Origin of the sequence: Streptomyces sp. NPDC005496, from assembly GCF_042872045.1 — a bacterium.
GTDB lineage: Bacteria > Actinomycetota > Actinomycetes > Streptomycetales > Streptomycetaceae > Streptomyces.
This window is the reverse complement of record NZ_JBIAJQ010000002.1, coordinates 902,558-960,228: the sequence shown is the minus strand read 5'-3', so window position 1 is coordinate 960,228 and position 57,671 is coordinate 902,558. Positions and strand designations below refer to the sequence as shown.

Sequence of the window (57,671 nt, the reverse complement as noted above, 5' to 3'; positions counted from 1 at the left end):
CGGTGTGGTGCTGCTGCTCGGCTTCGTCGTCATCGGGCAGGTGCGCAACGGCCTGCTGGACGCGAAGGTGAGGGCGTCGCAGAGCCAGGCCACCGGCGGGTTCGCGGTGGCCAAGCAGAAGGCCGACACGGCCGCGGCGTCGAGCGGCGGCGGGGGCTCGGGCGCCGAGGGCCGCTCCGCGCAGAGCGTCAGCCCCCAGTGGATGAGCGACCTCGTGGAGTCGCTGTCCAGCGGCGGGCAGGGCGCCTTCGACGTGGTGACGCTCAGCGCGTCCGCCGCGACCGGTGACGAGAGCGGCGGACGCGGCCCGCGTTCCTCGGGCAACGTCGACCCGGCCGCGAGCGTCCCGGAGGACCTGCGGCGACGCGTCGACACGAGCATGGTCGCCGCCCAGAGCTACACCCGTGTCGTCTACACGGACGAGAAGGACTCCCAGCCCGCGCTGGTCATCGGCAAGCAGGTCAACGACCCCAAGGGCAACCCGTACCAGCTGTACTACCTCTTCCCGCTCACGCAGGAGGAGAAGTCGCTCAGCCTGGTCAAGGGCACGCTGGCGACCGCCGGACTGTTCGTCGTGGTGCTGCTCGGGGCCATCGCCTGGCTCGTCGTGCGCCAGGTCGTCACGCCGGTACGGATGGCGGCGGGCATCGCCGAGCGGCTGTCCGCCGGGCGGCTCCAGGAGCGTATGAAGGTCACCGGCGAGGACGACATCGCACGGCTCGGCGAGGCCTTCAACAAGATGGCGCAGAGCCTGCAGCTGAAGATCCAGCAGCTGGAGGAGCTGTCGCGGATGCAGCGGCGGTTCGTCTCCGACGTGTCGCACGAGCTGCGTACGCCGCTGACGACCGTGCGGATGGCGGCGGACGTCATCCACGACGCGCGCGCGGACTTCGATCCGATGACCGCGCGCTCCGCCGAGCTGCTCGCCGACCAGCTGGACCGCTTCGAGACGCTGCTCGCGGACCTGCTGGAGATCAGCCGCTTCGACGCGGGCGCGGCGGCCCTGGAGGCCGAGCCGATAGACCTGCGGGAGGTCGTGCGCCGGGTCATCAGCGGGGCGGAGCCGCTCGCCGAGCGCAAGGGCTCCCGCATACGCGTGGTGGGGGACCAGCAGCCCGTGGTCGCCGAGGCGGACGCCCGGCGCGTGGAGCGGGTGCTGCGCAATCTCGTCGTCAACGCCGTGGAGCACGGCGACGGCAAGGACGTCGTGGTCAAGCTCGCCTCGGCGGGCGGCGCGGTCGCGATCGCCGTACGCGACTACGGCGTGGGCCTCAAGCCCGGTGAGGCGACCCGGGTCTTCAGCCGCTTCTGGCGGGCGGACCCGGCACGCGCGCGTACCACCGGCGGCACCGGACTCGGTCTGTCCATCGCCCTGGAGGACGCCCGGCTGCACGGCGGCTGGCTGCAGGCGTGGGGCGAGCCGGGCGGCGGCTCGCAGTTCCGGCTGACGCTGCCGCGGACGGCGGACGAACCCCTCAGGGGCTCGCCGATACCCCTGGAGCCCAAGGACTCGCGGCGCAACCGGGGACTCGACGACGCCGGTCTGCCGCGCGGTGGCGGCAACAAGCTGGCCACGGTGCCCGTCCAGCCGTCCGGCGAGAGCGCTTCGGCGCGGGCGGCCATGGGGGCACGCCAGGGCGGAGCGGCGCCCACGGCCGACCCGACGGCGCTGCCCGGCAACGGCGCGCGCGTGGTGCCGCGGCCCGCCCGGCCCGTCCGCCCGCAGGATTCGGCACAGTCGGCGACGGGTGACGCGGGGACACCGCCCGGCGGGGGCGGCAGAACGGACGACGTCGAGGAAGGGAAGGCATTTCGTGGGCGCTGAGGGGGGAGGCCGCCGGCGCCCGCTGCGTGTCGGTGTGTACGTGGGCTGCGGTGCCGTACTGCTCGCCGGATGCGCCTCGATGCCGGACGGCGGTGACCTGCGCGACGTCGAGTCCACACCGCGCCAGGACGCGCAGGTGCGGGTGTTCGCCATGCCGCCGCGGGACGACGCCCGGCCCGAGGAGATCGTGCAGGGCTTTCTGGAGGCGCTGACCAGCGACGACCCGCAGTACGAGACGGCTCGCAAGTACCTGACCGAGAGCGCCCGGCGCAAGTGGAAGCCGTACGAGTCGACGACCGTGCTGGCCGACGGCCCGAACACCGTGACCCAGCACAGCGGGGCCCGTGACGGCAGCGACGACTACGTGTTCACGCTGACCGGTGACAAGGTCGCGACCGTGGACGCGCAGCACGCGTACGCGCCGGACGGCGGGACGTACAAGAAGTCGGTGTACCTCACGCAGCAGAAGGACAAGCAGTGGCGCATCGACGGGCTGCCGCAGGGCGTCCTGATGGGCAAGTCCGACTTCCAGCGCAACTACCAGTCGGTCAACAAGTACTACTTCGCCTCGACCGTGCCCACCGGCTCGGGCGGACGGCCGGGTGCCGTCGCCGACCCGATCTACGTGCGCAAGGAGGTCGACCCGATGACCGAGACGGTCCGGGCGCTCCTGCGGGGGCCCACGCGCTGGCTGGACCCGGTGGTGAGGTCGAGCTTCCCCACCAGCACGGCACTGAGGAAGGGCGTCCGCTCGCTGACGCCCGACGACCAGAACAAGCTGACGGTGCCGCTGAACGCGAAGGCCGACCACGTCGGCCAGACCCAGTGCACCAAGATGGCGGCCCAGCTGCTGTTCACGCTCAAGGACCTGACGCCCACCGGGGTCGACGAGGTGGAGCTGGAGCGGTCCGACGGTTCGCAGCTGTGCGTGCTCGGTGACGACCGGGCCGGGACCGTCGCGGCCCACGGACCCGGGAAGCCGCCGGAGTACCAGTACTTCATCGACGCCAAGCAGCGGCTGGTGCGGCTCCTCGCCGCCGGCAGCGGCAAGGACCCGGAACCGGTGCCCGGCGCGCTGGGCGAGGGCGACAAGGCGCTGCGCGCCGCCGCGGTCTCGCGCGGCGAGGACAGCGCGGCCGGGGTGTCCCTCGACGGGCGGTCGCTCTACGTGGGGTCGCTGGTGTCGGGCGGTTCGCTCGGCGAGGCAGTGCTGCGCAGCGCCGGCAAGACCGAGGACGAACGGCTGACGACGCCCAGCTGGGACGGCTCGGGTGACCTGTGGGTGGCCGACCGCGACCCCGGGAAGTCCCGGCTGCTCCTGCTGGAGGGCGGCGCGGGCGAGCCGGTCACGGTCAGGACGCCGCAGCTGGACGGGCGCATCAAGGCGGTGCGGGTGGCCGCCGACGGGGTGCGCATCGCCCTGATCGTGGAGAAGGACGGCAGGACGTCCCTCCAGATCGGCCGGATCGAGCGCGAGGACAAGAGCGGCGAGCGCCCCGGCGTGTCCATTCTCGAACTGCGCTCGGCGACCCCGCAGCTCGAGGAGGTCACGGCCATGTCGTGGGCCGCGGACAGCCAACTGGTCGTGGTGGGGCGGGAGTCGGGCGGAGTGCAGCAGATGCGCTACGTCCAGGTCGACGGCTCGACGCCGCTGCGCAGCCTCCCGTCGGCGCTGACCGGCGTGAAGGAGATCGCCGCGTCCGAGGACGAGCAGCAGCCGCTGGTGGCGTACTCGGTGGACGGGATCGTGCGGCTGTCCTCGTCCTCGCAGTGGCAGAAGGTCGTCAAGGAGGGCTCGGCGCCCGTCTATCCCGGGTAGCCCGCAGCCGTCTCGCACAGGGGCGCGGCCCCTTCCGGGTGACGGTCGTGGACCGTCGCGCGACGTTGTCCACAGGGAGTTGTCCACAGGCCCTGCGGGCCCGCCCGGATGTCGGCACAGTGGTGGGCATGCGGGGGTGGTGGCAGGACCTCACCGACCTGGTGCTGCCGGCCGAGTGCGGAGGCTGCGGACGACCTCGCACGGTGCTCTGTCCCGAGTGCCGTGCGACTCTCCGCGATTCCGCGCCGTGCCGGGTGCGACCGGTGCCGGAACCGGCGGGGCTGCCCGTGGTGCACGCGGCGGCTCCCTACGAGGACGAGGTGCGGGCCGTGCTCCTCGCCCACAAGGAGCGGGGCGCGCTCGCTCTCGCGGGTCCCCTCGGGGCGGGGCTGGCCGGAGCCGTGCGGGCGGGGCTGGCGCGGCGGGAGCCGGGGGCGGGGTTCGCCGGGCCCGGGACCGGGCCGGGCGGCTGTGCGGGCGGCGCACCGGCGGTCCCGGTCACCGGCCGCCCGGGGGTGCTCCCGGGGCCCGTGCTGCTCGTTCCCGTGCCGTCGGCGCGCCGGGCGGTGCGGGCCCGGGGGCACGACCCCGCCCGGCGGATCGCGCTCGCGGCGGCGGGGGAACTGCGCCGCGGCGGGACGGCGGCCAGGGTGCTCGGCGCGCTGCGGCAGCGGCGTCGGGTGGCCGACCAGTCGGGCCTCAACTCCAGGGAGAGGCTGGACAATCTCGCCGGCGCCCTGGAGGTGGTGCCCGGGGCCGCCGGGCTGCTCGCCGGGGCCGGCCGGGTCGTGCTCGTCGACGACCTGATGACCACCGGTGCCTCGCTGGCGGAGGCGGCGCGGGCGGTGCGGGAGGCGTCGTCGGCACGGGTGGCGGACGCACGCGCGTACGTCGCGGGAACACGGGCACGATCCGAAGTGCCGGTGCTCCTCGAAAGGGCGGTGACGGCGGACGAGGAGGAGGATCGAAGGGAGAGCCGTACGGGACCGACGGGTGCGGACCTCGGTGCGGGAGTCGTCCCGGGCGAGATCGGCGCGGCGGTGGTCGCCGCTTCACCGGACGCTTTCGAAATAAACCGGAACTGACTGGAAAGTTGCATCGTTGCAGGTTATGAGAAGGCCAATTCACCTGAACGGAGGTGCGCCGCAGTAGAGGGTGACGTCATCCGTCCGGGCGAGATATGTTCGGTTGTGAGGCAATGGCGCAGGCCGTACCTCGCCTATCCGAATGCCGTGCTGCGGGTTTTCCTCAATCACCCGCGCCGGTGGGGTGGAGATCTTGTCCGCGGGGGAGGAGGAGGTGAAAGTCACCGAGTCCGAGGTTCCGGGGCTCACCGGAGCCTGGTGCAAGAGGGAGATGCCCCGCCGGCAGAGCGGGGCGATCCGGGAACGGAGTTCTGCGTGGACATCGTCGTCAAGGGCCGCAAGACCGAGGTGCCCGAGCGGTTCCGCAAGCACGTGGCCGAGAAGCTGAAGCTGGAGAAGATCCAGAAGCTCGATGGCAAGGTGATCAGCCTCGACGTCGAGGTGTCCAAGGAGCCCAACCCGAGGCAGGCGGACCGTTGTGACCGGGTGGAGATCACGCTCCGCTCGCGCGGTCCGGTCATCCGGGCGGAGGCAGCGGCAAACGATCCGTATGCGGCTCTCGACCTGGCGGCGGACAAGCTCGAGGCCCGTCTGCGCAAGCAGCACGACAAGCGCCACACGCGCCGCGGGAACGGCAGGCTCTCGGCGGCCGAGGTCGCCGACACGGTGCCGGGCGCGGCGACGCTGAACGGCGACGGGAGCGTCGTCCACGAAGAGCCGTCGGACAGTGTGCCGACCAAGAAGATCGGTTCGCTCGAGGTCATGGGCGAAGGCCCCCTCGTCGTCCGCGAGAAGACCCACGTGGCCGCCCCGATGACGCTCGACCAGGCGCTCTACGAGATGGAGCTGGTCGGGCACGACTTCTACCTGTTCGTCGACTCCGAGACGAAGGAACCGAGTGTCGTCTACCGGCGGCACGCTTACGACTACGGCGTCATCCACCTCAACACGGACCCGATGGTCGCCCAGGCCGACCCCGCCGCGCCGGGCGGTGCGCTCGGCGGCTGACCTCCTCCGGTGACAGCCGAGCCGGTGCCCCTGGTGAGCGCGTGCGCCCCCAGGGGCACCGGTGTGCGACCACTTCACGCCCCGCGCTGTGCCCGCACTGTCGTCCGGGCATGGAATCATGGCCGGACCGGCCCAACCCGTGGGCCGCAGCCTTGGGTTGGCGATGGCACAGGAACGCAGGCCACGGCCTTCAGGGGGAGGATCGATGCCGGACAGCTTCGGACCGATGCGTGACGAGGACGCCGACGACGGCGTCGTCGGCATGGGCCCGGACGCGGGCCCTCCACGCAAGGAGCCCATCCGGGTTCTGGTCGTGGACGACCACGCCCTCTTCCGCCGCGGCCTGGAGATCGTGCTCGCGGCCGAGGAGGACATCCAGGTCGTCGGTGAGGCGGGTGACGGCGCCGAGGCGGTCGACAAGGCCGCCGACCTGCTGCCCGACATCGTGCTGATGGACGTCCGGATGCCCAAGCGCGGCGGGATCGAGGCGTGCACCTCCATCAAGGAGGTCGCCCCCAGCGCGAAGATCATCATGCTGACGATCAGCGACGAGGAGGCCGACCTCTACGACGCGATCAAGGCGGGCGCCACCGGCTATCTCCTCAAGGAGATCTCCACGGACGAGGTGGCCACGGCCATTCGCGCGGTCGCCGACGGACAGTCGCAGATCAGCCCGTCCATGGCGTCGAAACTGCTCACCGAGTTCAAGTCGATGATCCAGCGCACGGACGAGCGGCGCCTGGTGCCCGCGCCCCGGCTGACGGACCGCGAACTCGAAGTCCTCAAACTGGTCGCGACGGGAATGAACAACCGCGACATCGCCAAGCAGTTGTTCATCTCCGAGAACACCGTGAAGAACCACGTGCGCAACATCCTGGAGAAACTGCAGCTGCACTCCAGGATGGAAGCGGTCGTCTACGCGATGCGCGAGAAGATCCTCGAAATCCGCTGAACCGACGGGCGCCGGGCCGGCGCCGGACGCTCAGGCCAGTGCCCGGGCCAGCTCCGCCGCGAGCGGCGCGCGCAGCTCCGGTGCGTCGACCCGCTCCACACGCACGTCCGTGCAGTCCACCCAGCTCGCGGCCTCCACGAGCGCCTGCGCCACCGACGGCACCGCCCTCGGGCCCTCCAGGGTCACCTGCTTGGCGACCAGGGTGCTGCCCTCGCGGGCGGGGTCCACACGGCCGACGAGACGGCCGCCGGCGAGGACGGGCATCGCGAAGTAGCCGTAGACGCGCTTGGGTTTCGGGACGTACGCCTCCAGGCGGTGAGTGAAGCCGAAGATCCGCTCCGTGCGCGCCCGCTCCCAGACCAGCGAGTCGAACGGCGACAGCAGCGTCGTGCGGTGCCGCCCCCGCGGGGGTGTCTCCAGCGCGGCCGGGTCGGCCCAGGCCGGCTTCCCCCAGCCCTCCACCGTCACCGGCACCAGCCCCGAGTCCGCGATCACCGCGTCGACCTGCTCACCCTTGAGGCGGTGGTAGTCGGCGATGTCCGCGCGCGTGCCGACGCCCAGGGAGCGGCCGGCGAGGCGGACGAGGCGGCGCAGGCACTCGGCGTCGTCCAGCTCGTCGTGCAGCAGGGCCTGCGGGACGGCGCGCTCCGCGAGGTCGTACACCCGCTTCCAGCCGCGCCGCTCGGTGCACACCACCTCGCCGTACATCAGCGCGCGCTCCACGGCGACCTTCGTGCCCGACCAGTCCCACCACTCGCTGGTCTTCTTGGCGCCGCCCAACTCGGTGGCCGTGAGCGGGCCTTCGGTGCGCAGCTGCTTGATGACCTGCTCGTACGTGCCGTCCGGCAGGTCGTGGTTCCAGTGCGGGCGGGCGCGGTAGGCGCGGCGGCGGAAGGCGAAGTGCGGCCACTCCTCGATGGGCAGGATGCAGGCGGCGTGGGACCAGTACTCGAAGGCGTGCGTGTCGGTCCAGTACGCCTGGTCCACCGTCCTGCGGCCGACGGCTCCCAGCCGGGCGTACGGGACGAGTTCGTGGGAGCGGGCCAGCACCGAGATCGTGTCGAGCTGCACCGCGCCCAGGTGCCGCAGGACGCCCCGCACTCCGCCCCTGCGGTCGGGGGCGCCCAGGAATCCCTGGGCGCGCAGGGCGATCCGGCGGGCCTCGTCGGCGGAGAGCGCGGTGGTGGGACGCGGCAGACTCGTCATGCCCCACACGGTAGGCGGTGCCACTGACACTCGTCGCGGGGCGGGGTGATCGCGCACCCCCTCAGGTCGCGGTGGTCACGCGGGGGCGGGCAGGTAGGGGGCCGAGGACGGCAGTCCGAGGTCTGAGGGGAGCAGGGACGCCACCCAGCAGTCGCGTCGTACGCCCTTGTTGTTGAGGGCGGAGCGCAGGGTGCCCTCCACGGTGAAGCCCGCCCGTTCGGCGACCGCGCGGGAGGCCGCGTTGCCGACCTCGGCCCGCCACTCCACGCGGTCGATGGCGCGTTCGGTGAAGGCCCAGCGGGAGGCGGCGAGGACGGCCTCGGTGATGTACCCGTTGCCCCGGTGCTCCTTGGCGGTCCAGTAGCCGACCTCGGCCACCCCCAGGGAGCGCATCGTGAGGCTGAGCATGCCGGCGAGCTGCCCGGAGGGGAGGAAGACCCCGAACGTGAACATCGAACCGTCCGCCCAGCCGTCCGGGACCATCTGTGCGAGGAACCCCTCGGCGTGCTCGCGCAGGTACGGCGAGGGGATCGTCGTCCAGCGCTGGATGTCGGCGTCCTGCACGGCGGCGTACACGGTCTCGGCGTCCTGCGGGCCCACGGGGCGCAGCCGGAGACGTTCGGTGGTCAGCGTGACGGGTTCCATCGGCCGATTCTGCTCGGGCCGCCGCGGGGGCGCCATCGCTTTGGCGCGCGTGCGGCCGAACGGGCCCCACGCGCGCGGGGACGCGAGACCCGCCACCGGTGGACGGTGGGTGAGGGTGCGGTCACATTTAGTTCATTTCGCGACCGGACGCGGCACCATCCGCCGTCCCCGCCCGTTGTCCTGGTAGCTGTCACGAGAGCAGACCTCCCGGCGTGGCGGGGTCCTCGCATACGATGGCCGTTGCTCTGTTGCATCAAGGAAAACCGACCGTCCCAGGCCCGACCGGCAAGGAGACCAACCCCCGTGTCCGTCCTCTCGAAGATCATGCGTGCAGGCGAAGGCAAGATCCTGCGCAAGCTGCACCGCATCGCGGACCAGGTCAACTCCATCGAAGAGGACTTCGTCGACCTCTCCGACGCCGAGCTGCGGGCCCTCACCGATGAGTACAAGCAGCGGTACGCCGACGGCGAGAGCCTCGACGACCTGCTTCCCGAGGCGTTCGCCACCGTCCGCGAGGCCGCCAAGCGCGTCCTCGGCCAGCGTCACTACGACGTGCAGATGATGGGCGGTGCCGCGCTCCACCTCGGCTACGTGGCCGAGATGAAGACCGGTGAGGGCAAGACCCTGGTCGGCACGCTGCCCGCGTATCTGAACGCCCTCTCCGGGAAGGGCGTCCACCTCATCACGGTGAACGACTACCTGGCCGAGCGCGACTCGGAGATGATGGGCCGCGTCCACAAGTTCCTGGGCCTGAGCGTCGGCTGCATCCTCGCCAACATGACGCCGGCCCAGCGCCGCGAGCAGTACGCGTGCGACATCACGTACGGCACGAACAACGAGTTCGGCTTCGACTACCTGCGCGACAACATGGCGTGGTCCCAGGACGAACTCGTCCAGCGCGGCCACAACTTCGCCATCGTCGACGAGGTCGACTCCATCCTCGTCGACGAGGCGCGTACGCCGCTGATCATCTCGGGCCCCGCCGACCAGGCCACCAAGTGGTACGGCGACTTCGCCAAGTTGGTCACGCGCCTGAAGAAGGGCGAGCCGGGCAACCCGCTCAAGGGCATCGAGGAGACCGGCGACTACGAGGTCGACGAGAAGAAGCGCACCGTGGCGATCCACGAGCCCGGTGTCGCCAAGGTCGAGGACTGGCTCGGCATCGACAACCTCTACGAGTCGGTCAACACCCCGCTGGTGGGCTACCTGAACAACGCCATCAAGGCCAAGGAGCTCTTCAAGAAGGACAAGGACTACGTCGTCATCGACGGCGAGGTCATGATCGTCGACGAGCACACCGGCCGTATCCTCGCCGGCCGCCGCTACAACGAGGGCATGCACCAGGCGATCGAGGCGAAGGAAGGGGTGGACATCAAGGACGAGAACCAGACCCTCGCCACGATCACCCTGCAGAACTTCTTCCGCCTCTACAAGCGCCACGACCAGCAGGGCAAGGAACTGCCGGGTCTCTCCGGCATGACCGGTACGGCGATGACCGAGGCCGCCGAGTTCCACCAGATCTACAAGCTGGGCGTCGTCCCGATCCCGACCAACCGGCCGATGGTCCGCAAGGACCAGTCCGACCTGATCTACCGCACCGAGGTCGCGAAGTTCGAGGCGGTCGTCGACGACATCGTCGAGAAGCACGAGAAGGGCCAGCCGATCCTCGTCGGTACGACGTCGGTCGAGAAGTCCGAGTACCTCTCGCAGCAGCTCTCCAAGCGCGGAGTCCAGCACGAGGTGCTGAACGCCAAGCAGCACGACCGTGAGGCGCCGATCATCGCCCAGGCCGGCCGCAAGGGCGCCGTCACCGTCGCCACGAACATGGCCGGCCGCGGTACGGACATCAAGCTCGGCGGCAACCCCGACGACCTCGCCGAGGCAGAGCTGCGCCAGCGCGGCCTCGACCCCGAGGAGCACATCGAGGAGTGGGCCGCCGCCCTGCCCGCCGCCCTGGAGCGCGCGGAGAAGGCCGTGAAGGCCGAGTTCGAGGAGGTCAAGAACCTCGGCGGGCTCTACGTGCTCGGCACCGAGCGCCACGAGTCGCGGCGCATCGACAACCAGCTGCGCGGTCGTTCCGGCCGTCAGGGCGACCCGGGCGAGTCCCGCTTCTACCTCTCCCTCGGCGACGACCTGATGCGGCTGTTCAAGGCGCAGATGGTCGAGCGCGTGATGTCGATGGCGAACGTCCCCGACGACGTGCCGATCGAGAACAAGATGGTCACCCGTGCCATCGCCTCCGCGCAGTCGCAGGTCGAGCAGCAGAACTTCGAGACCCGCAAGAACGTCCTGAAGTACGACGAGGTGCTCAACCGGCAGCGCGAGGTCATCTACGGCGAGCGCCGCCGCGTCCTGGAGGGCGAGGACCTGCAGGAGCAGATCCAGCACTTCATGGACGACACGATCGACGCGTACATCGAGGCGGAGACCGCCGAGGGCTTCGCCGAGGAGTGGGACCTGGACCGGCTGTGGAGCGCCTTCAAGCAGCTCTACCCGGTGAAGGTCACCGTCGAGGAGCTGGAGGACGCGGCCGGTGACCGGGCGGGCCTGACCGCCGAGTTCATCTCCGAGTCCATCAAGGACGACATCCACGAGCAGTACGCGGCCCGTGAGGAGCAGCTCGGCTCCGAGATCATGCGCGAACTGGAGCGCCGGGTCGTCCTGTCGGTCCTCGACCGCAAGTGGCGCGAGCACCTCTACGAGATGGATTACCTCCAGGAGGGCATCGGCCTGCGCGCCATGGCGCAGAAGGACCCGCTGGTGGAGTACCAGCGCGAGGGCTTCGACATGTTCACCGCCATGATGGACGGCATCAAGGAGGAGTCCGTCGGCTACCTGTTCAACCTGGAGGTCCAGGTCGAGCAGCAGGTCGAGGAGGTCCCGGTGCAGGACGCGCCGTCGCTGCAGAAGGAGGACGCCGTCCCCGCGGGCGCGCGTCCCGAGATCCGCGCCAAGGGCCTCGACGCCCCGCAGCGGCCGGACCGGCTGCACTTCTCCGCGCCCACCGTGGACGGCGAGGGCGGCATCGTCGAGGGCGAATTCGTGGACGGCGACGAGCCGGTGCGCTCCGAGGCGGACGGCCTCACGCGCGCGGAGCGCCGCAAGCAGCAGAAGGGCGGCCGTCGCCGCAAGAAGTAGCGGACGCGGCGGACGCCGGGTGATCGCCGCCGTGTGATCGTCGCGCGTGACCGTCGATGGTCGTGGAGGCCGGGTACCCCGAGGGTGCCCGGCCTTCGTGTTCCCGTCCCCGGGAGGGGGCGCGGGGCGGGGAGTGCCGGAGCGGACGCGGGCTCAGTCGTCGTCCGGGCGGGGCATCCGGGGGCCGCCCAGCTCCACGGCCGTGCAGCGCCAGCGCAGGTCGGCGCCCTGCTCCAGCCGGAACGCCATGGCGCGCAGCTGCTCACCCGCGCCGATGCGGGCGAAGACCTCGACGGCGCCCGGGCGCGGCACGTAGTAGCCGAGGTCGCGGACGACGGGACGGGTGCCGCGGGTGCGCAGCGGGTTGTGCTCCGCCAGCCAGGCCAGTTCGTCGTAGGCGCGGCCTGCGGTGTGGCGGAGCATCGAGTGCACCGGGCGCCCGCCGCTGAGCACGGCCAGCAGCCGGTCGGCGAAGACGTCGGTCGGCCTGGGCCGGGGAGCCGGGGCGACCACCGGCGCGCCGGCGGGCCGCGCGGGGGCCGGCGGCGCGGGCACGGCCGCCGCCGGGCGGGAGGGGGCTCCTGTGGCCTCCGGGGCCGGCTGGCGGCCGCCGCGGGGCAGGGCGCGCGGGGCGCCACCGCCGGGGGCGCGGGGCGGGGTCCCGCTCGGGCGGCGCGTGTCGTGGCGGACGGGCGGACGGCCGCCGGCACTGCGCCTGGCCCTGGTCATCACCTTGTTCATGTGGTGTCCCCGTTTTCCTGGAACCCGGATGAATACCGGGCGGTAACTTGCTGGTGGGGATCTTGTACGGGCCGCCGGGACGCGGCGGCAAGGACCGGGGGAGCGCGTCGGCGGGGCAGGACCGGTTCACTTATCAGAGTGACCGAGGGGCCGCCGGAGACCGGTACGGCGGGGGCGCACCGGGTGAAGTCCTGGACGCGGGTTGACAGCCGTCGGCGTACGGCCCGGACCCCGAAGGGGGACACCCGCACGTATCCTGAAGGCCCTCCCGGAGGCGCGGGAACCGCCCTGGGGGCCCACCGACTACGAAAGCGGCCAGCCATGCGCGTCTACGTCCCCCTGACCCTCTCCGGTCTCGCCGAGGCGTACAAGACGGGAGAGCTGGGGACGGGACCGGTCGCCGCGTACGCCGTCACCCCCGCGCTGCGTGAGTGGTACCTCTCGGACGACCTGGAGGAGTTGGAGTACGCGGCGCTCAACCGGGCCGCGCTCGCCTCCCTGCGGCTCATCGCGGTCGACCCGGGCGCTCCCCGGCGCCGGGTCGTCGTCGCGGTCGACGTGCCCGACGGGGCCGCGCAGGCCGACCCCGACCGGGGGCTCGACACGGCGGCGCTCGGCGAGGTGCGGATCGCGGGGCCCGTCCGGCTCTCCGGCGCGGCCGCCGTGCACGTCGACTCGGACGAGGCGGAGGCGGACGTCGTAGCCGCCGCGCAGGCGCTGGGCGCGGCGGACCTCGGGGACGACGACGCCCAGTTCACCGTCGACGGCGCCGAGGACCACGAGCTGCTCTGGTACGCGACGCAGGAGATCCCCAACCTGGTGGGGCTCGGCGACTGAGGGGTCGCGGAGGGCGTACAGACGTTCGCGGTCGGTTGTCGGTGGCGGCGGGTATTTTCTGGATATGGGGAAGCACGAAGCAGCGCACATCGTGTGGGACTGGAACGGGACGCTGTTCCACGACAACGCCGCGATCATCGGCGCGACGAACGCCGCGTTCGCCGAGCTGGGGATCCCGCCGATCACTCTGGAGCGGTACCGGTCGCTCTACTGCGTACCGGTCCCGAAGTTCTACGAGCGCCTGATAGGCAGGCTGCCGACGGATGCCGAGTGGCTCGTCATGGACGAGATCTTCCACCGGTACTACGCGCAGCACCGGACTGCCTGCGCGCTCACCGAGGGGGTGCCGGACCTGCTCGCCGGCTGGCGGTCCACGGGGCGCAGCCAGTCCATCCTGAGCATGTACGGGCACGAGGAGCTGGTCCCGCTGGTGCGCGGCTTCGGCATCGAGCCGCATTTCCTGCGGGTCGACGGGCGGACCGGTCCCTCCGGCGGCAGCAAGGCCGAGCACATGGTGCGGCACATCGGCGCGCTCGCCCGGGTCGACCCCGCGCGCACGGTCGTGATCGGGGACGCCGCCGACGATGCGGTCGCCGCGCTGCACGTCGGGGCGAAGGCGGTGCTCTACACCGGCGGCTCCCACAGCCGCGCCAGCCTGGAGGTGGTGGGCGTGCCGGTGGTGGACACGCTGGAGGAAGCGGTCGAGGAAGCCGAACGGCTGGCCGCCTGACCTGCGGTGACGTCAGCTCCCGGGCGCCCGGCCCCACGCCCACTTCCGTGACCCGCGACGCGCGAGCCCACGTTCGCTCCCGCGCGGATCTGCCGGAGGCGCCGGGTGGCGCGGGGGTCCGTCGGCTCCCGTGTCCCGGCGCGGACGGATCTGCGCCTGGGCCTGGCGCCGACGGCGACGCACCCGCGTCTGCTCCCGCGCGGGTTTGCCGGCGGTGCCGGGAGCCGCAGGCTGCCGCGTCCCGTGACGACGGATCTGCGCCCGGGTCTGGAACCCGCGAACCGCTGACCCACGCCCGCCTCCGTGACCCGCAGCGCGCGGGCCCGCCGGAGGCACCGGGTGGCGCGGAGGCTCGGCGGCCCCCGTGCCCCGTGCCGGGCGGACCTGAGCCGGCACGGGGGCGTGCGGGTTGAGGCCCGCCCTCGTGGCGGGCGGTGACGCACCCACGTCCGCTCCAGCGCGTCTCCCCCGAGGCGCCGGCGGCGCGGGGGTCCGTCGGCTTCCGTGACCCGGGGTGGACGGGCTTGCGTCCGGTTCACTCGGGCCGTGGCCGCTTCCGCGGCGCGCGGGGACGCGTTCGCTTCGGCGGCGGTCTCCCGGGGGCGCCCGGCGGGCGGCCCCGCGTCCAGCGACGTGGACCGTCGGGCGTCGGGCACGTCCCCCGGGCGCGTGTGCCGGGAGGTGGACCCTGCGCATGCGCAGACACGCGGCTTTCGTCCCTGTGCAGAGTGTCAAAGTTCGACCCCTGCTTTTGTACACATACGGCTCATGACTCAGCCCGGGTGGGGGGCGATAGCCTGGTGGCGTGATCAGCGCGATATCTCGCGGGGGCATCGTCGCCCCTGCCCTGCGCCCGGAGAGCACGGACGACATCCGTGTCCGGGCGGCGCTCGCTGGTCCGCGCGGGCGGGTCGGGCAGGCCGGGACGGCAGAGGCGGCCACGACGCCGCCGGCGCCCAGCGGCCCCCGTACCCCTGGTACCCGCGGCGAACCGGCGCCGCCGAGAGCAGCGTCACACCCGGCAGGGGCGCCGAAAATGGCCGATAACCCCTCGCCCGTGTCTTCATGCGGCATAGCGTCGGTACAGACCGGACACCCCGCGTCTCGGCGTCACGTCGTAGAAGAGACCGAACTTCCTTCAACGTCACGCAACGGCGCGCGACAGGAGCCAGAGGACAATGCAGACCAAGCTGGACGAAGCAAAGGCCGAGCTGCTCGAACGGGCCGCCCGGGTAGCTGAGAACAGCCCGGTCGGGGGGCATCTACCGACCGGGACGACGGGCGAGGGCACACCCGACCGGGACACCGTGCTCACGTTCCTCCAGCGCTACTACCTGCACACCGCCCCGGAGGACCTGACCGACCGCGACCCGGTCGACGTCTTCGGAGCCGCCTTCTCGCACTACCGGCTGGCGGAGAACCGCCCGCAGGGCACGGCCAACGTGCGGGTCCACACGCCGACCGTGGAGGAGAACGGCTGGACCTGCACGCACTCGGTCGTGGAGGTCGTCACCGACGACATGCCCTTCCTCGTCGACTCCGTGACCAACGAACTCTCGCGCCAGGGCCGCGGCATCCACGTCGTGATCCACCCGCAGTTCGTCGTGCGGCGCGATCTGACGGGCAGGCTGATCGAGGTGCTGCCGGGCCGCCCGGGCGGTGACCTCCCGCACGACGCCTCCGTCGAGTCCTGGATCCACGTCGAGATCGACCGTGAGACCGACCGCGCCGACCTCAAGCAGATCACCGCCGATCTGCTGCGCGTGCTGTCCGACGTCCGCGAGTCCGTCGAGGACTGGGAGAAGATGCGCGACTCGGCGCTGCGCATCGCCGAGGAGCTGCCCAAGGAGCCGACCGCGGACGACCTGCGCGACCAGGAGGTCGAGGAGGCCCGGGAGCTGCTGCGCTGGCTCGCGGACGACCACTTCACCTTCCTCGGCTACCGCGAGTACCAGCTCCGCGACGACGACTCCCTGGCCGCCGTGCCCGGCACCGGCCTCGGCATCCTGCGCTCCGACCCGCAGCACGGCGGCGACGAGAGCCACCCGGTCAGCCCGTCCTTCGAGCGGCTGCCCGCCGACGCCCGTGCCAAGGCCCGCGAGCACAAGCTCCTCGTGCTGACGAAGGCCAACAGCCGCGCCACCGTCCACCGGCCCTCGTACCTCGACTACGTCGGCGTGAAGAAGTTCGACGAGAACGGGAACGTCGTCGGTGAGCGGCGCTTCCTCGGTCTCTTCTCCTCCGCCGCGTACACCGAGTCCGTGCGCCGGGTGCCCGTCATCCGCCGCAAGGTCGAAGAGGTGCTCAAGGGCGCCGGTTTCTCGCCGAACAGCCACGACGGACGCGACCTGCTCCAGATCCTGGAGACGTACCCGCGCGACGAGCTCTTCCAGACCCCGGTCGACGAGCTGCGGGCCATCGTCACCAGCGTCCTCTACCTCCAGGAGCGGCGCCGGCTGCGGCTCTACCTGCGCCAGGACGAGTACGGCCGCTACTACTCCGCCCTCGTCTACCTGCCGCGCGACCGCTACACGACCGGTGTCCGGCTGCGGATCATCGACATCCTCAAGGAGGAGCTCGGCGGCATCAGCGTCGACTTCACCGCCTGGAACACCGAGTCGATCCTCTCCCGCCTGCACTTCGTGGTCCGGGTCCCACAGGGCACCGAGCTGCCGCAGCTGTCCGACAGCGACAAGGAGCGCATCGAGGCGCGGCTCGTCGAGGCCGCCCGCTCCTGGGCCGACGGCTTCGCCGAAGCGCTGACCGCCGAGTGCGGCGAGGAGCGCGCCGCCGAACTGCTGCGCCGGTACGGCAACGCCTTCCCCGAGGGCTACAAGGCCGACCACACCCCGCGCGCCGCCGTCGCCGACCTGGTCCACCTCCAGCAGCTCACCCAGGAGCAGCGCGACCAGCCCAAGGACTTCGCGCTCAGCCTGTACGAGCCGGTGGGCGCCGCCCCCGGCGAGCGCCGTTTCAAGATCTACCGCACCGGCGAGCAGGTCTCCCTCTCCGCCGTCCTGCCTGCGCTCAACCGCATGGGCGTCGAGGTCACCGACGAGCGCCCGTACGAGCTGCGCTGCTCGGACCGGACGACCGCCTGGATCTACGACTTCGGACTGCGCCTGCCCAAGTCGCAGAACGGCAGCGGCGACTACCTCGGCGACGACGGCCGCGAGCGGTTCCAGGAGGCCTTCGCCGCCACCTGGACCGGCAAGGCCGAGAACGACGGCTTCAACGCCCTCGTGCTGAGCGCCGGGCTGAACTGGCGCCAGGCGATGGTGCTGCGCGCGTACGCCAAGTACCTGCGCCAGGCCGGTTCCACCTTCAGCCAGGACTACATGGAGGACACCCTCCGCAACAACGTCCACACCACCCGGCTGCTCGTCTCGCTCTTCGAGGCGCGCATGTCGCCGGAGCGGCAGCGGGCCGGCGTAGAGCTGACCGACGCGCTGATGGAGGAGCTGGACGCCGCCCTCGACCAGGTCGCGTCCCTCGACGAGGACCGCATCCTGAGGTCCTTCCTGAACCTCATCAAGGCGACCCTGCGCACCAACTTCTTCCAGCACGCCGTCGGCGGCAAGCCGCACGAGTACGTCTCCATGAAGTTCGACCCGCAGGCCATCCCGGACCTCCCGGCGCCGCGCCCGGCGTACGAGATCTGGGTGTACTCGCCGCGTGTCGAGGGCGTGCACCTGCGGTTCGGCAAGGTCGCGCGCGGTGGTCTGCGCTGGTCCGACCGGCGTGAGGACTTCCGTACCGAGATCCTCGGCCTGGTCAAGGCGCAGATGGTGAAGAACACCGTCATCGTGCCGGTCGGCGCCAAGGGCGGGTTCGTCGCCAAGCAGCTGCCGGACCCGGCCGCGGACCGCGACGCCTGGCTGGCCGAGGGCATCCGCAGCTACCGGACCTTCATCTCGGCGCTGCTCGACATCACCGACAACATGGTCGGCGGCGAGGTCGTGCCCCCGGCCGACGTGGTCCGCCACGACGGCGAGGACACCTACCTCGTCGTCGCGGCCGACAAGGGCACGGCCACGTTCTCGGACATCGCCAACGAGGTCGCCGAGTCGTACGACTTCTGGCTCGGTGACGCCTTCGCCTCCGGCGGCTCGGCGGGCTATGACCACAAGAAGATGGGCATCACCGCCCGCGGCGCCTGGGAGTCGGTGAAGCGGCACTTCCGGGAGCTCGGGCACGACACCCAGACCGAGGACTTCACGGCGGTCGGCGTCGGCGACATGTCGGGTGACGTGTTCGGCAACGGCATGCTGCTGTCCGAGCACATCTGCCTGGTCGCGGCCTTCGACCACCGGCACATCTTCATCGACCCGAAGCCGGACGCGGCCACGTCGTTCGCGGAGCGGCGCCGCCTCTTCGAGCTGCCGCGCTCCAGCTGGGCCGACTACGACAGCGCGCTGATCTCGGCCGGCGGCGGTGTCTTCCCGCGCACCGCCAAGGCCATCCCGGTCAACGCGCACATCCGCGAGGCCCTCGGCATCGAGGCCGGCGTCACCAAGATGACCCCGGCCGACCTGATGAAGGCGATCCTCTCCGCGCCGGTCGACCTGCTGTGGAACGGCGGCATCGGCACGTACGTGAAGTCCGCCGCCGAGTCGCACGCCGACGTGGGCGACAAGGCCAACGACGCCATCCGCGTCGACGGCGCCGACCTGCGGGTCAAGGTCGTCGGCGAGGGCGGCAACCTGGGCCTGACCCAGCTCGGCCGGATCGAGTTCGCGCAAGCCGGCGGCCGGATCAACACCGACGCCATCGACAACAGCGCGGGCGTGGACACCTCCGACCACGAGGTGAACATCAAGATCCTGCTCAACGCGGTGGTGGCGAACGGCGACCTGACCGTCAAGCAGCGCAACAAGCTGCTCGCCGAGATGACCGACGAGGTCGGACAGCTCGTCCTGCGCAACAACTACGCGCAGAACGTGGCGATCGCCAACGCGCTCGCCCAGTCCGGCAGCATGCTCCACGCCCAGCAGCGGTTCATCCGCCACCTGGTGCGCGAGGGCCACCTGAACCGGGCCCTGGAGTTCCTGCCCACCGACCGGCAGATCCGCGAGCGCCTGAACAGCGCGCAGGGCCTCACCGGTCCCGAGACGGCCGTCCTGCTCGCGTACACGAAGATCACCGTGTCCGACGAGCTGCTCGCCACCTCGCTGCCCGACGACCCCTACCTGCAGAAGCTGGCGCACGCCTACTTCCCGACGGCGCTGCGCGAGCGGTTCCGCGAGCAGATCGACGCGCACGCCCTGCGCCGCGAGATCGTCACGACGGTGCTGGTCAACGACACCGTCAACACCGGCGGGACGAGCTTCCTGCACCGGCTGCGCGAGGAGACCGGCGCCTCCCTGGAGGAGATCGTCCGGGCCCAGACCGCGGCCCGCGCGATCTTCGAGTCGAGCGCGGTGTGGGACGCCGTCGAGGCGCTCGACACCGTCGTGGACGCGGACGTCCAGACCCGGATCCGCCTGCACTCCCGCCGGCTCGTCGAGCGCGGCACGCGCTGGCTGCTCAACAACCGGCCGCAGCCCTTGCAGCTGGCGGAGACCATCTCCTTCTTCAGCGAGGGCGTCAACAAGGTCTGGGGCGAGCTGCCCAAGCTGCTGCGCGGCGCGGACCTGGAGTGGTACCAGCAGATCTACGACGAGCTGTCGGGCGCCGGTGTCCCGGACGGTCTTGCCGAGCGGGTGGCGGGCTTCTCCTCGGCCTTCCCGACGCTGGACATCGTCGCGGTGGCCGACCGCATGGGCAAGGACCCGATGGCCGTCGCCGAGGTGTACTACGACCTCGCCGACCGGCTGAGCATCACCCAGCTCATGGACCGCATCATCGAGCTCCCGCGTGCCGACCGCTGGCAGTCCATGGCCCGCGCCTCCATCCGCGAGGACCTGTACGCGGCCCACGCGGCGCTCACCGCGGACGTCCTGGCCGTCGGCAACGGCACCTCGACTCCCGAGGAGCGCTTCAAGGCGTGGGAGGAGAAGAACGCCGCGATCCTCGGCCGCGCCCGTACGACGCTGGAGGAGATCCGCGGCTCGGACTCCTTCGACCTCGCGAACCTGTCGGTGGCGATGCGGACGATGAGGACGCTGCTGCGGACGCATTCGTAGCCCCCGGCCCAGCCGAGAGGGGGGTGCCCCGGACCGCACGGTCCGGGGCACCCCCTTTTTTTCCTGCCGTCCGCCGCCCCGGTGGGCCCGTTCGGTGCACTACCGGACCAGTTCACCAGGGCCATTGCCGTGGGACTAACTAGCATCAATGGGGTGAACCTGCATCAGCGCCCCGCGCCCGCCGTGTCCGTGGTCGTGATCGTCTACAACGACGCGGCCAGGCTGCCCACAGCGGTGCGGTCCGTCCTGGACCAGACGCTGCGCGACGTCGAGATCGTCATCGTCGACGACCGCAGCACGGACGGTTCGTACGAGGTGGCGCGGGAGATGGCCGCCGGAGACCCCGGCCGCATCCGCGCCTTCCGGCTGCCGGAGAACAGCGGCGGCTGCGGCGCGCCGCGCAACCGCGGCATCGAGGAGGCCCGCGGGGAGTACGTGCTCTTCCTCGACAGCGACGACGTGCTGGAGCGCAACGCCTGCCGCAACTTCCTGGAGGCGGCCGAGAGCACCGGCGCCGACCTCGTCTCCGGCCTCTGCGTACGGGTGCACGTCGACTCGCGCACCCGCAAGGAGGTCAAGTGGTACCCCTGGCTGTACGCGCGCACCCGCACCCTGGAGTCGGTCTCCGAGCTGCCCGACCTGCTGGTGTTCGACACCCTCTCGACGAACAAGTGCTACCGCCGCCGGTTCCTGCTCGACCAGGGGCTCCGCTTCCCCGTCGGCATCCACTACGAGGACCTGCTGTTCTCCGCCCAGGCGTACGTCGCCGCCCGCCGCATCACCCTCGTCCCGAACCGGGTCTACGACTGGAACGTCGTGGAGAAGCCGGCGACGACGGCCGTGCGGTCGATCAGCAACCGGCGTGACGAGATCGCCAACTTCGCGCACCGCATGGAGATCCACCGCCGCGTCGACAGCCTCCTCGCGGACAGCGGCCTGCTGGAGCTGAAGTTCCGCAAGGACGTCAAGTTCCTCAAGCACGACCTCGTGCTGCACCTGCGCGACCTGCCCTTCCGGGACGCCTCCTACCGGCAGGAGTTCGCCGCGATCGCCCGCGAGTACCTGGAGTCGATCGACCGCGCCGCCTTCGACGAGGCGGAACCCGTCCACGCCGTCTGCGCCTACCTCCTGCAGAAGAGCGACTGGGACAACCTGCTGCCCGCCGTCGACACCCTGACCAACCGCGACAAGATCTCCTCACCCCTCGTCGAGCGCGACGGACGCGTGTACTGGTGCGCCGAGCACCTCGACGACGACTTCGGCCGGCACGTCCTGGACGTCACCGAGCTCGGCTACCACACCCGGCCGATCGAGCGGATGTTCCTGCGCAACGCGCTCACCGCGTACGAGCGGACCGGCGGCACCGTCCGGCTCGCCGGGCGCATCACCAACCCCCTCGGGATCGTCCCGCCCGGCGCCCGGCTCAGCGGGGAGCTGGAGTTCTACGCCCGCCGCAAGGGCGTACGCCTGCGCACCTTCCGCTTCCCGGTGGCGGCACTGCGGCACGAGGGGGCTGCCGTCGCCTGGGAGGCCGCCGCCGACCTCGGCGCCGTCAGACCGCTCGGCATCGTGGACGCCGTGTGGGACGTACGGCTCCACCTCGACGTCGACGGCGCACGGACCTCGACCCGGCTCACCGTCACCCGGCCGGACCTGGACGGGGGCCCGCTGCCGGTGCGGCCCCGGCTCAGCCGGCTGGTCGCCGACAGCGTCGAACCGGTCGTCTCCGCCCGCGGCCACCTCGCCTTCCGGCTCGTGCCGGACAAGAAGGCGAGCGAACTCGTCCTGCGCGGCGCCCGGGGCCCGGCCGGCCGGCTGGCCAAGTCCGGCTACCGCAAGGCCAGGTCCGTACGGAAGAGGCTCACCTCGGGCGACACCAAACTCCGCGTGTACCACGAGGTGTTCAGCCGCCTGCCCCTGCGCAAGGGCCTCGTCGTCTTCGAGAGCCACCTGGGCCGGCAGTACAGCGACAGCCCCCGGGCGACCTACGAGGAGATGCGCCGCCAGGGCCTGCGGTTCGAGGCGGTGTGGTCGTACACCGGACGGCCGGACGGCTTCCCGGCCGACGCCACCCTGGTGCGCCGCTGGTCGCTGCCCTACCTCAGAGCTCTCGCCCAGGCCGAGTTCTGGGTCGACAACCAGAGCTACCCGCTGAAGCTCGCCAAGCGGCCGGGCACCACGTATATCCAGACCTGGCACGGCTCGGCGCTCAAGCGGATGGGCTTCGACGAGACCGAGTGGAAGCTCAGGTCCCGGGCAGAGCAGGAGGCGCAGCAGCGCACCCTGGACCGCTTCGACCGGTTCCTCATCCGCTCCGAGCACGACGTCCGCACCCTCGCCCGCGCCTTCCGGCTCCAGGAGAAGACGCTGCTGCGGGTCGGCTACCCGCGCAACGACGCGCTCGTGCGGGCCAGGCAGCGGGAGGAGACGGCCGGCGGGGTGCGCGAACGCGGGCCCCTCGCCGCCGAGCTGGGCATCCCGGACGACAGGACGGTGCTGCTCTACGCCCCGACGTTCCGGCAGCGCGGCGGGCGGAAACGGTTCGAGCTGCCCTTCGACGCGGAGCGCTTCGCCGACGCGTTCGGCGACCGGTACGTCCTCCTCGTACGCTCGCACTACCTCAACCACGTCGTGCTCCCGCCGTCCGTGCGGGGCCGGGTCCTCGACGTCACGGCGCACCACGACATGACGCCGCTGCTGGCCCTCGCCGACGGGCTGATCACCGACTACTCGTCCGTGATGTTCGACTACGCGCTCCTCGACCGGCCGATGTTCTTCCTCGTCCACGACTACGAGGAGTACGTGCACGAGGGCCGCGGCACCTACTTCGACCTGCTGGAGCGGGCGCCGGGCCCCGTCGTGCGCACCGAGGACGAGCTGTACGCGGCCCTCGGGTCGTTCGACGAGCAGGGCGTGAAGTACGCGGCGGCGCGCGAGCGGTTCGTCGCCGACTTCGGCGAGTACGACCGGGGGACGGCCGCCCGGAGCGTCGTCGACCAGTTCTTCTCCCACTGGAGGCCCGGGTGAGCGTGCGCCTCGGGCCGGAGGGACACGCCGGGTGCCACGCAGCCGACGAGCGGCCTGGACGCGACATCTTCCTCGTCTCCAACAGCGTCGACGAGCTGGGTGGCGTGACCAGCTGGTCGCACCAGATGGCCCGCCTCTTCACGAGCCGCGGCCACCGCGTCCACGTCGTCGGCATCACCGTGCCCGCCGTCCCCCAGGAGCTCGGCGAACTCCCGTACCCCACCACGACCCTGTACGACGTCCACCCGCCGCGCGTCGCGCCGATGGGAAGCCTGGTCGCGCGGCTGAATCCCGCCGAGCGCAGGCTGCGGGCGGCACGCGCGGACGGCGCACGGCGCCAGGCAGCCCGGCTCACCGCGCTGTTCCGGTCCGCCCGCCCCGGCGCCGTCGTCATCGTCACGCAGGTGTGGGCCATGGAGTGGGTGGAGCTGGCCGACACCAGCGGCCTCACGGTCATCGGCATGAGCCACGAGTCCTACGCGTACTCCCGGACGACCTCGCGGTTCCGGCGGGTGCGCACGCACTACCGGGACGTCGACCGCATGCTGGCGCTGACCCGCGAGGACGCCGACCTGTGGATCGGGCAGGGCTTGAACAACGCCTCCTTCATGCCGAACCCGCTGCCGTTCATGCCGCGGGAGCCGTCGCCGCGCACCGGCAATGTGGTCGTCAGCGTGGGCCGGCTGACCGACCAGAAGGGCATCGACCTGCTTCTCGACACCTGGGCCGAGGTCGCCCCGCGCCACCCCGGCTGGACGCTGCGGATCTACGGCTCCGGCGAGGACGAGGAGGTCCTGCGGGGACAGTGCACGGCGCTCGGCCTCGACGACTCGGTGATGTGGATGGGCCGGACCGGCGACGTGCCGGGCGCCCTGCGCACCGGCTCCGTCTTCGTGCTGGCCTCACGCGGCGAGGGCTTTCCGCTCGCCCTCATGGAGGCCATGGCGACCGGACTGCCGTGTGCCGCCTTCGACTGCGCGCCCGGCGTCCGCGAGATTGTCCGCGACGGCGAGGACGGCCTGCTCGCCAGGCCGGGCAACACCGGCGAACTGGCCCGCCGTCTGGACACGTTGATGTCCGACAGGGAACTCAGGGACCGCATGGGGGACGCGGCCCGGGTGAACGTCCAGCGCTACACGGCCGAGGAGATCGTGCGGCGCTGGGAGGACCTGTTCACGTTCCTGGAGCGCTGACCCGCGGGGCCCGCCCGGCCCCGCGAGCCCGGCTCACTTCCCGGTGAACTTCTCGTACTCCTTCAGGACCTCTCCGGTGGGCCCGTCCATGCGCAGCTCGCCGCGCTCCAGCCACAGCACGCGGTCGCAGGTGTCACGGATCGACTTGTTGTTGTGGCTGACCAGGAACACCGTGCCGGCGTGCTTGCGCAGTTCGCGGATGCGCGCCTCGGAGCGCTTCTGGAAGGAGCGGTCGCCGGTGGCCAGCGCCTCGTCGATCATCAGGACGTCGTGGTCCTTGGCGGCCGCGATGGAGAACCTCAGCCGCGCCGCCATGCCCGAGGAGTACGTGCGCATCGGCAGCGTGATGAAGTCGCCCTTCTCGTTGATGCCCGAGAAGTCGACGATCTCCTGGTAGCGCTCCTTCACCTGCTCCCGGGACATGCCCATCGCCAGGCCGCCCAGGAAGACGTTGCGCTCGCCGGTCAGGTCGTTCATCAGGGCCGCGTTCACCCCGAGCAGGGATGGCTGCCCGTCGGTGTAGATCCGGCCGTTCTCCACCGGGAGCAGGCCCGCGACCGCCTTCAGCAGCGTGGACTTGCCGGAACCGTTGGTGCCGATCAGGCCGATGGCCTCACCGCGGTACGCCGTGAACGAGACGTTCCGGACGGCGTGCACCCGGCGGACGCCGGCCGCCTGCTCGGTCCTCCTGCGCCGCAGCATCCGGTTGAGCGCGGCGGTGGCGGTGCCGCGGCCGGCCCCGGTGCCGTTGACGCGGTACACGATGTCGACGCCGTCGGCGATGACGGTGGGGACGGGGGCCGCGTCGCGCACGGCGGCACCGGACCCGTCGGGACGTCCGGCTTCCTTCGTCAGGGTGTCAGCCACGGCCGTAGGTCTCCTCAGCCTTCCAGAAGTAGATGAAGCCGCCGACACCGGCGACCAGCGCCCAGCCCGCCGCCAGCGCCCACACGTGGGCCGGGAGCTGGCTCCCGTGGAAGCTGTCGATGAGCGCGAACCGCATGAGGTCGATGTAGACGGCGGCCGGGTTGCACTGGAGCGCCACCAGCACCGCGTGCGGGATGTCCCGGTCGTGCAGCATCCGGTCGATGCTCCACATGACCCCGGAGACGTACATCCAGGTGCGCAGCAGGAACGGCATCAGCTGGGCGATGTCGGGTGTCTTCGCGCCCATCCGGGCGACGACCATCGCGACGCCCGCGTTGAAGACGAACTGCAGGGTGAGCGCCGGGACGACCAGCAGCCAGGAGGCGGTGACCGGCACGCCGAAGCAGAGCAGGATCACCACCAGGGCGGCCATCGAGAAGAGCAGCTGCTGGAGCTGCTGGAGGCAGTACGACACCGGCAGCGCCGCCCGCGGGAAGTGCAGGGCCCGCACCAGCCCGAGGCTGCCGGAGATGGCGCGGGTGCCCGCCATGATCGAGCTCTGCGTGAACGTCCACACGAAGACGCCGGTGACCAGGAACGGGACGAAGTCGGGCACGCCGTGCTTGGTGCCCATCAGGATGCCGAAGATGAAGTAGTAGACCGCCGCGTTCAGCAGCGGGGTCGCCACCTGCCAGACCTGGCCGAGCTTCGCCTGGCTGTACTGGGCGGTGAGCTTGGCGGTGGCGAAGGCGGTGATGAAGTGCCGCCGCGCCCACAGCTGCCGCACATATGCGGGCAGGGTGGGGCGGGCGCCGCTGACGGTCAGGCCGTGTCGCGCGGCCAGCTGCGCCGGGGTCTCGGTCGGCGGGGCGGTCGCGGGAGGCGGTGTGTGGAGGACCTGGCTCACATCCGCTGCTTTCGCTCGGGGGGTCGGGGTGGGCGGGCCCGTCACCGGCGGTTCACCGGGTGTTTACGTCGGGACGGGACCGTATCGTCGCAACGTGAGCGTAGGCCGGTCTCACGTCGGAACGCAACCGTTTCGTCGTTACGGCCTATGCTGGTCGGCATGACGACGAACGCCGACTCGACCCGGCCCGGCGCGGACAGGGCACCGCGCCGCAGGCCGCCCGCCGGTGCCGCCGTGCTCCGGGAGGACGTCACCGAGGCCATCCGGACCGCCGTCTTCGAGGAACTCGCCGCCGTCGGCTACGCCCGGATGTCCATCGAGGGCATCGCCCGCCGCGCGGGCGTCGGCAAGACCGCGGTGTACCGGCGCTGGCGCTCCAAGCTGCACCTCGTCCTGGACCTCGTGTCGGCGGTCGCCGTCCAGGGGCTGCCCGCGCCCGACACGGGCTCCCTCGAAGGCGACCTGCGCCTGCTGTACGAGGTCACCTCGCGCGCCCTGCGGCACCCGGTGGCCGGCCAGGTCATCCCCGACCTCCAGGCCGAGGCGGCCCGCAACCCCGAGATCGCCGAGGCCATGCAGAAGGCGCTGCGCGAGGGGCAGCAGGGCGTCGCGAGCGGCATCGTGGCGGCCGCCGCAGCCCGGGGCGAGATCCGCGCGGGCGTCGATGAGGAACTCGCCCTGGACCTGATGTCCGGCCCGCTGTACTGGCGCGCGGTCGTGGTCCGCGGCCCCCGGCCGCCGAAGGACTACCTGACCGGACTGGCCAGAGCGACGGCGGCGGCGCTCAGGGCGCTGTGACCCCGGCGTCCGCGAGCCCGCGGGCCAGGGCGGCCAGGTCGCCCGCCCGCAGCACCCGGCCGCCGGAGCCCGGCAGCGGCACGCGCAGCGCCCCGGTCCAGCGCGCGGGAACGGCGTCCGCCCCGTACACGGCCCCCGCGAGACCGCCCGTGACGGCCGCGACGGTGTCGGTGTCACCGCCGAGGTCGATGGCGGCGCGCACGGCCTCCTCGTACGAGCCGGTGATGCGCAGCGCCCACACGGCGGACCCGAGGCAGGGCCAGACGGCGCCGTTGATCTCCGTCGCAAGATCCGGATGCCAGTCCGGCGCGAGGACGGCGGCGTAGCGGGCCCGGTGCCCGGGATCGACGGCGGCCAGCGCCCCGGGGACGGCGGCGAGCGGGTCCCGGCCGTCCAGCGCGACGCGGACCAGCTCGTGGAAGAGCGCGGTTCCCTCCCAGGCCGCCCGGTCGCCGTGGGTGAGCGCGGCGATCCGGCGGGCGGCGTCCATGGTGGCCTCCCGCCCGAGCGGCGCGAAGCGGACGGCGGACGTCGCGGCCCGCATCAGCGCCCCGTTGCCCGCGGCCCGCTGACTGACCTGGAAGTGCAGCGCGGCGGCCGTGTCCCACGGGTCGCCCGACGTCAGCACGGCCTCTGTCTGCAGCCCGATGTCCTTGGGCTCGGCGGCGGCCCAGCGCCGGAAGCGGGCGAAGAGGTCGGCCGGGTCGAGGCCGCCCCGCTCCAGCAACGACTCGCCCACCAGCACGGCCATCTGCGTGTCGTCCGTCGCCTCGCCCGGGTCCCAGCCGCCCCCTCCGCACATCTCCCCGCCCTGCCCGGGGACGGGGAAGCGGGCCGAGAACGCTCCCTCGGGTCCGAACTCGAAAGGCGCGCCGAGGGCGTCGCCGATCGCGGAGCCGAGGACGGTGCCGGTGACCCTGAGGTCGCGGGGGACGGTCATCGGGGCAGCGTACGGCCCGCGGCGCCGGGGCCGCGGGGGCCGGTCAGCGGGCGGCGCCCGGGTGCAGGCGGGTCCAGCCGTCCCAGGCCGACGTGATCATGTCCTGGACGTCGTACTTCGCCTTCCAGCCCAGTTCCGCGGCGGCCCGGTCGGCGGAGGCGACGACCCGCGGCGGGTCTCCCGGGCGGCGGGCGGTGACCGTCGGGGGAGCGTCGTGGCCGGTGATGGCGTTGATGCGGTCGACCATCTCGCGCACCGAGACCCCTTCCCCGCGCCCGATGTTGAGGGTCAGGTCCGTGCCGGGCGACGCCCGCAGCACACGGGCGGCGGCCACGTGCGCCTCGGCCAGGTCGACCACGTGGATGTAGTCCCGGACGCAGGTCCCGTCCGGGGTCGGGTAGTCGTCGCCGAAGATCCGCGGCGGCGCGGCCTGCGTCAGCCGTTCGAACACCATCGGGACGAGGTTGAAGACGCCGACGTCGGCCAGTTCCGGAGTGGCCGCCCCCGCCACGTTGAAGTAGCGCAGCGACGCCGTGGACAGACCCGTGGCCCGGCCCGTCGCGCGGACCAGCCACTCGCCCGCGAGCTTGGTCTCGCCGTACGGGCTCATCGGCACGCACGGGGTCTCCTCGGTGACGAGGTCCACGTCCGGCATGCCGTAGACGGCGGCGGAGGAGGAGAACACGAACGACGGGACGGCCGCCTCGGTCACCGCCTCCAGCAGTACCCGCAGCCCCTCCACGTTCTCGCGGTAGTAGTGCAGGGGCAGTTCCACCGACTCCCCGACCTGCTTCTTCGCCGCGAGGTGGACGACACCGGTGATCCGGTGCTCGGTGCAGGTCCGCGCCAGCAGCTCGCCGTCCAGGGTGGAGCCGACGACGAGCGGCACGTCCGCGGGCACGCGCTCGGCGATGCCGGTGGACAGGTCGTCGTAGACCACGGCCCGTTCGCCCGCCTCGGTCATCGCACGCACCACGTGCGCCCCGATGTAGCCGGCGCCGCCGGTGATCAGCCAGGTCATGTCGGCCGTCCCCTCGTCAGTGAGCCATGGGTCGTGAGCGTCCGGCCGCGGGCCGGACGGTCGGTCGGGTATCAGTGAAGCAGGCGGGCGAGCCTGCGGCGGACCACCGCGGCCGATCCCCGCCGGCCGGGCGCGAGCCGCAGCGCCAGCGCACCCGCGTGCGTGGCGTACGGCTGGACCAGCAGCACGCCGTGCCGGACGCTGGGGAGCACCGAGCGGCGCAGCAGCCCCGGCCCGGCGACCGCGTGGGCGGTCGTGTCGCGGCTCGTGCCGTCGTCGAAACGCAGCCGCAGCCGCAGGTCCCAGGTGCCCGAGCCGAGCGCCCCCAGGTCCACCGCCGTCTCCGCGGACCAGGTGGCGTGACCGGCGTCCGCCGTGAGGGGGCACGCGCGGCGCAGCCCCACCCGTCCGGTCCCCCGGTGCGTGAACTCGACGTCCACCGACCGGGGTCCGGCCTCCCGCATCCGCCCGTACAGCTCGTGCAGACGCAGCCGCAGGCGTGTCCCGCGAACCCGTGGACGCAAGATCGCGTCCACGGCGACCGGCAGCAGCCGCACCGGCCGCTCCAGCAGATGGTCCAGCTCCACCTGCGGAAGGTCGGCAGACCAGACGGGCGTGCCGTCGGCGGAGCGCGCGTAGGGCGGGCGCAGCCGCGCCGGGCGTGCCGCCAGTTCCTTGAGGCGGGGCAGGTCGCGGGGTGCGGCGGAGGCGAGGACGACCCGGCCGACGACCCGGCCGGGCGCCGGGGCCCGCGCGAAGTCGGCGGCGTCGAAGGCCGCGAGGTACGCGCGTGTGTGCTCCCACCACGCCCGCCGGTAAGCGGGGTCGCGCAGATCGAGTTCGCGGGCGTACATCCGCAGTTCGTGGTCGAGGAACTTGGCGCGCACCGCCCGCGCGAGCCGCTTCTCGCCGGCGCCGAGGAGGATCTCGTACGCGGCGCGGTTCGCCTCCGTGCGCGCGCGCCAGTTGTCGATGCCGGCGCGGTCGAGCGAGATCGACAGGTGGGCGGCCGACCTGCGGACGTGCCAGACGTAGACCCGGTCGGGGACCAGCGCGACGCGCGGTCCGGCGGCCAGGACGCGCGCGGTGAACACGAAGTCCTCGTAGGTGAAGCGGCCCTCGGGGAAGCGGATGCCGTGCTTGCGCAGGAAGTCGGCGCGGTAGAGCTTGTTGACGCAGAGCGTGTCGTGGACCAGCCGGGTGCGCCGGGCGGGCCGGTCGACGACGGCGGGCCGCGCGTAGAGCTCCGCCTGCCAGGGCACCTCGCGCCCGGAGGGCAGCTCGCGCCGGACGCACAGGCCCGCCGCGACCTGCGCGTCGTGTCCTGCGGCGGCCGCGAGCAGGGCGTCGACGGCGCCGGGCGGCAGCACGTCGTCACTGTCCAGGAACATCACGTACGGCGCCGTGGCGGCGTCGATCCCGTCGTTGCGGGGGGTGCCGCAGCCTCCGCTGTTGACGGCGCGGCGCAGCACCGTCAGGCGCGGCTCGCCGGCGGCCAGCGCGTCGAGGAGGTCCGCGCTGCCGTCCGTGGAGTGGTCGTCGACGGCGATCACCTCACGGACGGCCGGGCCCTGGGCGAGGGCGGAGCGCACGGCGTCCGTCACGTGCGGGGCGTCGTCGTACCCGATGACGACGACGCTGACCTGTGCGGGATGAGGGTGCATGGATTCCACGGCCGGAGCGGTAGGAGGCGGGGGCTGCTTTCCGTTAAGAGGCATTTAGTGTCTTGTGCGGAAGGCGTCCGGAATCGAGCGATAGTTCCGTATGGGCGTGTCCGATCCGGTCGGGCGCGGAGAGCCCCGATCTCCACAGGCGCCGGAAGGACAGCGCCGCCGCGCCGACGAGCAGCCCGTTGCGGACGACCATCAGCAGGCAGCCCGTCCAGGTGCTGTCCACGACCTCGCCGTACATCCCGGGGTACGCGACCGCGCTGACCGCGGTCGCCGCCACGACGAGGGCGGCGACCGGGCGTTGCGTGGTGTGACGGGCGGTCAGGCACACGGCGGACAGGCCCAGCAGCCAGATCATGTACTGCGGGCTGATCACCCGGCTGGTGACCGTGAACAGCAGGACGGCGCTGAGCGCGGCGTCGTACGGCGTCGACGGCGTCCAGCGCCGGGCCCGCATCCGCCAGAGCAGCAGCAGCCCGAACGCGGCCACGGTGAGGGCGAGCGAGGCGGCGGCGACCAGGGGCACATGGGGACCGGTGAACTCCATGGCGCCGTACCGGTAGCGCACCTGCCCCGGCCAGCCGGCGTGGCGGGCGAGGCCGAGGACGGTGCCGCCGAGGGACTCGATCTGCACGCCCCGGCCGCCCTGCTGGCGCAGGAAGTCGAAGGGGTTGTCGAAGAGGGTGGTGAGGGCCGCGAGCAGCACGACCGCCGTGACGACGGCCGACGTCCATGCCTCCCGGGTCGTCCGGCCCCGCGGGGTGCCGATGAGCGCCAGGGCCGGCCACACCTTCACCAGGGCCCCCATGGCGGCGAGCGCGCCGCACGCGCGCGGGGAGCGCGACAGCGCCAGCAGCGACACGACGGCGAAGGCCGTGACCTGCACGTCGTAGCGGGCCAGCGGGATGTGCAGCAGCAGCGGCAGGCTCGCCGTCCACAGCCAGGCGCCGGCCGTGCTGCGCCCCGGGCGCGTGCCCGCGCGCGCGAGCGCCGCGAGGATCACCGCGTCCGTGAGCAGCGTGAGCGCCACGAACGCCTGGAAGTAGCCGAGCCCCGGCAGCAGCGCGGGCGACAGCAGTACCGGCCCGGCGCCGGGCGGGTACTGCCACAGGTGGTCGCCCGAGGGGTACGCGCCGTGCGACAGGACGCCGTACCAGCGGAAGTACAGGTTCTCCACCTCGCGCGAGACCCCGCCCCGGCCGAGCGGGACGAGCTCGTCGTGGGCCAGCATCCACAGCATCAGGGCACGGGCGGCCGCCCAGGCGACGGCGAGCGGGACCAGGCGGCGGTGATTCGTCGAGGCGCTCATCAAGAGGGGATCGTAAGCCGCACGGATGGGGAATACTGTCTGATACGCCGTCAATGCGCACGAATGCTTAGCTAATAGCACAAACTCGGCTCATGCTCGGCGAGTGCGTGGGTCGGTGGCGGGTCGGACGCGCGGAGACGGCGGCGGTGCTCGGGCCGGTGCTCGCCATGCTGGCGATGGGCCTGTGGGGACTCGACCGCGGCGGCATGTGGCGCGACGAGGCGGTCACGTTCCAGGTGGCCCGGCGCTCGGTGCCGCAGATCTGGCACCTGCTGCACGAGGTGGACGCCGTGCACGGCCTGTACTACCTCCTCATGCACCTCGTCCTGGCCGTGCGCCCCGGGGAGGTGCCCCTGCGGCTCCCCTCCGTCTGCGCCGCCGCCGCGGCCGCCGGTCTGGTCGCGGCCCTGGGCAGCCGCTTGTGCCGCCCGCGTGTCGGGCTGTGGGCGGGCCTGCTCTACGCGGTCGCTCCCGCCGTCGGCCACTACGCCCAGGAGGGCCGCTCCTACGCGATGGTCGCCGCCGGTGCCGCCTGGGCGACGCTCCTGCTGGTCCGCGCGGTGACGGCGACCCCGAACCCCGCCGAGGCGGGGGCACGCGCGCGGGTGGGCGACTGGTGCGGGTACGGCGCCGTCGTCGCCGTCACGTGCCTGCTGCACGAACTGGCGGTGCTGCTGCTCCTCGCGCACGCCGCGACGCTGGCACGCGCGCGGGTGCCCGGCCGGGTGTGGCGGGGCTGGCTGTGCGCCGCCGGAGCCGCGCTGGCGGTCCTGCTGCCGCTCGCGGTGGTCTCGCACGGGCAGGCCGCGCAGGTCGCCTGGCTGGTCCCGCCGGACGGACGGAGCGTGGAGCGCCTGGTCGAGGGCTTCGCCGGGCCCTCGGAGGCGGTCCTGGTCCCGTACCTGGTGCTGGCCGCCTGTGCGCTGCTGCCCGTGCCCGCGCCCCGCGGAAGGCTGTCGCTCGCGTCCGTCGCCCTGCCGCTCGCGGTGGTGCCGCCCGCGGTGCTGATGGGCGTCTCCCAGGTCGTGCCGCTCTACGACGAGCGCTATGTGCTGTACGCGCTGGCGGGCGCGCCGCTGCTGGCCGCGGCCGGCCTGGAACGGGTGCTCCGCCTCTCCGCGTCCGCCCTGGCGCGGGCGCACCGGACGGCGGCGGTGAGGTGGGCGTGGGTGTCCCCGGCGGCGGCGGTCCGGCGGGCGGCGGTGCTCCGGGGGGTGGCGGTCCGGTTGCCCAAGGTGCCCCGGGCGCCGGGTGTCCGGTGGGTGGGGGTGCCTCAGACGGCGGCGGCCCGGAAGCCGGCGGTGTCCCGGGCAGCGGGTGTCCCGTGGGCGCGGGTGACCGGCGCCGTCCGGCGGGGCACGCGGCCGCCGTTCGCCGCGCTGTGCGGTGTCCTGCTCGTCGCGCTCGTCCTGCTCTGCCAGTTGCCGCTGCTCCAGCGGGACCGCAGCGCCGACCACCGCCCGGACGACCTCGCCGCCGTCTCCGAGGTCGCCGCGCGCCGACTGCGCCCCGGCGACCCGGTGCTGTTCCTGCCGGCGATCGGGCGGCGCACGGCGCTGGCGTACCCGCACGGGTTCCGGGGCACGCGGGACGTCGCGCTCGGGGTGCCGGCGCCCGCCTCGGGGACCCTGTACGGGCGGGAGACCGGCCCGGCGGAACTGCGGCGGCGGCTGGCGGCCCTCGACCGGGTCTGGGTCGTCGCCGAGCGGTTCACGGTGCGGCCGTCCTGGTACCCCCCGGAGCCGACCGAACGCGTCAAACTCGCCGTCGTGGACGAGCAGTTCGTGCCGCGCGAGACGTACACCCGCCGCGGGGTGACCCTGCGGCTGTACGTGCGCCGCCCGCCCGTCCCGCTGTGGACGTCCCGGGCGGACGCCCCCGGGGTCCGGACCACCGGCCGCCTGGACAGGCCCTAGACGCAGCCCGGGGTCTCGCCGAGGGGTGTCCCGTCCAGCGCCGCCTCGTCCAGGGCCGCGGTCAGCCGGTCCAGACGGGAGCGGAGTTCGTTGATCTCGTCCAGCTGGAAGCCCGTCGCCGCCGCGATCCGGCGCGGCACGAGCAGCGCGCGCTCGCGCAGCGCCGTCCCCTCGGCGGTGAGCCCGACGTGCACGGACCGCTCGTCGCGCGCGCTGCGCTCACGCCGTACGAGACCCGCCGCCTCCAGCCGCTTGAGCAGCGGCGACAGCGTCCCGGAGTCGAGCCGCAGATGCTCGCCGACCTTCTTGACGGGCAGCTCCCCGTGCTCCCACAGCACCAGCATCACCAGGTACTGCGGGTAGGTGAGCCCGAGCTCCTTCAGGAGCACGCGGTAGACGCCGCCGAAGGCGCGCGAGGCGGCGTTCAGGGAGAAGCAGATCTGCTGCTCCAGGCGGAGGTAGTCGCCGTCGGGCGGGGCCTCGGGGCTCGGAGCGGGCTTGGCGGTCATGCCTCCAGGATAGCTCTTGCCCGCCATTAAGTTGTGCGCAATTGAATTGCGTGCTCTACTTATGGCTGTGAGGCGGCCGGACCGGTCGCCCCGGGCAACACCTTTGACTTGAGAGGGATGGTCTCCATGGACGCGCTCTACACCGCTGTCGCCACCGCCACCCACGGCCGCGAGGGCCGCGCCGTCAGCTCCGACGGACGCCTGGACCTCCAGCTGGCCGTCCCGGTGCAGATGGGCGGCAACGGCGAGGGCACCAACCCGGAGCAGCTCTTCGCGGCCGGTTACGCCGCCTGCTTCGCCAGCGCCCTCGGCCTCGTCGGCCGTCAGGCGAAGATCGACGTCACGGAGGCCGCGGTGACCGGCGAGGTCGGCATCGGCAAGCAGGGCGAGGGCTTCGGCCTGGCCGTCACGCTGCGCGTGGAGCTGCCCGAGTCCGTCGACGTCGAGACGGGCCGCAAGCTCGTCGACCAGGCCCACCAGGTCTGCCCCTACTCCAACGCGACCCGCGGCAACATCCCGGTCGAGATCGTCGTCGAGTAACCACCGCACCACCGCACCGCAACGGCGCCCGGGGCCCTCGGCCCCGGGCGCTCACGCGACCCGGGCCAGCACCTCGCCCGTCGCCGGGCTCCATGCCACCACCACGGCCTCCGGGGGCACCCGCCTCCAGCGGGTCAGCAGCAGCCACCGCACGTGGTAGCGCCGGACCACCGCGCCGCGCTCGGCCCGCGTCGACGCCGGATCGAGGTAGGCGCGCACCGCCGCCAGCCGCCGCAGCCGCACCCGCTCGTCGAGCGCGGCGTCGGGCCAGGCGGGCGCCGCGAGGTTCGGCCCGTACCCGGCGATGGAGTGGACGGCGTAGTACCCGTCGGTGATGACGACCTCGCCCGGCCCGATGTGCCGCGCCGCCCACTCGTACGTCGGCCAGTGCGGCGGCTGCGCGAAGCCGACCGGGTCCAGCGGGCGTGGCACGACCGCCCCGGCCTGGACGGTCAGGAAACCCACGCAGGCCCCGAGAGCCGCGGTCGCGCCGAGCGCGCGCCGCCAGACCGGCCAGGGCCGCGGCGCCGCCAGCTCCACCGCCAGGGCGAACTGGAGCGGCACCAGCGTCAGCCCCAGGATCCGGCCGTACGTGTAGTGCCCGCTGACCCAGCCGTACGCCACGACCAGGGACTCCAGCGCGAACATCAGCACCAGCGGATCGCGGGCGCTCCGCCACCGGCGTCCGTCCGGGGAGGCGCGCCGGGCCCTCCGCGCCCGCAGCCACAGCGCCGGCAGCCCGACGAGCGCCAGCCAGAACTGTCCGGGCAGCCCCTCGTACAGCCGCCGGTGCATGGCGTCCACGCTGGTGTCACCGGTCAGCGCGAACACGTCGAAATACGGCCACCAGGCGGCGACCAGCAGGGCCGCGCCTGCCGCCACGGCCCACCGGCCCACGACCGCCGCGCGCCATCCGCGCTGCCACGCCGCCACGAACGCCACCGCTCCGGTCACCGCGGCCACCGAGGTGATCGGATGGACGAGCAGGATCAGGCCGTACAGGGCGCCGACCGCCGCGTACCCCGAGAAGCTCCTGAGGCCGCTCGGGCCGACGTAGCGGACGGGGCCGCCGAGGCCGGCCGCGCGGGAACCCGTCAGCGCCCACGCCCAGAAGGCCAGCCCGATGGCGAACGTCGAGGGGTAGCCGAGGTTCCCCGTCATCGACATCAGCCCGAGATAGCCGCTCCACCAGGCCCGTTCGGTGCCCCAGAGCAGCACCATCGCCAGCAGCGCCCACACCGGGGCCCAGGGGCGGCGCGGCGCCAGCACCCGCACGAAGCGGCCGATGCCGGTCAGCAGCACCAGCAGGTTCACCGGTGCGGACAGCCGTACGACCTCCCAGCCCGCGAGCCCCGTCACCCGCGCGAGGGCACCCTGCGCGACGGCGTACGGCGAGTAGTACGGGCTGCCCGCGCCCGGCAGGTCGGCCATCGGGTGGCGGGGGTCGAGCAGCCGCGCCTTGAGCCGCTCGACGACCGCCGCGTGCTGGCCGAAGTCGCAGCACATCGGCACCCGCCAGTGGGCGAGCGACATCACCAGCCAGAACAGGCCGCCGAAGACCTGGTACGGAGTCGGACGCCAGGTCGCGCCGCCGCGCAGCGCCGTGGCGCCGAGCACGGCCCGCCGGACGAGGAGGTCGGCGCTCACCGGGCGCGGGGGGTCGGGCGGGGCGAAGCGATTCGGAGCATTTGACGTATGTTCCCGCCGGCGTCAACGCCCTAGCGGTGCGTCACCTCTTCGGGGGATGCCCTCTTCCCCGTTCGCCGGAGTCCCGGCGCGGTCCCGTCAGGACCACGCCGGGAATCAGCCTGTGGCGGCGGGACCTCTAGCGGGAGACGGGCGCGTCCCTGCGCAGCGGTCCCGGGACCGTGCCCGAGACCTCGGCCCGGGGCCGGGCGGCGCGCTCCACGAGCAGCGGCAGCCCCAGCACCGGCAGCAGCCAGGCCAGCACGATGAGCCGGTCCCCGTAGATGTTGATGTCCGGGTGCCCCGCCTGGTTCAGCACGCCGGTCAGGGCGGCCGCGAGGGCGAAGGCCCCGAAGGCGGGCCGCTGCCTGAGCGCGCCCCAGGCCCCGGCGAGCATCGCCGCCAGGAACAGGGGTTCCCACAGCCGGCGGCGCAGCCACTCCAGCCAGAAGTTCGACTGGAGGTGGAGGAACTCCGGCCACGGCCGGCTCCGGTCGGGGTGGCCGAAGTGCCCGGTCAGCAGGTCCTGGAGGCTCTCCGACTCCGACGGGTAGTGCAGCAGCCGCGCCGCGAGGACCGTTGCCACGGCGGCACCGCCCCCCAGCACCGCGACCGTCCGCAGCGGCCGCCCGAGCACCCTCCAGGCGCCCGCGAGCGACGGCCCCGCCCGGCGTACGCCGAGCACCGCGCACGCGCCCGCCAGGCACAGCCCGAGGAACAGCGCCTGCGAGTGCTTCACCGTGAACAGCAGCAGCAGGGAACCGCCGACCAGGGCGGCGGCGGGCCGCGTCCGCCCGTCCAGGGCCAGCGCGCAGCCCCACAGCGCCGCGAGGGTGAGCGTGAGCAGCAGCCCCTCGGTCATGGGACGCATGGCGGTCGTGCCGCACGGCAGGACGAGGAAGAGGACCTGCCCGCACAGGGCCACCGGAACCGGCGCCCGCAGGGTACGCAGGACGAGGAAGGCGAGGACACCCCCGGCGACGGTGACGGCGACACCCGCCGCCCACAGCCCCCAGGTCACGCCGAGCACCGTGACGAAGGGCAGCAGGAACACCGGATAGCCCGGCCTGGCCTCGAAGATCCGCATGAACCGGGCCGGCATGAACGGCACCGTGTGACCGGACGTCTGCCCCGCCCGCAGCCGCTCGTCCACCTGCCGCCACTGCTCGCGCCGGCACTCCTCGGCGACCCACGGGGCCGGGTTCGCGCGGTGGAAGCGGACCACGTCGACGCTCTGGTTGCGGCGCGCGATGGACGCCTTCCCTGCGCACACGTAGTCGATGGTCGCCGCCGCCGCCTCGCGCTTGCCGTCGCCGCGCAGGCTCAGCGCGTACGACAGGTAGTTCTTGGTGTCGGGGGTGTCCCGGCCGGTGACGTTGGCGAGCTGGAGCACCGCGAACACGAGCGCGACCAGGGCCACCCAGTGCCGGGCCCGCGCCGGGCGGACCGTCCACCTCCGGGCCCGCGCCCGAAGCGCGAGCCCGCCGGGCCGCGGGCGAGGGGGCCCGTCCGGGCCCCCCGGGGCGTCCGCCGTCACGAGGACACCCGCACGTCGTGTCCGGCGGGCGCGGGCACCCGGACCGGGACCGGCGCGTCCGGCTCGCCCAGCATCAGCGTCCGCACCACCCGCTCGGCGGCCCGTCCGTCGTCGAACTCGCAGAACCGCGACCGGAACCCCGCCCGCAGCCGCGCCGACTCCTCGTCGCGCCACGCCCCGGACGCGAACAGCCACGCCAGTTCCCGGTAGGAGGCGGACACATGGCCCGGCGCGTCGGCCGTGATGTCGAAGTAGGCGCCCCGGCTCGCCGTGTACGCGCCCCAGTCGTCGGCGTGCACCACGATCGGCCGGTCGAGGTTCGCGTAGTCGAACAGGAGGGCCGAGTAGTCCGTCACGAGCACGTCGGAGGCGAGCATCAGCTCCTCCACGTGCGGCTCGTCCGTCCCGTCGACCAGGACGCCGCGCCGGTGCAGCTCGGCGAGTCCGAGACCGCGCGCGGGCCCCTCCGCGAGCGAGGGGTGCAGCCGTACGACGAGGGTGTGGCCCGCGCCGAGGTCGTCGGCGAACCGGGCCAGGTCCACGCGGTCGACGTGCCCGCCCCGGACGTAGTCGCGGCGCGTCGGCGCGTACAGCACCACCGTGTGGTCGGCGGGGATGCCCAGCCGGGCGCGGACCGCGGCGCCGTCCTCCGGGCGCGCCCGCACGAGGACGTCGTTGCGGGGGCTGCCGGTGCGCAGCGAGGTGAAGTGGCAGGGGTAGGCGCGGTCCCAGACCAGCTCGGAGTGGCGGTTGGCGACCAGGCTGTAGTCCCAGCGGTCCGCGCGGCGCAGCATCTGCGGGACGTCGAAGCCGTGCCGGGCGCCCGGCTTGCCGAGCAGGTCGGCGGCCATGTACTTCAGCGGGGTGCCCTGGTGGGTGTGGATGTGGACGGTCCCGGGCCGCTTCACCAGCGTGCCGGGCCAGTTGACGTTGTTGACGAAGTACGTGGCCCGGGCGGTCACCTGCCGGTAGCGCAGGGAGTCCGGCGTGACGTGCTCGATGCCGGGCGGCAGCAGCGGCACCTGGTCCTCGCGCACCACCCACACCGCCCTGATGTGCGGAGCCAGTTCACGGGCGGCGCGGTGGACGGCCGCCGGATCGCCGAGCACCCCGCGGTGCGAGAACGCCGAGTACACCGCGAGATCGGGGTCCAGCGGCCGGAGTTCCTGCACCGCGGACCATCCGCCGCGGACCCGGCTCACGGCCGCCGCGCGCGTCCGCTGCCCGCGCTCGTCGAGCGCCTTCGCGGCCCGGGCGGCCTGCCGCCGGACCCGGTAGCGGGCGTAACCGCCCCGCAGCACCCGCAGTTCGGCCGGCACCGGCCCGTCGCCGTACCCGCGGAACAGCTCCGCCGTACGCCGGAAGAACTCGCCCTTGTCCGCCTCCGGCAGCCGGTCCGGCTTGCCGAGGACGTCCAGGCAGTGCTCGCCCATCTTGCGGTGCAGGTACGGCCGCCAGTGCGCCAGCTCCGGGTGCGCGTCCAGGTGGGCGAAGACCCGCTCGTACTGCTCGTGGATGTCGAAGTGCTTGCGGCTGGTCGTGGACAGGATGTTGCCCTGGCGGCGCTGGCGGTAGGCGAGGCAGATCCGGTCGAGGGTGGCGATCCGCTCCGCGCTGAGCAGCACCGGGAACGTCCACGGCGTGTCCTCGTAGTAGCCCGGCGGGAACCGGAAGCCGTGCTTCTCGACGAAGTCGCGGCGGTAGACCTTGTTCCACACCACCATCAGCAGTTCGAGGATCTCGGGGTGCTCGGCGGCCGTGAAGGTGCCGTCACCGCCCTCGGCCAGCACCCGCGCCAGCACGTTGCGGCGGGTGCCGCCCCACCAGTAGGTCCGTGCGTAGTCGAAGACCAGCACGTCCGGGTCGGCCGTCTCGTCGAGCCGGTCGGCCATGGCGCGCAGGGCGCCAGGCGTGAGGGTGTCGTCGCTGTCGAGGAAGAACAGGAAGTCGCCGGTGGCGTGCGGCATCCCGGCGTTGCGGGCCCGGCCGAGGCCCACGTTCTCGGGCAGGTGCAGCACCCGCACCCGGGGGTCGCGGTCCGCGTACTCGTCGAGGATCGCCCCGCAGCCGTCCGGCGACCGGTCGTCGACGGCGATCACCTCCAGGTCCGGGTACGACTGCTCCAGGACCGAGTCGAGGCACTCGCGCAGAAAGCCCTGCACCTTGTAGACGGGGACGATGACGCTGAAGCGGGGCACGTCAGCTCCTAACGAGGGTGGGGGCCGGGGTGCGCTCGGCGAGGGGGAGCACGGACGGGATGGCCTCGGGGGGTTCACCGAGGAACACCCGCCGCACGACGCGCTCGGCGGCCCGCCCGTCGTCGAACTCGCAGAACCGCTCGCGGAACCGCGCCCGCAGGGCCGCCGACTCCCCGTCCGCCCACGAGCCGTCGAGGAACAGGCCCGTCAACTCCTCGGGTGTGCGCGCCACATGACCGGGCGGGCTCTTCATCAGGTCGAAGTAGCTGCCCCGCGTCTCCCGGTAGACGTCCCAGTCGTCGGCGTACACGACGATCGGCCGGTCAAGGTTGGCGTAGTCGAACATGATCGACGAGTAGTCCGTGATCAGTCCGTCGGCGGCCAGGCAGACGTCCTCGGAGGAGCGGTGCCGGGTCACGTCGATGATCCGGCCGCTGCCCCGGGAGCGGCCCTCGTCGTAGAAGTAGTGGGCGCGCAGCAGGACCACGAAGTCGTCGCCGGCCGCCTCGCAGAACGCCTCCAGGTCGAGCCGGGTCTCGAAGCCGGTGCTGTGGTCGCGGTGCGTCGGCGCGTACAGCAGGGCCGTGGCGCCCTCGGGGACGCCCAGCGCGCGCCGGACCCGGGCGACGTGCCCGGCGTCGGCCGTGTAGTAGACGTCGTTGCGCGGATAGCCGTACTCCAGCGCCTCGTAGCCGCCGGGGAAGGCGCGCTCCCACATCTGGGTGGAGTGCCGGTTGGCGGACAGGTTGTAGTCCCAGCGGTCCACGCGGTTCAGCAGCTTGGCGAAGCTGCCGGTCGCCGCGGCCACCACCGGGTACGTCGACTGGTCCACGCCCATCTTCTTCAGCGGGGTGCCGTGCTGGGTCTGCAGGTGCACGCTGCCGGGACGCTTGACGACCGCGTCGGCGAAGTTGGCGTTGTTCACCAGGTACTTGGCGCGGGCCAGCACCTCCCAGGACCGGCGGCTGCCGATCACCGCGTGGTCCAGGCCCTCCGGCAGCGCGTCCACCGCGTCCGGCTCGACCAGGAACACCGAGCGGATGTGCGGGGCCAGTTCACGCGCCTTGGCGTGGATCGCCGCGGGGTTGCAGGCGTAACCCCGGCCCCAGTACGCGCAGTACACGGCCAGGTTCTCGTCGAGGGGCCGCCGCAGGTTCAGCGCGTACAGCGCGCGGGTGCGCAGCATCCGCGGCCGCGGCGCCCGCCGGCCCGCCGCCGCCAGCAGCCGGTTGGCGCCCCGCAGCGCGCGGAACGCGCTGTAGGCGCCGGACGCCAGCAGCCGGTGCTGCACGCCGAGACTGCCCGCAGGCGGCCGGAACCCGGCCGGGCGGTGGCGCCGGTAGAGGCCGCCCGCCCGGCGGAAGAAGGCGCGGCGCCGCCGCGCGGGCAGCCGCTCCGGATGGGCCGCCGTCTTCAGCACCAGGGTGAAGAGCTGCTCGAACAGCGGCTGCGACCGCTCGGGGGGCAGGCCCTGCGCGGCGGCCCGGGTGAGCACCAGCTCCACCTGGTCGAGGAGGTCGAGCTGGTGGGGGCCCGGGGCGTTGAGCCGGCTGCCCTGCCGCCGCAGCAGATGCCGTACGACGACCGTGCGCACCACGGCCACCCGGCGGCCCGCGAGGGTGACCAGGCCGCCCCAGCCCACGTCCGTGAAGTGCGGTGCGGGGAACGCGAGCCGGTGCTCGGTGAGGAAGGCGCGCCGGTAGGCGGCGCTCCAGGCGGGCAGCGCGACGCCGGTGAGCCGGGGGGCCCGCTCCGGCGCGAAGGCACCCGCGGGCGTCCTCGGCAGCGGGGGCGTGCTCGTCTCCACGTCCCACCAGTGGACCCGCTCGTGCTCGAAGTAGAGGACGTCCACCTCCTCACCCCGCAGCCCCGCGTCCAGGGCCGCCAGCGCGCCCGGCGCCAGCTCGTCGTCGCCGTCGAGGAAGAGCACGTACGTGCCGGTGGCGGCCGCCGTCCCGGTGTTGCGGGCCGCGCCCAGCCCGGCGGACGGCGGGGACTGGACCGGGGTCACCCGGGTGTCCCGCCCGGCGTACGCGGCGGCGACGGCGCCGGCGGGGGAGTCCGGGGCGTCGCAGACGGGGATCAGCTCGAAGTCGCCGAAGGACTGGGCGAGGACCGAGTCCAGCGCCTGGGACAGGCGCCCGGCGACTTCATGGGTGGGGACGACGATGCTGAAGCGGGGCATTCTGCTCTTTCTGTCGAGGGACGCGAGCCGGTGGGTCATCGCCCCGGCCGGCCGGCGGGACGCCAGGTGGCGGGCCGGGTCGGCGTGGGCCGCGACGAGCTGCGGGGCATGCGCGCTCCGGTTCAGAGGCCGTCGGGGGTGACGGGAGCGGCGGCCCCCGCCCCGGGTGACGGCACGTGCGTGAGGGGCGGGGCGTCCGGGACGGGGACCTGTACGGACGGCGACGTGGTGAGGGGGACGGCGGGACGGGCCGACGCGGCCGACGGCGCCGGGCGGCGCTCGGCGAGCGGTACCACCGCCGGCAGCCCGGACCGCTCGCCGAGGACCACCCGGCGCACCACCCGCTCGGCGGCGTGGCCGTCGTCGTGCGGGCAGAAGCGCTCGCGGAACGCGGCCCGCAGCTGGGCCGAGCGCGAGCCGCGCCAGTGGCCGGTCGCGAAGATGTCGATCAGCTCGTCCTCGTTGCGGGCGACCGCCCCCGGCGGGAAGGACCGCAGGTCGAAATAGGTGCCGCGGGCCGCCTCGTACGCCTCCCAGTCGTCCGCGTACACGACGATCGGCCGGTCCAGGTTGGCGTAGTCGAACATGATCGACGAGTAGTCCGTGACCAGGGCGTCCGCCGCCAGGCACAGGGCCTCGACACTCGGGTGGTCGCTCACGTCGATGAGGCGGCCGCCCGAGCCCTGGGCGAGCGGGCCGCCGTAGGAGGGGTGGGCCCGGGTCAGCAGCACGTAGCGCGGTCCGAGCCGGCGCAGCACGCGTTCCAGGTCGAGGGTATGCAGCTGCCCTCGGCGGTAGTCGCGGTGGGTCGGCGCGTACAGGACGGCCACGGAGGACTCGGGGATGCCGAGGGACTCCCGCAGCCGGGCCACGTCCGCCGCCGTCGCCTGCTGGAACACGTCGTTGCGCGGCTGCCCGTACTCCAGCGTCGTGTAGCCGGAGGGCAGGACGCGCTCCCAGACCAGGGTGGAGTGGCGGTTGGCGGACAGGCAGTAGTCCCAGGTGTCGGCGGAGCGGAGCAGCGCCGCGAAGTCCGTGTCGCGGGCGGCCGCCGGGCGGTCCTGGAGGTCGAGCCCCATCCGTTTCAGCGGGGTGCCGTGCTGCGTCTGGATCACCACCTGCCCGGGGCGCTTGACCAGCCGCAGCCCGAGACCGGCGTTGTCGACCACGTAGGTGGAGCGGGCGAGGGCCGTCCAGTACGCGGCGGACCCGGGCCGCAACCGGCGGGTCGCCGGCGGCACGGTGTGGTGGTGCTCGGCGTACGCGATCCACGCCGTGCGGATGTGCGGGACGAGGGTGCGGAACGCGGACTCCAGGGCGCCCGGGTTGCAGCCGTAACCGCGGCCGTCGTGACTGGAGAACACCGCGTGGTCGGCGCGCAGCGGCAGCCGCAGCTGGACGCGGTAGTGGAGCCGGAGCGCGGCCTCCCGCACCCGGCGGCGCAGGCCCGCGGTCGACCGCAGCGCCCGTCTGCGCAGCCGCGACCCGAGCGAGAGCAGCCGGTACGTGCGGTGGCTGCCCAGGCGGATCAGCGCGTGCCGGAGCCTGACACGCGCTCGCACCGGGGCGCCCGGGGCGCGGTGCCGGGCGTAGTGGGCGCGGGCCCTGCGCAGGAACTCGGCGCGGCTGCCGCGCGGCAGCCGCCCGCGCCGGGTGAACACCGTGGCGATGTGGTCGACCATCCGCCGGAACAGCAGCGGCCGCCAGTGCGCCAGCTCCGGGTGCGCGTCCAGGTACGCGAAGACCCGGTCGTACTGGTCGAAGACGTCGAAGTGGCCCCGGCCGGGCGTGCCGAGGATGCTGCCCCGGCGCCGCTGCCGGTAGTGGACGCAGACCCGGTCCAGGGTGGCGATGGTCTCGGCGGACATCAGGGCCGGGTAGGTCCAGGGGGTGTCCTCGTAGAGCCCGGGCGGGAAGGTCAGGCCCGCCCGCTCGACGAAGTCCCGCCGGTACGCCTTGTTCCAGACGACCATCAGCATCGTGAGGAGCCCCGGCCGGTCCTCGAGCCGGAAGGGCGCCGGGCCCTGCTCGGTGAGCTGCCCCGCCAGCCGGTTGCGGACGGCCTCGCCCGACCAGAAGGTACGCGCGTAGTCGTAGACCAGGACGTCCGGCTCGGAGGTCTCCTTCAGCCGGTCGGCGATGGACCGCAGCGCGTCGGGGGTGAGGGTGTCGTCGCCGTCCAGGAAGAGCAGGTAGTCGCCGCGCGCGTGCCCCAGGCCCGCGTTGCGCGCGCGGCCCAGACCCACGTTCTCGGGCAGGTGCAGCGGGCGCACGCGGGCGTCGCGGGCCGCGAACTCGTCGATGATCGCGCCGCAGGCGTCGGGTGAGCAGTCGTCGACCGCGATGATCTCGAGGTCCGGGCAGGACTGCTCAAGCACGGATTCGAGGCACTCGTGCAGGTACGCCTGAACCTTGTACGCGGGGACGATGACACTGAACCTGGGCAAGGGACATCCATGGGTCGGCGCGGGCATACTGCCCGGGAACGGCCGAAGGGGTGACCTGGTTACGCCGGATGCGGCATCCGGGGGACGGCGGCCGCGCGAGCCCGGCGAACGCTCCGGCGCCCGCGCCCCCGTGACGTCCCGTGCCGGACCGGCGTACGCGCGACGGAGGGCGGACCGGAACCGGCCCGCCCTCCGACTGCTCTGGTGCCGTGGCTACTTCACGGCGCCCGCCATCACGCCGGACACGAACTGCCGCTGGAACGCGAAGAACACGGCCACCGGGATCACCATCGAGATGAAGGCGCCGGGCGCCAGCACGTCGATGTTGTTGCCGAACTGCCGTACCTGCGTCTGAAGGGCCACCGTGATCGGCTGGGTGCCGGCCTTGGTGAACACCAGCGCCACCAGCATGTCGTTCCACACCCACAGGAACTGGAAGATGCCGAGTGAGGCGATCGCCGGCCCGCCCAGCGGCATCACGACCCGCAGGAACAGGCGCAGTTCACCCGCGCCGTCGAGCCGCGCCGCCTCCAGCAGCTCCCGCGGGATCTCCGCGAAGAAGTTCCGCAGCAGGAACACCGCGAACGGCAGTCCGAAGCCGACGTGGAAGAGGATGACTCCGAGGATCGTCCCGAACAGGCCGAGTTTGCCGAAGAGTTCGGCGATCGGGATGAGCGCCACCTGCACGGGCACCACCAGCAGGCCGACCACGCCGAGGAACCACCAGTCGCGGCCCGGGAACTCCATCCAGGCGAACGCGTAGCCGGCGAGCGAGCCGATCACCACCACCAGCAGCGTCGCCGGGACCGTGATCAGCACCGTGTTCACCAGCGAACTGGTGATGTCGCTGTTCTCCAGCAGCTTCTGGTAGCTGTCCACGGTCAGCTGCGAGGGTTCGCTGAAGACCTTCCACCAGCCGCTCGCGCTCATGTCCTCGGGCTTGCGCAGCGACGACAGCAGCAGCCCGATGGTCGGCACCAGCCAGAACAGGGCGACCAGGATGAGGAACAGCTGGAGCACACCGCCGCTGACCCCGCTCGCCAGGCGGGACCCGAGCGACCTCTTCGCCCGGACGGTCTCGACGGGCGCCGTCTTGATCAGAGTGCCGGTCTGTGTGGTCATCGGCGTACCTCCCGCCGCAGCCTGCGGACGTTGAACAGCATCACGGGGATGACCAGGAGCAGCAGGAACACGGCGATCGCGCTCGCGATGCCGGGCTGGTCCTCGGAGAAGCCCTTGCGGTACAGCTCCAGGGCCAGCACGTTCGCGTCGTCCTGGGACGAGCCCGGCGGGATGATGAAGACCAGGTCGAAGACCTTCAGCACGTTGATCATCAGCGTGACCGTGACGACCGCGAGGACCGGCGCGAGGAGCGGCACCGTGACCCGGCGGAACACCTGCCACTCGGTGGCGCCGTCCACCCGCGCCGCCTCCAGCAGTTCGCGCGGCACGCCGGCCAGCCCCGCGGCGATGAGCACCATCGCGAAGCCGGCCCACATCCACACGTACGAGCCGATGACGGCCGGGGTCACCAGGGAGGGGCCGAGCCAGTCCACGCCGTTGTACGGCTCGCGGAAGTTGCTCGCCGGCAGTCGCAGCAGCGCCCCGTCCGCCTCGCCGGACAGCGTGAAGGTGCCGTCGGCGCCGACCTCCGTGGAGTCCACGACCTTGCCGTCCTTCACGGCCTCGACCTTCATGCCCGCGTAGCCGAGCTCCGTGCCGTCGACGGCGCCGAGTTCGCCGACGCCCTTGCCGCGGGTGAAGTCCTGCCAGGCCGTACCGGTGACCTTGCCGGGCTCCGCCTTCGCCTGTACGGCGTTCTTCGCGCCGTCGGGCATCTTGTCGGGGGCCACGCCGACCAGCGGCAGCGTCACCGGCCGGCCGGCGCTGACGGGCGTCCTGGTGACGAACCCGCCGTCGTCCGCCTTGAGCGGCGACTCCCGGCCCGGGTGCGCCTTCGGGAAGGCCGACGACTCCGCGAAGGTGTCGTGGACGCCCACCCAGACCGCGTTGGCGACGCCCTTCTCCGGGTCCTCGTCGTAGACCAGCCGGAAGATGATGCCGGCGGCGAGCATCGAGATCGCCATCGGCATGAAGACGACCAGCTTGAACGCCGTTCCCCAGCGCACCCGTTCGGTGAGCACCGCGAAGATCAGGCCGAGGGCCGTCGAGACGGTCGGCGCGAACACCACCCACAGCACGTTGTTCTTCAACGCGGTGCGGATGCCGTCGTCCGTGAACAGCGCCTTGTAGTTGTCGACGCCGGCGAAGCCGTCGCCGCTCTGGTCGAAGAAGCTGCGGACCAGCGAGTACCCGATCGGGTAGACCACGAGCGCGCCGAGCAGCACCAGGGCGGGCAGCAGGAACAGCGCTGCCACCGCCTTGCGGGTGCCGGTCACGCTCTTGCGGTGGTGAGCCGCGGGAGGAGTCGGGGTGACTCCTCCCGCCGATGCCGACGTCATCCCCGGATCAGTCCTTGTACGCCTTGGCGGCGGCCGACTCCAGCCTCTCCTGCGTACCCGCGACGTCCTTGGGGTTCTTCAGGAAGTCCTGGAGTTCCTTCCACTCGCCCTTGCCCGGTGTGCCGCCGAACGCCTGGGGCGCCTGGTCCGACATGTCGAAGCGGAAGTCGTCGCCGGCCGAGACCAGGGCCTGCGCCATCTTGCGCTGCACCGCGTTCGGGTACGCCGACGCGTCGACGTTCTTGTTGGGGGAGAGGTAGCCGCCGAGCTTCGCCTGGATGGCCGCCGCGTCGGACGAGGCGAGGAACGTGGCGAGGGCCTGGGCCGCCTTGGAGTCCTTCAGGATGACGGCCGCGTCGCCGCCGCTGACGACCGGCGCCTCGTCACCCACGGCCGGGAACGGGAACACCTTCGCGCCCGTGCCCACCTTCGCCTTGGTCTCCGCGATGTTGACCTGGACGAAGTCGCCCTCGAAGACCATGCCGGCCTTCGGCTGGTCGCCGCCCTGGAACGTCTGCGTCACGGAGTCCGGGAACTCCGTCTGCAGGGCCCCGCTCGCGCCGCCCGCGATGTAGTCCTTCTTGCCCCACAGCTGCGCGAGCGTGGTCAGCGCGTCCTTCACGGACGCGTCCGTCCACTTGATCTTGTGCTCGGCGAGCTGGTCGTACTTCTCGGGGCCGGCCTGGGAGAGGTAGATGTTCTCGAACCAGTCCGTGAGGGTCCAGCCGTCCGCGCCGCCGACGGAGACGGGCGTGACGCCGGAGTCGTAGACGGTCTGCGCGGTGTCGAGGAACTCGTCCCAGGTCTTGGGCTCCTTGGCGCCCGCGTTCTCGAAGACCTGCGTGTTGTACCAGACCAGCGACTTGTTGGCGGCCTTGTAGTACACGCCGTACTGCTCGCCGTCGACCTTCCCGAGGTCCTGCCAGCCCTGGGAGTAGTTCTTCCGCAACTGCTCCTGGGCCGCGGTGCCGACGGGCTTGGCCCACTTCTTCTCGACGGCCTGCTTGATGGCGCCGACCTGGGGGAGCATCGCGATGTCCGGCGGCTCCCCGCCCGCGATCTTCGACCCCAGGAAGTTGATGATCGGGTCCTGTGCCGGTACGAAGGTGACCTTGGCGCCGGTGCGCTTCTCGAACTCGGCGAGCACCTTCTTGAAGTTGGCCTGCTCGGGGCCGGTCCAGACGGCGGCGACCTCCAGGTTCTCGCCGTCCAGCTTGGGGAGCGAGACGGACGATCCGCCGCTCTCCTTGTCCTTGCCGCCGCTCTTGTCGCCGTCGTCGTCTCCGCCGCACGCGGTGAGCGCGAGGGCGAGAGCACCGGCCGTGAGGGCCGCGGCCGCGTTCCGTGCGGTCTTGCTCGGCTTGCGTGAGTGAACAGTGCTGCGCATCTGTGCCCCGTTCTTCGTTCCTCGTCGAACGTCTGAGCGGTGTGTTGAGCGTGTCCCGTGCGCTCTGGTCTACGCCCGCCTGCTTGAGGGCGGCAAGAGCGCCTACGGTGTCAAGTGAGTGATCGTGACCGCGTCGTGACCTGCGGGCTTCCGGCGGGGGCGGCTTCCGCGGGATCACGGCTCGCGTCATCACCGGCGTATCCGCCCGACACGGACGGAATGTGAGGTTCCGTCATGGGGCGGACGCGCCGAATGTCCTTTTCGGACACGCCAGTTGACGGACCGGCACGTAAGCGGAGCGCTCGTACCGGGTGCCGGGGTGAGGGAAGCGCCGGGGTCGAAGAAGCGTGCCGGGGTCAGAGCAGCGAGGGGACCTCGGTCGCGGCGACCGAACGGGCCGCCCGCTCCAACGCGCTGGCGAGCAGCGCCAGATCGGTCGGGCCGTTGCCGAGCTCCCGCACGGGCCGCCGGGCCGGCGGGTCCCCCATCCGCTGCCACTCCAGGGGCACCACCGTGGGCCGCTGTGTCGCCGTACGGGGGATCCGGCCCGTCACCCGCCCGCCCTGGAAGGGCGTGACGCGTCCGTCCGCCCCGGACACCCGCCCCCGTCCCGGCGCGGGTTCGTCCGCTCCCGGCGTCGGCGCGTCCAGCGTGACCCGCAGCGCGGCCGTCCTGGCCAGCTCCGTGTCCGTCGCCCGCCCGCACATCCCGGTCGTCGCCACCAGGTGCACGCCGAGCCGCTCGCCTTCCCGGGCCACCGCCTCCAGCGCCCGTACGACGGAGCCCGCCGAGGGCCTGCCGGGCGAACCCAGCGCGGGCGACAGCAGGGAGTCCAGGTCGTCGACCACCACGACGAGACGGGCCAGCGGCGGCCCCGGCTCCGCCTGCCGGCGGGCCGCCGCCGGGCGCAGCCTGATCGTCGACGTGGTGGGGCTGTCGAGGTCCCCGGTGCCGGACGAGCCGCTCGCCGAGCGCTGGGTGACCATCCGGCCGGACACCTCGCGGTTCGTGTGCCACTCGGTGAAGTCCTGGCGGCCGAGCAGCTCGGCCCGCCGCTTCAGCTCGGCGCTCAGGGACTGCGCGAACTCCCGCATGCGCACCGGGTCGTTGGCGGTCAGGTGGGTCGAGACGTGCGGCAGGTCCGTACAGGCGGCGAGTCCGTCGGCCGGTCCCTGCGCGCCCTTGCCGCCGGTGTGGTCCCGCCCGTCTATCAGGACGATGCCGAGCCGGTCCGGGCGCTCCGCGGCGGCGAGCGACGCGGCCAGCGACCGCAGCAGCTCCGTACGGCCGCTGCCCGGGGGGCCCTCGATCAGCAGGTGCGGGCCGTCGGCGGCGAGGTCGACGCAGACCGGGCCGCGCGGTCCCGCTCCGAGCACCGCGCGGGCCCGGCCGCCGAGCGCCTCGGTGTCGTCGGCCGCGTCGGCCCAACGGGCCAGCAGGGACGCGGGGGTGGCGCGGGCGAGCCCCAACTCGTCGAGCAGCCGTGCTGCCTGGGGCAGCGGCGCGGACACGCGTGCGTGCCGGTCGCCGGTGCCGTCGGTGCGCAGGGGTGCGAGCGCCCGCGCGAACCGCTCGGCCCAGGCCGCCGACACCGCGTCCACCGCGGCGACGGTGCCGTGTCCGACGAAACCCGGGACGGAGCCGCCGTCGGGGCGGTCCGGGGAGCCGGCCGGGGAGTCTTCCGGCCCGGTGCCGGGCGGGGTGTGCCGGCCGTGCCCGGAGGGCAGCTCGCCCCGATCGGGAGCGGTGCCCGGGCGCGGGGCTCCGGACGGATCCGCGGGGCCGCCCGGCGCGACCCGCATCAGGTGCAGGGCGGTCGCCACGTCACCGCTGAGCAGCGCGACGGCACCGCACTCCCGGAAACCGGGCGCCGCCTCGCAGGCGGCCTCGTACGTCCGCGTCACCGGGGACGCCGGGGACGCGGCCGCCGTCTCGGCGAGACACACCACGTGGATGCCCGCCCGGGCGCCCTCGCGCGCCAGCCGCACCACCGCGTCGCGCACTCCCGCGCCGCCGGGGTCGCCGTCCACGACGAGCACGGTGTACGGGCCCTCCGCGACGTCCTCCGGGTCCTCGCCCCGCGCCCACGAGGGACGGCGGGCGGCTCCGCGCACGGGACCCGCCGCGCCGGGGGACGGACGGGCGCCCGCCGCACCTCCGGCCTCCGTGAGGTGGTCGTCGAGACGGCGCAGCAGCTCGTCCGCGCGCGCGGTCGCCTGGTCGCGGTCGTAGGCGAGGAGGAGACGGCAGTCCTGGCCGTGACCGGGGCGGACGTGCGGGAGCCAGCCGAGCCAGGACCACTCGGCGGTGCGCTCCTCCACGCCGCGCGAACGGTCGGTGCTGATCAGGACGATCTCAAGGGTGTCGGGGGAGTGCAGCGCGGCGAGCTGGGCGACGACCGCGCGGGCCAGCCCCGCCAGCCGCGCCCGGGGTCCCGCCAGACCGAGCGAGCCGACCTCGCGCAGCCCCGCCGTCACCGGCACGGCGGGCAGCAGACCCGAGCCGTCGGGCGCCGCGCGGTCGGCCGTGCCCAGCCGCACGGTGAGCATCTCCGGGTGCCCCGGCTCGCGCTCCCACAGCCGCGGCCCCGGGCCGAGCGCCGTGAGCAGCAGGGTCGCGGGGTCCGGCCAGGTGTCCGGCACCAGCGCCGGAGCGGTCACGGGGTCCGCCGCCTCGGCCGCCGGTTCGTCGTCGTAGCTCCCGGGGTCGGCCTCGGGCAGCTCGCCCCGGCCGCCGGTCAGCCGCCGCGCCCAGGCGGAGAAGCCGCGCTTGCGGACGCCGGGCGGCACGTCGGTGCCGGGGGCGGCCGGGCCCGGGGCGCCGCCCTCGCGGGTGCCCGCGCCGGGGGCCGCCGTGGCTCCCTCGCCGCGTGCCCCGGGGTCGCCGTGCCGGTCGGGGCGCGGTGCCGGGGCCGCCGCGGCGGGGCGGCCGTTCTCGATACGGGGTGCGCGTCCCTGCCCGGGGACGACGGGGTCCGCGCCGGGTTCGTGCCCCTGCGCGCCCGGGACGCCTCCGGCCGAGCCCCAGCCTCCGGAGCCGTAGCCGTGATGGGTCTCGCCCGCCGGGGCGTACGGGTCCCGCCCTGCACCCCCGTCCGTACGGGTTCCCGCCGCCGGGGTCTCGGTGCCCTCCACGCGCGCGTGGGGCACCGCGGCGGTCTGCCGGGGTGCCCCCGAAGCCACCGTGGACGTCCGGCCGGCCGCACCGGAGGAAGGGCCGCTCCCGGTGAGGCCGGTCTCCCGCGAGCCCACGGCGGGCACCCGCACGTGTCCCTCACCGTCGGGCGCGGTCGGGACCGTCCCGACGCCGGTGGCCGGGGCGAGACGCAGCGCGGACTCGCCGACCCGCAGCAGCGCCCCCGGCCCGAACCGCACCGGACGCTCGCCCACCCGGGCGCCGTCGATGGCCGTGCCGTTCGTGGAGCCGAGGTCGGCGACTGCGACGCGGCCGTCGGCCGAGACCGTGACCGCGCAGTGCAGCCGGGACACGTCCGGGTCGTCCAGCGGGACGTCCGCGTCGGCCGAGCGGCCGATGTGGATCCGGCCGCCGTGCAGCAGGTGGACACCGCCCGCGTCGGGACCCGCGATCACATGCAGCTGGGCGGTGACGTCGCTCGCGTCGGGGCCGGGCTCCGCGGGGGCGCCCAGCGACAGCACGGCGCCGTCCGTCAGCGGCGGCTCGCCCAGGGTGCAGCGCTGCGCGTCGAGCCGCTCGGCACCCGCGTACAGCACGAGCGGACCGTCGCCCGCCGCCACCGCCGAGGCCAGTCCGGACGCGATCGCGGCCAGCGCCGTCCCCGCGGGGGCGGTGACCAGCACATCGCAGGCGGCGGCTCGCCCCCGCGGCTCCGAGGGCGGGCCCAGCGGGTCTACGACGGTCAGCCGGATCTGCATCGCCGTCAGGGGTCCCTTCCGCGCGGGCACCCGGAACGGGGACGAGACTGCGCCGCGGTCCCCCACCGCAGACTCCCCCACCGCACACGGGCACGTCGGCCAGTACTGAGGGCATCCTCGCACCTGACACCGACAACACGCCCGCCGCCCGGGAACAAGTGATCTTGATTGGTCGGCTCTGCCCGCAAAAGTGCCTGACCAGTGCCCGACCGGTGCCCGCTTGAGATCGGTCACGTCCAGGGTTCGGCAACCAACGGTCCGAAGCGAGCGTCTTTCCTTCGAACACGTACGGGACCCGTACGCGGACGCCGCCGCAGGCACCGGAGCGGGCACGGGAAGCACAGCCGGACGACAGCCCGGTCCCGCGCCCCACGGCACTACAGTGGGGCGGAACACCCGAGCACTCCGAGCGACGTGGACGACGGTGGACGGACCAGCCAAGCAAGCAGCAGGGAGCGCATGACGTGCGGCCGGTAGGGAGCAAGTACCTCCTTGAGGAGCCGCTGGGACGCGGCGCCACAGGCACCGTCTGGCGCGCCCGCCAGAGGGAGACCGCGGGCGCCGAGGCGGCCGTCGCCGGGCAGCCCGGCGAGACCGTGGCGATCAAGGTCCTCAAGGAGGAGCTGGCAAGCGACGCGGACGTCGTGATGCGGTTCCTGCGGGAGCGGTCGGTGCTGCTGCGCCTGACCCACCCGAACATCGTCCGGGTCCGCGACCTGGTCGTCGAGGGAGACCTGCTCGCGCTGGTCATGGACCTCGTCGACGGTCCCGACCTGCACCGATACCTCCGCGAGAACGGGCCCTTCTCGCCCGTCGCCGCCGCCCTCCTCACCGCCCAGGTGGCCGACGCGCTCGCCGCCAGCCACGCCGACGGGGTCGTCCACCGCGACCTCAAGCCGGCGAACGTCCTGCTCAAGCAGGACGGCGGCCAGATGCACCCGATGCTGACCGACTTCGGCATCGCCCGGCTCGCCGACTCACCCGGGCTCACCCGCACCCACGAGTTCGTCGGCACACCCGCGTACGTGGCGCCCGAGTCCGCCGAGGGCCGCCCCCAGACGTCCGCCGTCGACATCTACGGCGCCGGCATCCTGCTCTACGAGCTGGTGACCGGGCGTCCGCCGTTCTCCGGAGGGTCGGCCCTGGAGGTGCTCCACCAGCACCTGAGCGCCGAGCCCCGCCGGCCCTCGACCGTGCCGGACCCGCTGTGGACCGTCATCGAGCGGTGCCTGCGCAAGAACCCCGACGAGCGGCCCAGCGCCGAGAACCTCGCCCGCGGGCTGCGCACGGTCGCCCAGGGGGTCGGCGTGCACGCCAGCCCCGCGCAGATCGCCGCCGCGGAGGGGGTCGGCGCGCTCCTCGCGCCCGATCCGGCTCCCGCCCCCGTGCCCGGCACGCCGGGTGCCGCCGACCCGACGCAGGTGCTGCCGCACGGTGCGGGCGCCTACGACCCGAACGGCGCCACCAGCGTCCTGCCGCACACCTCCGGTGCCGCCGATCCGACGTCCGTGCTGCCGCACCGCGGGGCCGCCGATCCGACCGCCGTGCTGCCTCCGGTGCCGCCGAACGGGCCGGGCGGGCAGCAGGGGCAGCCCGGTCAGCCCGAGGACCCGCACCCCTGGCAGAGCCAGCTGCGGGCGGCCCGTGACCGCAACGAGCAGACGCAGGTCCAGTCGTACCTCGACCCCGAGGACGATCCGCTGCGGCGCCGGCCCCAGCGGCAGGTGGCCCGGCCCCAGCAGCGGCCTCAGCAGCAGCAGCGGCCCCAGGGGCAGCAGCCGCCGCCCGGGTACGGGTATCCGCAGCAGCAGCCTCAGCAGTACGCGCCGCAACGGCAGCAGCCGCAGCAGCAACCGCAACGGCAGCAGCCGCAGCGGCAGCAGCCGCAGCAGCAACCGCAACGGCAGCAGCCGCAGCGGTACGCTCCCGCGCCGCAGCAGCCCCAGCAGCCCGCCCCCCGGCAGCCGCGCGAGCCCCGGCAGCGGAGCGCCAACCCGATGAAGATCCCCGGCCTCGGCTGCCTCAAGGGGTGCCTGTTCACCGTCGTCATCCTGTTCGTCGCCGGATGGCTGGTCTGGGAGCTGAGCCCCCTCCAGGAGTGGATCGGCACCACCAAGGGCTACTGGGAGCAGCTGAGCGACTGGTTCAACACCGTGAGTGGGTGGATCGGGGACCTGGGCGCCAAGTCCGGGCAGTGAGGTTGCTCCGGAGCGGTCCGGAGCGGTCATGAGGGGTCATGAGGGGTTGCCCGAGGTGGTCATGACAGGTCGCTTTGGGGTGGCTTCGGCTCTTCGGGGGTGCCGACTCTGGGGATTTGTCGACACCTGAGGGGTGATTTCCGTCTCCGCGGTGAAGGTTGGCTGTTCCGGCGCGTAGTTTTGACGACAACACGCGTCTGTAGGAGCAGTCTTGGCACGGAAGATCGGCAGCCGGTACACCGCCAACCAGATCCTGGGGCGGGGCAGCGCCGGCACGGTGTGGCTGGGCGAGGGGCCGGAGGGCCCCGTCGCCATCAAGCTGCTGCGCGAGGACCTCGCGTCCGACCAGGAGCTCGTGGGGCGCTTCGTCCAGGAGCGCACGGCGCTTCTGGGGCTCGACCACCCCCACGTGGTCGCGGTGCGCGACCTCGTCGTGGACGGCAACGACCTCGCGCTCGTCATGGACCTCGTCCGCGGCACCGATCTGCGGACCCGGCTCGACCGGGAGCGGCGGCTGGCCCCCGAGGCCGCGGTCGCGATCGTCGCCGACGTCGCGGACGGGCTCGCCGCGGCGCACGCCGCCGGGGTCGTCCACCGGGACGTGAAGCCCGAGAACGTCCTCCTGGACATGCAGGGCCCCCTCGGGCCGGGCGGCTCGCATCCCGCGCTGCTGACGGACTTCGGCGTGGCCAAGCTCATCGACTCGCCCCGGCGGACCCGGGCGACGAAGATCATCGGCACGCCGGACTATCTCGCCCCCGAGATCATCGAGGGGCTGCCGCCGCGGGCCGCCGTCGACATCTACGCGCTTGCGACGGTGCTGTACGAGCTGCTGGCCGGGTTCACCCCCTTCGGGGGCGGGCACCCCGGGGCGGTGCTGCGGCGGCACGTCACCGAGCGTGTGGTGCCGCTGCCCGGTATCCCCGACGAGCTGTGGCAGCTGATCGTGCAGTGCCTCGCCAAGGCGCCGGCGTCCCGGTTGCGGGCGTCCGAGCTGGGGGCGCGGCTGCGGGAGCAGCTGCCGCTGCTGGCCGGGATGCCGCCGCTGGACGTGGACGAGCCGGACGCGGAGCCGGAGGAGGGCGAGGGCGCGTACGAGGAGGCGGCCGAGGCCGTTCCGGTGCGTGAGGGGGAGCGGGCGGAGCGGGGGCGGGTTCGGCGGGGGGCGGTGCCGTTGGTGCCGGGGGCTGCGCCCGACTCGAACCGGGACACGCATACGTCGATGCGGGTGCCGGGGCCGGACGAGCTGGCCGGGGGTGCGCGGGGGACGGCTCGGGCGCCGCGCGCTGCGGGGGCGCCGCGGCCTGGGTCGGCCCGGCATCGGGCGTCCGCCCGGCGGCGGAGGATCACGCTGGGGGCGGCGGCGGTGGCGTTGGTCGCGGCGGTGGGCGTGGGGACGTGGGTGGCCACGTCGGGGGACGACGCGGGGGCCACACCCCGGGACGACAAGGAGACGTCGGCGCCTGCGGTGCCTTGATGGACGTCGGTGTGGTGGGCGTCGGGGCGCTGTCGGTCCGGTGGGTGGGTCGGGTCCGTGCCGGTACATCCGGCCGTCGGTAGTTGTTGTGGGCGTCCGTCACCAGCGTTCCTCGGTCGGGTACGTCCCCGTCTCGACGGCCATTTGATGTACCGGCACGGCCCCTTCGGTCGCATGGCGGCTTGCGGTTCGTAGGGGCTGAGCTGCGGGGGCGCGGGCTCGGTGGCCCTGGTGCGGGCCGGTGGGCGACGCCCACCCCGGCCGGGGGCGGCTGTCCACCCGCATGAGCTGCGGGCATGCGTGCGGCTCGGGCCGTCCGTCCGCTCCCGCTGCGGGCATGCGTGCCGCTTGGGGCGATGGGGGTCCCCCCGCTCGAGCGGAGCCGAGAGTGGGGGAGGGTGGGCGCAGGCGGCACCCCCGCCGGCGCCGGGCTCGCCGACCTACCTCGGCCTCAGCCGCAGCGCCGGGCGCTTGGATACGTGGGGGAGTGGGGCCGCCCGGGCGGCGCCCTGGAGGCGTCGGGGGTGTTGTCCCGCCTCGGGCTGAGCCGGGGCGCGGGGCGCTGGGAGTGGGCGGCGGTGGGCGGAGGCGGTGGGGGTGGTTGTCGTAGCCGTTACGCTGGAGGCGTGGCAGTCGTCGATGTATCCGAAGAGCTCAAGTCCCTCTCCTCGACCATGGAGTCGATCGAGGCCGTCCTGGACCTCGACAAGATGAGGGCAGATGTCGCCGTGCTCGAGGAGCAGGCGGCCGCGCCGTCCCTGTGGGACGACCCGGACGCGGCGCAGAAGATCACCAGCAAGCTGAGCCACCTCCAGGCCGAGGTCCGCAAGGCGGAGGCCCTGCGCAGCAGGATCGACGACCTGAGCATCCTCTTCCAGATGGCCGAGGAGGAGGACGACTCGGACACCCGCGCCGAGGCGGAGACCGAGCTCACCGCGGTCAAGAAGGCGCTGGACGAGATGGAGGTCCGTACGCTGCTCTCGGGCGAGTACGACTCCCGTGAGGCCGTCGTCACCATCCGCGCCGAGGCCGGCGGCGTCGACGCCTCCGACTTCACCGAGAAGCTCCAGCGCATGTACCTGCGCTGGGCGGAGCGGCACGGCTACAAGACGGAGCTCTACGAGACCTCGTACGCGGAAGAGGCCGGCATCAAGTCGACCACCTTCGCCGTCCACGTCCCGTACGCCTACGGCACGCTGTCCGTCGAGCAGGGCACGCACCGCCTGGTGCGCATCTCGCCCTTCGACAACCAGGGACGCCGGCAGACGTCGTTCGCCGGTGTCGAGATCCTGCCGGTGGTCGAGCAGACCGACCACATCGAGATCGACGAGTCCGAGCTGCGCGTCGACGTGTACCGCTCGTCCGGTCCGGGCGGCCAGGGCGTCAACACGAC

General features: G+C 73.1%; 36 protein-coding genes (2 of these 36 running past the window's edge). 17 read left to right on the top strand and 19 right to left on the bottom strand.

The genetic code is table 11. The features are described from left to right. From mtrB to ACFYQQ_RS08660, 5 genes are all read left to right on the top strand, one after another. A protein-coding gene (mtrB, locus tag ACFYQQ_RS08680) for an MtrAB system histidine kinase MtrB (RefSeq protein ID WP_356237576.1) crosses the window boundary here: on the top strand, positions 1-1,825 show its 3' portion. 251 nt of this gene lie to the left of the window's left edge; the window shows 1,825 of its 2,076 coding nt (coding positions 252-2,076); its start codon lies beyond the left edge, outside the window; the stop codon is at positions 1,823-1,825. Continuing rightward, positions 1,815-3,644: an LpqB family beta-propeller domain-containing protein gene (locus tag ACFYQQ_RS08675; RefSeq protein WP_355794176.1), complete on the top strand. Its 1,830-nt coding sequence runs from the start codon at positions 1,815-1,817 to the stop codon at positions 3,642-3,644. The genes mtrB and ACFYQQ_RS08675 overlap by 11 nt, the downstream gene beginning before the upstream one ends. A gap of 128 nt (positions 3,645-3,772) precedes the next feature. Next, positions 3,773-4,729, top strand: a complete 957-nt coding sequence (locus ACFYQQ_RS08670) for a ComF family protein (protein WP_388903975.1) — start codon at positions 3,773-3,775, stop codon at positions 4,727-4,729. Between the two features lie 315 nt (positions 4,730-5,044). Next, positions 5,045-5,737, top strand: a complete 693-nt coding sequence (hpf, locus tag ACFYQQ_RS08665; protein ID WP_388903973.1) for a ribosome hibernation-promoting factor, HPF/YfiA family — start codon at positions 5,045-5,047, stop codon at positions 5,735-5,737. A gap of 205 nt (positions 5,738-5,942) precedes the next feature. Then, a complete protein-coding gene (locus ACFYQQ_RS08660) occupies positions 5,943-6,689 on the top strand; it encodes a response regulator transcription factor (protein ID WP_121402578.1) in 747 nt (248 codons plus the stop codon). A gap of 30 nt (positions 6,690-6,719) precedes the next feature. Here the strand turns inward: ACFYQQ_RS08660 and ACFYQQ_RS08655 are convergent, their stop codons facing one another. Both ACFYQQ_RS08655 and ACFYQQ_RS08650 read right to left on the bottom strand, forming a co-directional pair. Then, positions 6,720-7,895, bottom strand: a complete 1,176-nt coding sequence (locus tag ACFYQQ_RS08655) for a DNA glycosylase AlkZ-like family protein (RefSeq protein ID WP_356174196.1) — start codon at positions 7,893-7,895, stop codon at positions 6,720-6,722. A gap of 75 nt (positions 7,896-7,970) precedes the next feature. Continuing rightward, positions 7,971-8,540, bottom strand: coding sequence for a GNAT family N-acetyltransferase (locus ACFYQQ_RS08650; protein ID WP_355785869.1), 570 nt, complete (start codon positions 8,538-8,540; stop codon positions 7,971-7,973). 303 nt (positions 8,541-8,843) lie between these two features. Between ACFYQQ_RS08650 and secA the strand changes: the two genes are divergently transcribed. After that, complete coding sequence (secA, locus tag ACFYQQ_RS08645; RefSeq protein ID WP_355785872.1) at positions 8,844-11,678, top strand: preprotein translocase subunit SecA; 2,835 nt, start codon at positions 8,844-8,846, stop codon at positions 11,676-11,678. Between the two features lie 153 nt (positions 11,679-11,831). Here the strand turns inward: secA and ACFYQQ_RS08640 are convergent, their stop codons facing one another. Further along, positions 11,832-12,419 (bottom strand): Rv3235 family protein, encoded by a 588-nt coding sequence (locus ACFYQQ_RS08640; RefSeq protein ID WP_356174200.1) that lies wholly within the window; start codon positions 12,417-12,419, stop codon positions 11,832-11,834. Positions 12,420-12,740: 321 nt separating this feature from the next. On the opposite strand from ACFYQQ_RS08640, the gene ACFYQQ_RS08635 reads away from it, so the two are divergent. From ACFYQQ_RS08635 to ACFYQQ_RS08615, 5 genes are all read left to right on the top strand, one after another. Beyond that, positions 12,741-13,256, top strand: coding sequence for a DUF6912 family protein (locus ACFYQQ_RS08635; protein WP_388903969.1), 516 nt, complete (start codon positions 12,741-12,743; stop codon positions 13,254-13,256). A gap of 64 nt (positions 13,257-13,320) precedes the next feature. After that, positions 13,321-13,986 (top strand): HAD hydrolase-like protein, encoded by a 666-nt coding sequence (locus tag ACFYQQ_RS08630; RefSeq protein ID WP_356174205.1) that lies wholly within the window; start codon positions 13,321-13,323, stop codon positions 13,984-13,986. A 1,178-nt stretch (positions 13,987-15,164) separates the two neighbouring features. After that, positions 15,165-20,111 (top strand): NAD-glutamate dehydrogenase, encoded by a 4,947-nt coding sequence (locus ACFYQQ_RS08625; protein WP_355787662.1) that lies wholly within the window; start codon positions 15,165-15,167, stop codon positions 20,109-20,111. Between the two features lie 153 nt (positions 20,112-20,264). Beyond that, positions 20,265-23,138 (top strand): CDP-glycerol glycerophosphotransferase family protein, encoded by a 2,874-nt coding sequence (locus tag ACFYQQ_RS08620; protein WP_388903966.1) that lies wholly within the window; start codon positions 20,265-20,267, stop codon positions 23,136-23,138. A 2-nt stretch (positions 23,139-23,140) separates the two neighbouring features. Further along, a complete protein-coding gene (locus ACFYQQ_RS08615) occupies positions 23,141-24,331 on the top strand; it encodes a glycosyltransferase (protein ID WP_388904021.1) in 1,191 nt (396 codons plus the stop codon). A 33-nt stretch (positions 24,332-24,364) separates the two neighbouring features. On the opposite strand, the gene ACFYQQ_RS08610 is transcribed toward ACFYQQ_RS08615, so the two are convergent. Together ACFYQQ_RS08610 and ACFYQQ_RS08605 are read right to left on the bottom strand one after the other, a co-directional pair. After that, positions 24,365-25,186: an ABC transporter ATP-binding protein gene (locus tag ACFYQQ_RS08610; RefSeq protein WP_388904019.1), complete on the bottom strand. Its 822-nt coding sequence runs from the start codon at positions 25,184-25,186 to the stop codon at positions 24,365-24,367. Between the two features lie 4 nt (positions 25,187-25,190). Beyond that, the gene (locus ACFYQQ_RS08605) at positions 25,191-26,105 is read right to left on the bottom strand and encodes an ABC transporter permease (RefSeq protein ID WP_355786619.1); all 915 of its coding nucleotides are present in this window, start codon (positions 26,103-26,105) and stop codon (positions 25,191-25,193) included. A gap of 159 nt (positions 26,106-26,264) precedes the next feature. Between ACFYQQ_RS08605 and ACFYQQ_RS08600 the strand changes: the two genes are divergently transcribed. Beyond that, positions 26,265-26,903: a TetR/AcrR family transcriptional regulator gene (locus tag ACFYQQ_RS08600; RefSeq protein WP_388903964.1), complete on the top strand. Its 639-nt coding sequence runs from the start codon at positions 26,265-26,267 to the stop codon at positions 26,901-26,903. Here the strand turns inward: ACFYQQ_RS08600 and ACFYQQ_RS08595 are convergent. The 4 genes from ACFYQQ_RS08595 to ACFYQQ_RS08580 all read right to left on the bottom strand — a co-directional run bounded on the left by ACFYQQ_RS08595 (position 26,890) and on the right by ACFYQQ_RS08580 (position 31,843). After that, complete coding sequence (locus ACFYQQ_RS08595) at positions 26,890-27,843, bottom strand: ADP-ribosylglycohydrolase family protein (protein WP_355786614.1); 954 nt, start codon at positions 27,841-27,843, stop codon at positions 26,890-26,892. The genes ACFYQQ_RS08600 and ACFYQQ_RS08595 overlap by 14 nt on opposite strands. 43 nt (positions 27,844-27,886) lie before the next feature. Further along, positions 27,887-28,864, bottom strand: coding sequence for a UDP-glucose 4-epimerase GalE (gene galE, locus ACFYQQ_RS08590; protein WP_355786612.1), 978 nt, complete (start codon positions 28,862-28,864; stop codon positions 27,887-27,889). 71 nt (positions 28,865-28,935) lie between these two features. Next, positions 28,936-30,528: a glycosyltransferase family 2 protein gene (locus ACFYQQ_RS08585; RefSeq protein ID WP_388904017.1), complete on the bottom strand. Its 1,593-nt coding sequence runs from the start codon at positions 30,526-30,528 to the stop codon at positions 28,936-28,938. Between the two features lie 43 nt (positions 30,529-30,571). Then, positions 30,572-31,843 (bottom strand): glycosyltransferase 87 family protein, encoded by a 1,272-nt coding sequence (locus ACFYQQ_RS08580; RefSeq protein WP_388903961.1) that lies wholly within the window; start codon positions 31,841-31,843, stop codon positions 30,572-30,574. A 92-nt stretch (positions 31,844-31,935) separates the two neighbouring features. Between ACFYQQ_RS08580 and ACFYQQ_RS08575 the strand changes: the two genes are divergently transcribed. Next, a complete protein-coding gene (locus ACFYQQ_RS08575) occupies positions 31,936-33,759 on the top strand; it encodes a hypothetical protein (protein WP_388903959.1) in 1,824 nt (607 codons plus the stop codon). Here ACFYQQ_RS08575 and ACFYQQ_RS08570 read toward each other — a convergent pair. After that, on the bottom strand, positions 33,756-34,268 hold the full coding sequence (locus ACFYQQ_RS08570; protein ID WP_356174222.1) for a MarR family transcriptional regulator: 513 nt from the start codon (positions 34,266-34,268) through the stop codon (positions 33,756-33,758). The two genes, ACFYQQ_RS08575 and ACFYQQ_RS08570, sit on opposite strands and share 4 nt — an antisense overlap. Positions 34,269-34,394: 126 nt before the next feature. Between ACFYQQ_RS08570 and ACFYQQ_RS08565 the strand changes: the two genes are divergently transcribed. Further along, complete coding sequence (locus tag ACFYQQ_RS08565) at positions 34,395-34,808, top strand: organic hydroperoxide resistance protein (RefSeq protein WP_388903956.1); 414 nt, start codon at positions 34,395-34,397, stop codon at positions 34,806-34,808. A 51-nt stretch (positions 34,809-34,859) separates the two neighbouring features. Here ACFYQQ_RS08565 and ACFYQQ_RS08560 read toward each other — a convergent pair whose 3' ends face one another. The 9 genes from ACFYQQ_RS08560 to ACFYQQ_RS08520 form a co-directional block, all read right to left on the bottom strand. Further along, positions 34,860-36,455, bottom strand: coding sequence for a hypothetical protein (locus ACFYQQ_RS08560; protein ID WP_388903954.1), 1,596 nt, complete (start codon positions 36,453-36,455; stop codon positions 34,860-34,862). Between the two features lie 178 nt (positions 36,456-36,633). After that, positions 36,634-37,914, bottom strand: a complete 1,281-nt coding sequence (locus ACFYQQ_RS08555) for a hypothetical protein (RefSeq protein WP_356237588.1) — start codon at positions 37,912-37,914, stop codon at positions 36,634-36,636. 113 nt (positions 37,915-38,027) lie between these two features. After that, complete coding sequence (locus tag ACFYQQ_RS08550) at positions 38,028-40,229, bottom strand: CDP-glycerol glycerophosphotransferase family protein (protein WP_356237589.1); 2,202 nt, start codon at positions 40,227-40,229, stop codon at positions 38,028-38,030. A gap of 1 nt (position 40,230) precedes the next feature. Then, entirely contained in the window at positions 40,231-42,414 is a 2,184-nt protein-coding gene (locus ACFYQQ_RS08545) for a CDP-glycerol glycerophosphotransferase family protein (RefSeq protein WP_388903951.1), read from the bottom strand. Positions 42,415-42,536: 122 nt separating this feature from the next. Continuing rightward, a complete protein-coding gene (locus ACFYQQ_RS08540; RefSeq protein WP_356237590.1) occupies positions 42,537-44,861 on the bottom strand; it encodes a bifunctional glycosyltransferase family 2 protein/CDP-glycerol:glycerophosphate glycerophosphotransferase in 2,325 nt (774 codons plus the stop codon). 213 nt (positions 44,862-45,074) lie between these two features. Further along, positions 45,075-45,983, bottom strand: a complete 909-nt coding sequence (locus ACFYQQ_RS08535; RefSeq protein ID WP_355787311.1) for a carbohydrate ABC transporter permease — start codon at positions 45,981-45,983, stop codon at positions 45,075-45,077. Continuing rightward, positions 45,980-47,260, bottom strand: a complete 1,281-nt coding sequence (locus tag ACFYQQ_RS08530; protein ID WP_355787313.1) for a sugar ABC transporter permease — start codon at positions 47,258-47,260, stop codon at positions 45,980-45,982. Before ACFYQQ_RS08530 ends, ACFYQQ_RS08535 begins: the two co-directional genes overlap by 4 nt. 70 nt (positions 47,261-47,330) lie before the next feature. Continuing rightward, positions 47,331-48,710 carry an ABC transporter substrate-binding protein gene (locus ACFYQQ_RS08525; RefSeq protein WP_355787316.1) on the bottom strand — a complete coding sequence of 460 codons (1,380 nt, stop codon included), beginning with the start codon at positions 48,708-48,710 and terminating at the stop codon, positions 47,331-47,333. Between the two features lie 356 nt (positions 48,711-49,066). Next, positions 49,067-52,603, bottom strand: a complete 3,537-nt coding sequence (locus ACFYQQ_RS08520; protein ID WP_388903947.1) for an FHA domain-containing protein — start codon at positions 52,601-52,603, stop codon at positions 49,067-49,069. Positions 52,604-53,067: 464 nt separating this feature from the next. Here ACFYQQ_RS08520 and ACFYQQ_RS08515 point away from each other — a divergent pair, with 464 nt between their 5' ends. From ACFYQQ_RS08515 to prfB, 3 genes are all read left to right on the top strand, one after another. Beyond that, positions 53,068-54,801 carry a serine/threonine-protein kinase gene (locus ACFYQQ_RS08515; RefSeq protein ID WP_388903944.1) on the top strand — a complete coding sequence of 578 codons (1,734 nt, stop codon included), beginning with the start codon at positions 53,068-53,070 and terminating at the stop codon, positions 54,799-54,801. Between the two features lie 211 nt (positions 54,802-55,012). Then, the gene (locus tag ACFYQQ_RS08510) at positions 55,013-56,278 is read left to right on the top strand and encodes a serine/threonine-protein kinase (RefSeq protein WP_356174249.1); all 1,266 of its coding nucleotides are present in this window, start codon (positions 55,013-55,015) and stop codon (positions 56,276-56,278) included. Positions 56,279-56,904: 626 nt separating this feature from the next. Further along, positions 56,905-57,671 carry the 5' portion of a peptide chain release factor 2 gene (gene prfB / locus ACFYQQ_RS08505; protein ID WP_355784351.1) on the top strand. It continues 340 nt past the right edge of the window, so 767 of the gene's 1,107 nt are visible here — the first part of the coding sequence; it begins with the start codon at positions 56,905-56,907; its stop codon lies beyond the right edge, outside the window.

Coding starts and splice junctions, on each gene's coding strand:
- ACFYQQ_RS08670 (WP_388903975.1), top strand. CDS start 3,773: ATGCGGGGGTGGTGGCAGGACCTCACCGACCTGGTGCTGCCGGCCGAG.
- ACFYQQ_RS08660 (WP_121402578.1), top strand. CDS start 5,943: ATGCCGGACAGCTTCGGACCGATGCGTGACGAGGACGCCGACGACGGC.
- ACFYQQ_RS08655 (WP_356174196.1), bottom strand. CDS start 7,895: ATGACGAGTCTGCCGCGTCCCACCACCGCGCTCTCCGCCGACGAGGCC.
- ACFYQQ_RS08650 (WP_355785869.1), bottom strand. CDS start 8,540: ATGGAACCCGTCACGCTGACCACCGAACGTCTCCGGCTGCGCCCCGTG.
- ACFYQQ_RS08640 (WP_356174200.1), bottom strand. CDS start 12,419: ATGAACAAGGTGATGACCAGGGCCAGGCGCAGTGCCGGCGGCCGTCCG.
- ACFYQQ_RS08635 (WP_388903969.1), top strand. CDS start 12,741: ATGCGCGTCTACGTCCCCCTGACCCTCTCCGGTCTCGCCGAGGCGTAC.
- ACFYQQ_RS08630 (WP_356174205.1), top strand. CDS start 13,321: ATGGGGAAGCACGAAGCAGCGCACATCGTGTGGGACTGGAACGGGACG.
- ACFYQQ_RS08625 (WP_355787662.1), top strand. CDS start 15,165: ATGCAGACCAAGCTGGACGAAGCAAAGGCCGAGCTGCTCGAACGGGCC.
- ACFYQQ_RS08600 (WP_388903964.1), top strand. CDS start 26,265: ATGACGACGAACGCCGACTCGACCCGGCCCGGCGCGGACAGGGCACCG.
- ACFYQQ_RS08595 (WP_355786614.1), bottom strand. CDS start 27,843: ATGACCGTCCCCCGCGACCTCAGGGTCACCGGCACCGTCCTCGGCTCC.
- galE (WP_355786612.1), bottom strand. CDS start 28,864: ATGACCTGGCTGATCACCGGCGGCGCCGGCTACATCGGGGCGCACGTG.
- ACFYQQ_RS08585 (WP_388904017.1), bottom strand. CDS start 30,528: ATGCACCCTCATCCCGCACAGGTCAGCGTCGTCGTCATCGGGTACGAC.
- ACFYQQ_RS08580 (WP_388903961.1), bottom strand. CDS start 31,843: ATGAGCGCCTCGACGAATCACCGCCGCCTGGTCCCGCTCGCCGTCGCC.
- ACFYQQ_RS08575 (WP_388903959.1), top strand. CDS start 31,936: ATGCTCGGCGAGTGCGTGGGTCGGTGGCGGGTCGGACGCGCGGAGACG.
- ACFYQQ_RS08570 (WP_356174222.1), bottom strand. CDS start 34,268: ATGACCGCCAAGCCCGCTCCGAGCCCCGAGGCCCCGCCCGACGGCGAC.
- ACFYQQ_RS08565 (WP_388903956.1), top strand. CDS start 34,395: ATGGACGCGCTCTACACCGCTGTCGCCACCGCCACCCACGGCCGCGAG.
- ACFYQQ_RS08545 (WP_388903951.1), bottom strand. CDS start 42,414: ATGCCCCGCTTCAGCATCGTCGTCCCCACCCATGAAGTCGCCGGGCGC.
- ACFYQQ_RS08535 (WP_355787311.1), bottom strand. CDS start 45,983: ATGACCACACAGACCGGCACTCTGATCAAGACGGCGCCCGTCGAGACC.
- ACFYQQ_RS08525 (WP_355787316.1), bottom strand. CDS start 48,710: ATGCGCAGCACTGTTCACTCACGCAAGCCGAGCAAGACCGCACGGAAC.
- ACFYQQ_RS08520 (WP_388903947.1), bottom strand. CDS start 52,603: ATGCAGATCCGGCTGACCGTCGTAGACCCGCTGGGCCCGCCCTCGGAG.